The 55828-nt window shown below is 72.3% G+C and carries 54 protein-coding genes and 1 pseudogene (1 of these 55 cut by a window edge); 20 read left to right on the forward strand and 35 right to left on the reverse strand.

The features are described from left to right. The first annotated feature begins 42 nt into the window (after positions 1-42). The 4 genes from ADK36_RS20845 to ADK36_RS51470 all read left to right on the forward strand — a co-directional run bounded on the left by ADK36_RS20845 (position 43) and on the right by ADK36_RS51470 (position 3826). The gene (locus ADK36_RS20845; protein ID WP_048579166.1) at positions 43-1047 is read left to right on the forward strand and encodes a helix-turn-helix domain-containing protein; all 1005 of its coding nucleotides are present in this window, start codon (positions 43-45) and stop codon (positions 1045-1047) included. 110 nt (positions 1048-1157) lie between these two features. Next, positions 1158-1589: a MarR family winged helix-turn-helix transcriptional regulator gene (locus ADK36_RS20850; protein ID WP_053198570.1), complete on the forward strand. Its 432-nt coding sequence runs from the start codon at positions 1158-1160 to the stop codon at positions 1587-1589. An 83-nt stretch (positions 1590-1672) separates the two neighbouring features. Beyond that, the gene (locus ADK36_RS20855) at positions 1673-2866 is read left to right on the forward strand and encodes a CaiB/BaiF CoA transferase family protein (protein ID WP_053198572.1); all 1194 of its coding nucleotides are present in this window, start codon (positions 1673-1675) and stop codon (positions 2864-2866) included. Between the two features lie 96 nt (positions 2867-2962). Next, entirely contained in the window at positions 2963-3826 is an 864-nt protein-coding gene (locus ADK36_RS51470; RefSeq protein WP_048579168.1) for a hypothetical protein, read from the forward strand. Positions 3827-3839: 13 nt separating this feature from the next. On the opposite strand, the pseudogene ADK36_RS20865 reads toward ADK36_RS51470, so the two are convergent. The 7 genes and pseudogenes from ADK36_RS20865 to ADK36_RS20890 form a co-directional block, all read right to left on the reverse strand. Beyond that, positions 3840-5940, reverse strand: a pseudogene (locus ADK36_RS20865) (beta-galactosidase). A 314-nt stretch (positions 5941-6254) separates the two neighbouring features. Then, complete coding sequence (locus tag ADK36_RS20870; protein ID WP_234329820.1) at positions 6255-6539, reverse strand: carbohydrate ABC transporter permease; 285 nt, start codon at positions 6537-6539, stop codon at positions 6255-6257. Then, entirely contained in the window at positions 6503-6898 is a 396-nt protein-coding gene (locus ADK36_RS46410; protein ID WP_338060786.1) for a LacI family DNA-binding transcriptional regulator, read from the reverse strand. The genes ADK36_RS20870 and ADK36_RS46410 overlap by 37 nt, the downstream gene beginning before the upstream one ends. Positions 6899-7052: 154 nt before the next feature. Then, the gene (locus tag ADK36_RS20875) at positions 7053-7922 is read right to left on the reverse strand and encodes a fructosamine kinase family protein (RefSeq protein ID WP_053198612.1); all 870 of its coding nucleotides are present in this window, start codon (positions 7920-7922) and stop codon (positions 7053-7055) included. A gap of 49 nt (positions 7923-7971) precedes the next feature. Then, positions 7972-8427: a (2Fe-2S)-binding protein gene (locus ADK36_RS20880; protein WP_048579169.1), complete on the reverse strand. Its 456-nt coding sequence runs from the start codon at positions 8425-8427 to the stop codon at positions 7972-7974. Positions 8428-8449: 22 nt separating this feature from the next. After that, entirely contained in the window at positions 8450-10549 is a 2100-nt protein-coding gene (locus ADK36_RS20885) for a xanthine dehydrogenase family protein molybdopterin-binding subunit (protein WP_048579260.1), read from the reverse strand. 196 nt (positions 10550-10745) lie between these two features. Continuing rightward, positions 10746-11912 (reverse strand): FAD-dependent oxidoreductase, encoded by a 1167-nt coding sequence (locus tag ADK36_RS20890; RefSeq protein ID WP_053198614.1) that lies wholly within the window; start codon positions 11910-11912, stop codon positions 10746-10748. 213 nt (positions 11913-12125) lie between these two features. Here ADK36_RS20890 and ADK36_RS20895 point away from each other — a divergent pair, with 213 nt between their 5' ends. Continuing rightward, positions 12126-12722 (forward strand): AMIN-like domain-containing (lipo)protein, encoded by a 597-nt coding sequence (locus tag ADK36_RS20895; RefSeq protein ID WP_053198574.1) that lies wholly within the window; start codon positions 12126-12128, stop codon positions 12720-12722. A gap of 61 nt (positions 12723-12783) precedes the next feature. On the opposite strand, the gene ADK36_RS20900 is transcribed toward ADK36_RS20895, so the two are convergent. Further along, positions 12784-14595 (reverse strand): helix-turn-helix domain-containing protein, encoded by a 1812-nt coding sequence (locus tag ADK36_RS20900; RefSeq protein WP_053198576.1) that lies wholly within the window; start codon positions 14593-14595, stop codon positions 12784-12786. Between the two features lie 212 nt (positions 14596-14807). On the opposite strand from ADK36_RS20900, the gene ADK36_RS20905 reads away from it, so the two are divergent. The 5 genes from ADK36_RS20905 to ADK36_RS20925 all read left to right on the forward strand — a co-directional run bounded on the left by ADK36_RS20905 (position 14808) and on the right by ADK36_RS20925 (position 19943). Beyond that, entirely contained in the window at positions 14808-16553 is a 1746-nt protein-coding gene (locus tag ADK36_RS20905) for an FAD-dependent oxidoreductase (protein WP_053198578.1), read from the forward strand. Positions 16554-16578: 25 nt separating this feature from the next. Then, entirely contained in the window at positions 16579-17439 is an 861-nt protein-coding gene (locus ADK36_RS20910; protein WP_048579174.1) for an intradiol ring-cleavage dioxygenase, read from the forward strand. After that, positions 17436-18521: a maleylacetate reductase gene (locus ADK36_RS20915; protein WP_048579175.1), complete on the forward strand. Its 1086-nt coding sequence runs from the start codon at positions 17436-17438 to the stop codon at positions 18519-18521. The genes ADK36_RS20910 and ADK36_RS20915 overlap by 4 nt, the downstream gene beginning before the upstream one ends. A gap of 45 nt (positions 18522-18566) precedes the next feature. Beyond that, the gene (locus ADK36_RS20920) at positions 18567-19472 is read left to right on the forward strand and encodes a YceI family protein (protein WP_048579176.1); all 906 of its coding nucleotides are present in this window, start codon (positions 18567-18569) and stop codon (positions 19470-19472) included. Positions 19473-19559: 87 nt separating this feature from the next. Then, positions 19560-19943, forward strand: coding sequence for a luciferase family protein (locus tag ADK36_RS20925; RefSeq protein ID WP_048579177.1), 384 nt, complete (start codon positions 19560-19562; stop codon positions 19941-19943). Positions 19944-19995: 52 nt separating this feature from the next. Here ADK36_RS20925 and ppk2 read toward each other — a convergent pair whose 3' ends face one another. From ppk2 to ADK36_RS20940, 3 genes are all read right to left on the reverse strand, one after another. Beyond that, complete coding sequence (gene ppk2, locus ADK36_RS20930; RefSeq protein WP_048579178.1) at positions 19996-20889, reverse strand: polyphosphate kinase 2; 894 nt, start codon at positions 20887-20889, stop codon at positions 19996-19998. A gap of 133 nt (positions 20890-21022) precedes the next feature. Beyond that, entirely contained in the window at positions 21023-21487 is a 465-nt protein-coding gene (locus ADK36_RS20935; RefSeq protein ID WP_048579179.1) for an SRPBCC domain-containing protein, read from the reverse strand. A gap of 58 nt (positions 21488-21545) precedes the next feature. Further along, entirely contained in the window at positions 21546-21971 is a 426-nt protein-coding gene (locus ADK36_RS20940) for a MarR family winged helix-turn-helix transcriptional regulator (protein WP_048579180.1), read from the reverse strand. Between the two features lie 88 nt (positions 21972-22059). On the opposite strand from ADK36_RS20940, the gene ADK36_RS20945 reads away from it, so the two are divergent. Continuing rightward, the gene (locus ADK36_RS20945; protein WP_048579181.1) at positions 22060-22875 is read left to right on the forward strand and encodes an amidohydrolase family protein; all 816 of its coding nucleotides are present in this window, start codon (positions 22060-22062) and stop codon (positions 22873-22875) included. Between the two features lie 34 nt (positions 22876-22909). Here ADK36_RS20945 and ADK36_RS20950 read toward each other — a convergent pair whose 3' ends face one another. Together ADK36_RS20950 and ADK36_RS20955 are read right to left on the reverse strand one after the other, a co-directional pair. Then, complete coding sequence (locus ADK36_RS20950; protein WP_053198580.1) at positions 22910-24238, reverse strand: enolase C-terminal domain-like protein; 1329 nt, start codon at positions 24236-24238, stop codon at positions 22910-22912. 76 nt (positions 24239-24314) lie between these two features. Next, a complete protein-coding gene (locus tag ADK36_RS20955; RefSeq protein ID WP_048579183.1) occupies positions 24315-25652 on the reverse strand; it encodes a gluconate:H+ symporter in 1338 nt (445 codons plus the stop codon). Positions 25653-25943: 291 nt separating this feature from the next. Here ADK36_RS20955 and ADK36_RS20960 point away from each other — a divergent pair, with 291 nt between their 5' ends. Beyond that, positions 25944-26399: an archease gene (locus tag ADK36_RS20960; protein WP_048579184.1), complete on the forward strand. Its 456-nt coding sequence runs from the start codon at positions 25944-25946 to the stop codon at positions 26397-26399. Positions 26400-26466: 67 nt separating this feature from the next. Here ADK36_RS20960 and ADK36_RS20965 read toward each other — a convergent pair whose 3' ends face one another. Further along, complete coding sequence (locus ADK36_RS20965; RefSeq protein ID WP_048579185.1) at positions 26467-27879, reverse strand: RtcB family protein; 1413 nt, start codon at positions 27877-27879, stop codon at positions 26467-26469. A gap of 129 nt (positions 27880-28008) precedes the next feature. Here ADK36_RS20965 and ADK36_RS20970 point away from each other — a divergent pair, with 129 nt between their 5' ends. Next, on the forward strand, positions 28009-29133 hold the full coding sequence (locus ADK36_RS20970; RefSeq protein ID WP_048579261.1) for a CapA family protein: 1125 nt from the start codon (positions 28009-28011) through the stop codon (positions 29131-29133). Positions 29134-29154: 21 nt separating this feature from the next. Here ADK36_RS20970 and ADK36_RS20975 read toward each other — a convergent pair whose 3' ends face one another. Next, a complete protein-coding gene (locus ADK36_RS20975) occupies positions 29155-29796 on the reverse strand; it encodes a phosphoribosyltransferase (RefSeq protein WP_048579186.1) in 642 nt (213 codons plus the stop codon). 318 nt (positions 29797-30114) lie between these two features. Here ADK36_RS20975 and ADK36_RS20980 point away from each other — a divergent pair, with 318 nt between their 5' ends. Further along, a complete protein-coding gene (locus ADK36_RS20980; protein ID WP_107086896.1) occupies positions 30115-33018 on the forward strand; it encodes a glycosyl hydrolase 115 family protein in 2904 nt (967 codons plus the stop codon). 6 nt (positions 33019-33024) lie between these two features. Here the strand turns inward: ADK36_RS20980 and ADK36_RS20985 are convergent, their stop codons facing one another. From ADK36_RS20985 to ADK36_RS20995, 3 genes are all read right to left on the reverse strand, one after another. Continuing rightward, positions 33025-33384 (reverse strand): hypothetical protein, encoded by a 360-nt coding sequence (locus tag ADK36_RS20985; RefSeq protein ID WP_048579188.1) that lies wholly within the window; start codon positions 33382-33384, stop codon positions 33025-33027. A gap of 122 nt (positions 33385-33506) precedes the next feature. Continuing rightward, positions 33507-33746 (reverse strand): hypothetical protein, encoded by a 240-nt coding sequence (locus tag ADK36_RS20990; protein WP_030053453.1) that lies wholly within the window; start codon positions 33744-33746, stop codon positions 33507-33509. A gap of 100 nt (positions 33747-33846) precedes the next feature. After that, positions 33847-34305, reverse strand: a complete 459-nt coding sequence (locus ADK36_RS20995) for a YbhB/YbcL family Raf kinase inhibitor-like protein (protein WP_053198583.1) — start codon at positions 34303-34305, stop codon at positions 33847-33849. A gap of 199 nt (positions 34306-34504) precedes the next feature. Here ADK36_RS20995 and ADK36_RS21000 point away from each other — a divergent pair, with 199 nt between their 5' ends. Further along, entirely contained in the window at positions 34505-35158 is a 654-nt protein-coding gene (locus ADK36_RS21000; protein WP_048579190.1) for a phosphoribosyltransferase, read from the forward strand. Positions 35159-35195: 37 nt separating this feature from the next. Here the strand turns inward: ADK36_RS21000 and ADK36_RS21005 are convergent, their stop codons facing one another. Further along, positions 35196-35630 (reverse strand): PPC domain-containing DNA-binding protein, encoded by a 435-nt coding sequence (locus ADK36_RS21005; RefSeq protein WP_048579191.1) that lies wholly within the window; start codon positions 35628-35630, stop codon positions 35196-35198. A gap of 58 nt (positions 35631-35688) precedes the next feature. Here ADK36_RS21005 and ADK36_RS21010 point away from each other — a divergent pair, with 58 nt between their 5' ends. Next, positions 35689-36261, forward strand: coding sequence for a GNAT family N-acetyltransferase (locus ADK36_RS21010; protein WP_048579192.1), 573 nt, complete (start codon positions 35689-35691; stop codon positions 36259-36261). A 19-nt stretch (positions 36262-36280) separates the two neighbouring features. On the opposite strand, the gene ADK36_RS21015 is transcribed toward ADK36_RS21010, so the two are convergent. Then, entirely contained in the window at positions 36281-37060 is a 780-nt protein-coding gene (locus ADK36_RS21015; RefSeq protein ID WP_048579193.1) for an SDR family NAD(P)-dependent oxidoreductase, read from the reverse strand. 185 nt (positions 37061-37245) lie between these two features. Here ADK36_RS21015 and ADK36_RS21020 point away from each other — a divergent pair, with 185 nt between their 5' ends. After that, positions 37246-37809, forward strand: a complete 564-nt coding sequence (locus ADK36_RS21020) for a hemerythrin domain-containing protein (protein WP_048579262.1) — start codon at positions 37246-37248, stop codon at positions 37807-37809. Positions 37810-37868: 59 nt separating this feature from the next. On the opposite strand, the gene ADK36_RS21025 is transcribed toward ADK36_RS21020, so the two are convergent. The 7 genes from ADK36_RS21025 to ADK36_RS21055 form a co-directional block, all read right to left on the reverse strand. Further along, entirely contained in the window at positions 37869-38396 is a 528-nt protein-coding gene (locus tag ADK36_RS21025; RefSeq protein ID WP_048579194.1) for a hypothetical protein, read from the reverse strand. A 189-nt stretch (positions 38397-38585) separates the two neighbouring features. Continuing rightward, positions 38586-39308 (reverse strand): metallophosphoesterase family protein, encoded by a 723-nt coding sequence (locus ADK36_RS21030; RefSeq protein ID WP_048579195.1) that lies wholly within the window; start codon positions 39306-39308, stop codon positions 38586-38588. Next, positions 39305-39592: a BON domain-containing protein gene (locus ADK36_RS21035; protein WP_048579196.1), complete on the reverse strand. Its 288-nt coding sequence runs from the start codon at positions 39590-39592 to the stop codon at positions 39305-39307. Before ADK36_RS21035 ends, ADK36_RS21030 begins: the two co-directional genes overlap by 4 nt. Continuing rightward, the gene (locus ADK36_RS21040) at positions 39589-40284 is read right to left on the reverse strand and encodes a nucleotidyltransferase family protein (RefSeq protein ID WP_048579197.1); all 696 of its coding nucleotides are present in this window, start codon (positions 40282-40284) and stop codon (positions 39589-39591) included. Before ADK36_RS21040 ends, ADK36_RS21035 begins: the two co-directional genes overlap by 4 nt. 218 nt (positions 40285-40502) lie before the next feature. Next, on the reverse strand, positions 40503-41609 hold the full coding sequence (locus tag ADK36_RS21045) for an NAD(P)/FAD-dependent oxidoreductase (protein ID WP_048579198.1): 1107 nt from the start codon (positions 41607-41609) through the stop codon (positions 40503-40505). A gap of 222 nt (positions 41610-41831) precedes the next feature. Beyond that, positions 41832-44045, reverse strand: a complete 2214-nt coding sequence (gene katG / locus ADK36_RS21050) for a catalase/peroxidase HPI (protein WP_053198585.1) — start codon at positions 44043-44045, stop codon at positions 41832-41834. A gap of 24 nt (positions 44046-44069) precedes the next feature. Next, positions 44070-44519 (reverse strand): Fur family transcriptional regulator, encoded by a 450-nt coding sequence (locus tag ADK36_RS21055; RefSeq protein WP_048579200.1) that lies wholly within the window; start codon positions 44517-44519, stop codon positions 44070-44072. A gap of 210 nt (positions 44520-44729) precedes the next feature. Here ADK36_RS21055 and ADK36_RS21060 point away from each other — a divergent pair, with 210 nt between their 5' ends. Further along, positions 44730-46103 (forward strand): alpha-lytic protease prodomain-containing protein, encoded by a 1374-nt coding sequence (locus ADK36_RS21060; protein WP_053198587.1) that lies wholly within the window; start codon positions 44730-44732, stop codon positions 46101-46103. A gap of 98 nt (positions 46104-46201) precedes the next feature. Here ADK36_RS21060 and ADK36_RS21065 read toward each other — a convergent pair whose 3' ends face one another. The 5 genes from ADK36_RS21065 to ADK36_RS21085 are packed head-to-tail and all read right to left on the reverse strand — an operon-like array spanning position 46202 to position 50053. Then, complete coding sequence (locus ADK36_RS21065; RefSeq protein ID WP_053198589.1) at positions 46202-47281, reverse strand: serine hydrolase domain-containing protein; 1080 nt, start codon at positions 47279-47281, stop codon at positions 46202-46204. Continuing rightward, entirely contained in the window at positions 47278-48198 is a 921-nt protein-coding gene (locus tag ADK36_RS21070; RefSeq protein ID WP_053198592.1) for a DUF6895 family protein, read from the reverse strand. The genes ADK36_RS21065 and ADK36_RS21070 overlap by 4 nt, the downstream gene beginning before the upstream one ends. Beyond that, entirely contained in the window at positions 48195-49139 is a 945-nt protein-coding gene (locus ADK36_RS21075) for a DUF6895 family protein (RefSeq protein ID WP_048579204.1), read from the reverse strand. Before ADK36_RS21075 ends, ADK36_RS21070 begins: the two co-directional genes overlap by 4 nt. Continuing rightward, on the reverse strand, positions 49136-49846 hold the full coding sequence (locus ADK36_RS21080; RefSeq protein WP_048579205.1) for a hypothetical protein: 711 nt from the start codon (positions 49844-49846) through the stop codon (positions 49136-49138). Before ADK36_RS21080 ends, ADK36_RS21075 begins: the two co-directional genes overlap by 4 nt. A gap of 21 nt (positions 49847-49867) precedes the next feature. Then, a complete protein-coding gene (locus ADK36_RS21085; RefSeq protein WP_048579206.1) occupies positions 49868-50053 on the reverse strand; it encodes a hypothetical protein in 186 nt (61 codons plus the stop codon). 279 nt (positions 50054-50332) lie between these two features. Here ADK36_RS21085 and ADK36_RS21090 point away from each other — a divergent pair, with 279 nt between their 5' ends. Both ADK36_RS21090 and ADK36_RS21095 read left to right on the forward strand, forming a co-directional pair. Further along, positions 50333-50800 (forward strand): RrF2 family transcriptional regulator, encoded by a 468-nt coding sequence (locus ADK36_RS21090; RefSeq protein ID WP_048579207.1) that lies wholly within the window; start codon positions 50333-50335, stop codon positions 50798-50800. Beyond that, complete coding sequence (locus ADK36_RS21095) at positions 50797-51291, forward strand: patatin-like phospholipase family protein (protein ID WP_234329818.1); 495 nt, start codon at positions 50797-50799, stop codon at positions 51289-51291. The genes ADK36_RS21090 and ADK36_RS21095 overlap by 4 nt, the downstream gene beginning before the upstream one ends. A gap of 726 nt (positions 51292-52017) precedes the next feature. Here the strand turns inward: ADK36_RS21095 and ADK36_RS21100 are convergent. From ADK36_RS21100 to ADK36_RS21110, 3 genes are all read right to left on the reverse strand, one after another. Beyond that, positions 52018-52929: a UTP--glucose-1-phosphate uridylyltransferase gene (locus ADK36_RS21100; RefSeq protein WP_048579208.1), complete on the reverse strand. Its 912-nt coding sequence runs from the start codon at positions 52927-52929 to the stop codon at positions 52018-52020. 386 nt (positions 52930-53315) lie between these two features. Further along, the gene (locus ADK36_RS21105; protein ID WP_053198594.1) at positions 53316-55091 is read right to left on the reverse strand and encodes an ABC transporter permease subunit; all 1776 of its coding nucleotides are present in this window, start codon (positions 55089-55091) and stop codon (positions 53316-53318) included. A 6-nt stretch (positions 55092-55097) separates the two neighbouring features. Next, positions 55098-55828 carry the 3' end of an ABC transporter substrate-binding protein gene (locus ADK36_RS21110; RefSeq protein WP_425315469.1) on the reverse strand. Its footprint extends 766 nt past the window's final position, so only the last 731 of its 1497 coding nucleotides appear in the window; its start codon lies beyond the right edge, outside the window; it ends in the stop codon at positions 55098-55100.

A 55828-nucleotide genomic window follows, 5' to 3' on the forward strand; every position in this document is an offset into this window, starting at 1 on the left:
GGACCCTACCCGCCGCTTGACCGCATGCCGCACCATGGGCCTATGAAAGAGCTGGCCGGACGCCTGACCGCGCTCGACCCGGACGCCGGGGCCGCCGTTCGCGTCATCGCCTACTTCGATCGGCTCGCCGAGTCCCGGGCCGGGCTGGAGGCGCTGGTGCGCGGTGCCGCCGTACTGGCCGGGGTGCCGGCGCGGCTCGTGGAAGCGGACCGGCGGGTGCGGGTGCGGGTCGAGGCCGACGGGACGCGTCGGGACAGCGCTCCGCCACCGGATCCAGGGTGGCCGTCCGCCCCGCTGACGCCGGGCGGCTCTCCCGCGCTGTGGCTGGAGCGGGCTCAGGGCGCGGAGCCCAGTGTCGTCGACGCGGTGATCCTGGAGCGGGCCGCCGGTGCCGTACGGCTCGTACTCGACCGGACTCGCGGGCGGGCGCCGGCCGATGATCCGGCGCTGGTCGAGACCGTCCTCGACGCCACGGCTCCGGAGGCGGCGCGACTGCACGCGGCCCGTCGGCTGGGGCTCGACCCCGCCGTACCGGCCCGCGTCCTCGCCCCGCTCGACGGCCGGCCCAGGATCGTCCCCGCGCAGGGGGACGCCGAGCCGCCCGTCGGCCGGGTGGGCGTGGGGCCCGCCGTACCGGCGCTCCAGCTGCCGCGGTCCTGGTCACAGGCGCGCGTCGCGCTCCGGTTCACGGCCGAGGGCACCGCCCAGGACCCCGGTCCCCGCGTCGTGCACGCCGACGAACTCGGCGATGTCGCGCTCCTCGCCGACCTCGTCGTACCGGGCGCGGAGCCGCCGCCCGATGTGCACGCCGTGGAGGCTGCCGCGGCGGCCGCGCCCTGGCTGCTCGCCACACTGCACGCCGTCGCCACGACGGTGAGCCTTCGGGCGGCGGCGGCCGAGATCAACGTCCACCACTCCACGCTCCAGGAGCGGCTCGCGCAAGCCGAGCACCTGCTGGGCTGGCCGCTGCGCACTCCGCAGGGGCGGTTCAGGCTGGGGCTGGCACTGGCGATGCGGCATCTGGTGCAGAATCAGCGCGAACAGTAGCGGAGCAGCAGCAGGTCATTACTTGCACGCGCGCACTATGCGCGACAGCCGGAAATTTCACACATGCCCTATCCTGGATGTCACTCACCTCGGGACAGGAGACCGGCGCCATGACCGCAACAGATCCCGCGCTCACCGCGCTCGCCCAGGGCTGGTGCGCCCTTTCCCTGCTGCACGGCAGGATCGAGGCGCACATCGAGCGCGCCCTTCAGGCCGGGCACGATGACGTCCTCAGCCGCCAGCACAGCGGCGAAGGCGGCCACCTCCAGATGAAGCAGGTCGCCGACGCCGTCGTCCTCAGCCAGAGCGCCACCACCCGACTCGTCACCCGCCTCGAAGACCGCGGCCTGCTCTCCCGCTACCTCTGTCCCACCGACCGCCGCGGCATCTACACCGACGTCACCGAAGCAGGTCTCGAACTCCTCGAAGCGGCACGCCCCACCAACGACACGGCCCTGCGCCAAGCCCTCGACGAAGCCGCGAAGAACCCCGAACTCGCCCCGCTGGTCAGGGCGGTGGAGACGCTCCGCGTACCGGTCTGACCCCGGCAGATCAACGAAAGGCGCAGGTCAGGGGGCAAAAGCGCCATTGACAGCGGTCGGGCGGGGTCGTAGAACTGGGCCCTATGATCGCGTCGCAGCTACCCCTGTCCGGCATCACGGTGGTCAGCCTCGAACAGGCCGTGGCCGCCCCCTACGCCACCCGGCAGCTCGCCGACCTGGGCGCACGCGTGATCAAGGTGGAGCGGCCCGGGGGCGGGGACTTCGCCCGCCGGTACGACACGACGGTGCACGGCACGTCCAGCTATTTCGTGTGGCTCAACCGGTCCAAGGAATCAGTCACGCTGGACTTCAAGAACCCCTCGGGCCGCGAGATCCTCGACCGACTCCTCGACGGCGCCGACGTGTTCGTGCAGAACCTCGCGCCGGGCGCGGCCGACCGCCTCGGCCTGGGTGCCGAGGCGCTCGCCGAGCGGTGGCCGCGGCTGATCCCGTGCACGATCTCCGGGTACGGCACGTCCGGGCCGTGGGCCGACCGCAAGGCGTACGACCTGCTGGTGCAGTGCCAGACCGGACTGGTGTCGCTGAACGGCACACCCGAGGAGACCGCCCGGGTCGGCATCTCCGTCGCCGACATCGCCGCAGGGATGTACGCGTACAGCGGCATGCTCACCTCCCTGTACACCCGCGCCACCACCGGCAGGGCCCACCCGGTGGAGGTGTCCCTGTTCGAGGCGCTGGCGGAGTGGATGGGCCAGCCCGCCTACTACACCCGGTACGGCGGCAGCCAGCCCCCGCGTCTGGGCACCCAGCACGCCACCATCGCGCCGTACGGCACCTTCCCGGCCGCCGACGGCAAGGAGGTGCTGTTCTCCATCCAGAACGAACGCGAGTGGGCCGCCCTGTGCGCCCGGTTCCTGGGCCGGCCCGAGCTGACCGACGACCCGCGTTTCGCCACGGGCTCCGCCCGCGTGGCCCACCGCGACGAACTCAACGCCATCGTCGCCGAGCGCTGCGCCCGCTCCGACGCCGAGGAGATCCTCAAGGACCTGGAGTCCATCGCCATCGCCTGCGCCGGGGTCAACGACGTCGCCGCGTTCCTGGACCACCCGGTCCTGGCCGCGCGCGGCCGCTGGCGGGACGTCGCGGTCCCCGGCGGGGCGATGGTGGAGGCCCTCCTCCCGCCTGCCGACCTCACCGGTCTGTCCGCGCGCATGGACCCGGTACCGGCGGTGGGCGAGCACACCGAGGCCATCCTCCGTGAACTCGGCCGTACCGGCGCGGAGATCGAGGCCCTGCGCGCCGACGGCGTCATCTGACGTCCGGCCGAACGCCGCGCCCCTTTCGTGCGTCACAGTGTCGGGCGGCGCCGGCACCGCCCTCACCGCCTCGTCACCGTCCGCTCTGGGGGATCCATGCGTACGACCAGCTCACGCACCGTCGGGATACTCACCGCACTGGGCCTGTTCGCCGCCGGGTGCGGCGGCGGCGCGGCAGACGCCGGCACCTCCGAGCCGGCGCCGGACACCGGGCCGCGCGCCCGCGAGGTCGCCAGGGCCTGGGAGGGTTCACCGGCCGCCGAGAACTGGCGCAAGGGCTACCACCCGGTGGCCGACCCGGTGCAACTGCCCGAGGACGCCTTCCACAACGACGCCGACAAGGAGGCGTACACGAGCCAGAACTTCGAGCTGCGCGGCGACCTCCCCGAGACCCCGGCGAAGGACGCGCGGGTGACCTGGCGGAACGGTGACTCGCTCACGCTGCCGCTGATGAGGGCGCGGGAGGCTTACGAGCAGCTGGACCGCAACAGTTCCCCCGGGCCGCGCCTCACGGTGACCGGGGCGAAGCTGGGCGAGACGACACTGGCCACCAGCCGTGGCCCCGCCACCGTCCCGGCCTGGTTGTTCACGCTCGACGGCTACGACACCCCCCTCAAGCGGGTCGCCCTCGCCCCCTCGAAGCCGCCCAAGGCACCCATCGGACCGGTCGGCGACCTCGGCAACGACCTCTGGGAACTCGGCAAGGTGGTCGAGGTGGCCGCGGACGGCCGGTCCGCCACCGTGCTGGCCCACCACGGGGCCTGCGACGACGGGCCGGCCGTGGACGTGCTGGAGACGGACGGCAGTGTGGTCCTGTCCGGTTACATGGTCGGGCAGAAGGAGGGTCCCTGCACGGCCCAGCTGCTGGCCAAGAAGGTGACGGTGGAACTGGGCCGCCCGCTCGGCGACCGGATCCTGCTGGACGCGTTCACCGGCCGACCGGTGCGGGGCACGGACTGAGTCACCGATCCCGTCAGCGCTCCTGGAGGACCTTCACATCCCAAGGGCCCTCGCGGGCTGGCTGCGCCGGCTGCGCGGCCACGGCCGGGTACTTCGACGGAATACTCGGCACCGGACAGCGCGTCTCGCACCGCCTCGGGCACGGGAACGGTCACCGGCTCCCACGACCAGTTGTGCAGGAAGCGGACCCGGCGGCCGTCGCGGGACCTGGCCGAGGTCGACGTGACGGACGGGTGTGGCCGCTGCCGGACGCCGGCGGCGGCCGGAGCCGCCCACTGGAGGAGGGCCCGCGCGAAGGCCGGGTTCGGGACGGTGCCGACGTAGGTGATGCGGCCGGCGCCGTGGCGGTGGGTGGTGGCGGCGGGCCAGCGCCCGAAGTGCGGGTGCTCGTATGCCGCCAACTCCTCGGCACCGCCCTGTGGTTGCAGACCGTCCGCCCAGTGGAGTGCGTGCGCCTCGGGCGGGAGGGCGAGGGCGCCCGTACCGGTCACGGGGAGCGGGGCGTCCAGGTTGCTGAACTCGTCGTACGTCACCCCGGCCGCCTCGGCGAGGCGCGCGGGCTGGACGTCGGTGCGGGCGCGCGCCTCGTGGTCGCCGTAGGCGGTGCGGGGGCCGAGCACCAGGTGGCCGCCCTGCTCGGCGTATGCCTTCAGCCGGTCGACGGTGGCGTCGGCGGCGGCGTAGTAGGCGGGGACGACGAGGACCGACGGCAGTTCGGTGTCGGGGAGCTGGCCGGGGTGGAGGATGCGGGACTGGAGGCCGGCGTCGAAGGCGCCCCGGTAGAAGGCGTCGAAGACGGTCTCGTACGACCGGTCGTCCGGGCCGCGGTCGGGCCTGGCCAGCGGTGGCTGCGCCTGCAGGGCCCACTTGCTCGGGCCGTCGTAGAGGAAGGCGACGTCGGCGTCCGGGGTGAGGGACGCGACCAGGTCGCCCGCCGCCTCCAACTCCTCGCCCAGCGCGGCGAGTTCGCGGTAGACACGGCCGGGTCGGCCGTTGTGCGGGAGGATGCCGCCCCAGTAGGTCTCGGCGCCGAAGTGCAGGGTGTGCCAGTGCCAGTACTCGATCATCGAGGCGCCGCGCGAGATGAGCGCCCAGGCGGCCTGGCGGTACTGGCCGTCGTATGCGGGACGGTTGTTCCACGGCCAGCTGATGGCCTGCGCGTTGGTCTCCGTGACCAGGAACGGCTCCTGGCGGGAGGAGTACATGCGGTCGGCGCTGCGGTAGAGCGCCCAGGTGCCGTTGGTCGTCCAGTCCTGCCCGGAGCGGTTGCGGTCGGGCAGGGCGAGGGCGTCCTGCATCGTGTAGTACGGGTTGCCCGCGGTGACGTCGAGCCGTTCGGTCAGCTTGTCGTCCTCGACGGCCTGGCGGTCGTAGGAGATGCAGGTGGTGACGAACTGGCCGGGGTGGGCGTACTCGCGCACGATCTCGGCCTGCCAGGCGATGAACTCGGTGGTGAGCCGGGCCTGGAAGCGCCGCCAGGCCAGGTCGTACTGCGGCTGGACGTTGCCGTCGGGGGTCCACAGGTCGGCCCAGGTGGACAGGCGGTGCGACCAGTAGACGAGGCCCCATTCGCGGTTGAGGGTCTCGACGTCGCCGTACCGCTCGCGCAGTTCGTCGGTGAAGCGCTGGAAGACGCCGTGGTTGTGGAAGAGGTGCAGGCCGGGTTCGTTGTCGACCTGGAAGCCGATCACGGCCGGGTGGTCGGCGTTCCGGGCGACGATCTTGCGGATGATCCGCTCGGCGTGGAAGAGGAACGCCGGGTGGGTGAAGTCGACCTCCTGTCGGGCGCCCCAGCCGTGGCGCTCGCCGGTGCGGTACTCCCCCGCGATCTCCGGGTACTGCCGGGCCAGCCACCCCGGCACCGCGTACGTCGGCGTCCCGAGGATCACCGAGATGCCGCGCTCGTGGGCGCCGTCCAGCACCGGCTGGAGCCAGTCGAGGTCGAAGCGGCCGCTCGAAGGCTCCCAGGTCGACCAGACGGACTCACCGACCCGGATCACGGTGAAGCGGGCCTCGGCCAGCGCGAACCACGGGCTGCCCAGCCCGGTCTTGACGAGGACCACGAACAACGGCACGAGGATCACCGCGAACGGGATGGACAGCGAGCTGAACATCACGCCGAACAGCAGTCGTCGGCCGGCGAAGCGGAACTTGGCGAAGCCGTAGCCGGCCAGGGCGCAGACGAAGACGGACACCACGGTGGCGGTCAGGGCGACGACCGTGCTCATCAGGAACCAGCGCCAGAACGGCTGTCCGGAGAACAGACGCTGGTAGTTGTCGAGGGTGAACGGGTCGGGTACCAGCCTGGGCGGGTAGCCGAAGATGTCGCCGCGCAGCTTGAACGAGCCGCTCAGCGCCCACAGGAGGGGGGCGAGGAAGGCCAGCGCCAGCAGGACCAGTACGCCGTACAGCGGCACGCGGTTGCGCGTCATGAGGTCCTCCCGATGCCGAGGAGACGGTTGACGAGTCGGCTCAGACCGAAGACGAGGACGAAGAGCACGACGGCCGCGGCGGCGGCGTAGCCGAACTGCTGGCGCTGGAAGGCGGCCCGGTAGACGAACATCGTGACCGAGAGGCTCGACTCGGCCGGCCCGCCGCCCGTCAGCAGGTACGGCTCCTCGAAGATCTGGGCCGCGCCGATGAAGGACGTCACGATGACGAAGGCGGTCACCGGCTTCAGGGCGGGCAGGGTGACGGTGGTGAAGGTGCGCAGGCGTCCCGCGCCGTCGAGGGCGGCGGACTTACCAGATGGCCATCGGCAGTCCGATGACCCTCCAGGGTGCTGGCCAGGGCGAACGAGTACCCGGCCCGCTGCATCGCCCGCTCCAGCGCGATGAGCAGCGTCGACGGCCCGTACAGGGCGGTGCCCAGCGAGACGACGCCGATCCGCCGGTACCGGCCGAGGAGCAGGGCACGCGCCGCGTTGTTCGGGCGGTAGTCCAGCTCCCGGATGGTCCGCAGGACGCGGTCGCGCACCTGCGGGCTGACGTGCGGCTCGCCGTTGACGACCCGCGACACCGTCTTCTGGGAGACGCCTGCGGCACGGGCGACCTCTGTCATCGTCGTCGCCATAGGAACTCCCGGATGGTGGCGGGTCGATGGGCCGACGACTACGTAGTCGGTGGCGGCGGCAGCCGTGTACCGCCACCTTGACTACGTAGTCAGGCCGGTGTCGGGAGTCGGCCGCGCCCAGTCAATGGTTCGTGCGTCGCCAATGGTTCGCGCGTCAACGAGTGCGGAGAATCGTCCTCGCCGCCGTGAGGGCCTGTTCCGCGTAGCCGCGGCCGAAGAGGACGGCGTGCACCAGGAGCGGGAAGAGCTGGTGCAGGGCGATGCGGTCGGCCCAGCCGTCGGCCAGCGGGGCCCGCTGCTGGTAGCCGTCCAGGATGTGGTCCAGGTGGGGGCAGCCGAAGAGGTGGAGCATGGCCAGGTCGGTCTCGCGGTGGCCGCCGTGCGCGGCCGGGTCGATCAGCCAGGTGTGCCCGTCGGCGCCCCACAGGACGTTGCCGTTCCACAGGTCGCCGTGCAGTCGGGCGGGCGGCTCGGCGGGGCCCGCCAGTTCGGGGAGCCGTTCGCAGGCCAGCTCCAACTCGGCCGCCTCCGCGCCGCGGACCGTGCCTTCGTCGACCGCGCGGCGCAGATACGGCAGCACCCGGTGCTCCGCGTACCAGCGGGGCCAGTCGGCGCCGGTGACGTTGCGCATCGGGGCGAGCCCGATGTACGCGTCCTCGGGACCGCCGGGCGGTGGGGCACCGAACGCGGGTGCGCCGGCGGCGTGCAGTGCGGCCAGCTCGCGGCCGAAGCGCTCCGCCGCCTCGGCACCGGGCCGACCGGTCGCCACCCGGTCGGTGACCAGCCACCGCTCGTCGTGGCCGTGCAGGGCCGGGACGCGGACGGCACCTGCCTCGGCCAGCCAGCGCAGCCCGGCCGCCTCGGCCTGTGCGGCGCGGTGGCCGTCGCCGCGTTTGACCATCACCACACGCCCGCCGTCCAGCGTGACTTCGGCGAGCGCCGCGGACAGGCGGCGCCGGCCGGTCGCCGGCAGGCCGGTGAATCGAGCGGCCGTGGCACCCGGGTCCTCGGAGCTGTTCTGCACGGCGATCAGGGTACGGGGGCCCACGGCCGGGCTGAAGCCACCGGGTCGGTCAGCTACCGGCGGCCGCCTTCGTGATCGCCTCGCGGATCCGGGAGTACGTGCCGCAGCGGCAGACGTTCTCGATCCGGTCGATGTCGGCGTCCGTCGGCCGGGGTGTCTTCTTCAGGAGGGCGGCCGTGGCCATGATCTGGCCCGGCTGGCAGAAGCCGCACTGGGCGACGTCGCAGTCGAGCCATGCCTGTTGCACCGGGTGGAGCCGGTCGCCGTCGGCCAGGCCCTCGATGGTGGTGACCTCGCGCCCGGCGCAGTCGGCGACCGGGACGACGCAGGGCTGGATCTCCTCGCCGTCGAGATGGCTGGTGCAGGCGCGGCAGGCGCCCACGCCGCAGCCGTACTTGGGGCCGGTGACGTTCAGCAGGTCGCGCAGCACCCACAGCAGGGGCATGTCGGCGGGCGCCTCGACGGTGACCCGCTTCCCGTTGAGGGTGAAGGAGTGGGAGGGCATCGGTACCTTCTCTTCGGGTGGCTCAGAAGTTCAGCGGGAAGCGGCGCGGCTTGGTGCCGGTCGCCCGGGCGTAGGCGTTGGCGACGGCGCCGGCGGCGGCCGGGACGCCGAGTTCACCGGCTCCGCCGGGGTCGCGCCGCGAGGGCAGGATGTGCGCCTCGAAGTGCTGGGGGGCGTGCCGCTGGCGGGCGTAGTGGAAGTCGGCGAAGCTGCTCTCGCGGACTGCGCCGCGGTCGATGTGCAGGCCGGCGCGCAGGATCGTGGAGATCCCGTCGACGGCGGTGCCCATGAGCTGGGCCTCAAGTCCGCGCGGGTTGACGGCCGTTCCGACGTCGGCGGCCATCACCACCTTGGTCACCCGCGGGTTCTTCGGATCGACGGCGTCGATCTCGACCAGGCAGGCCACGGCGGAGTCGTACTCCTCGTGGACGGCGACGCCCTGGGCGTGGCCCGCCGGCATGGTCCGGCCCCAGTCCCCGGCGCTCGCGGCCTTGTCCAGTACGGCCTTGACGGTCTTGCTGCGCAATGTCGTGCGGCGGAAGGCGACCGGGTCCTTGCCGAGGCTGCGGGCGACCTCGTCGACGACGATCTCCTCGGCGGTGCGCACCGTGCCGGAGTCGACCGAACGCCAGGCGCCGAGGGGGATCGCCAGGCCGACCGAGCCCGAGTCGCCGGAGAGGCGGCCGAAGTTGTAGAGGCCGCTGTCGCTGGGGAGCGGGGCCGCCGCGGGGGCGCGTACGGCGGAACGCGCGCCGCCTTGCGTGGACAGCCCCTGCTTCTCGGAGGATTCACTGACCGAGGCCATCGCGTGGGCGAAGGCGACGACCCGGCCTCCGTCATGGCTGGCCCGGATCCGGTGCTGGGACGCCGGGCGCATCCTGCCGTGCCGGATGTCGTCGGTCCGGCTCCACATCAGCTTGACCGGCCGGCCCGCCTTCTTGGAGATCAGGGCCGCCTCGATCGCGGCGTCGTAGTTCAGGCGCCGCCCGAACGAGCCGCCGCCGCGCACCACATGGACCCGCACCTTGGACACCGGCAGGCCGATCGCCGAGGCGATGTCCTCTCGCGCGGACGTCGGGGTCTGGGAGGAGAACCAGATCTCGGCCCGCCCGGCGCGGACGTCCGCCACGGCGGTGAGCACCTCCATGGGCGCGTGGCTGACGAAGGCGAACTCGAACTCGGCCTCGGTCTGCGCCGATCCGCGCGGCGGCGTCCCCAGCTTCGGGACGGCGGCGCGCAGCCGGGAGCGGATCGCGGAGTCGGAGAGGTCCGCCAGGGGGCCCGGCGCCCACTTGATCCGGAGGGCGTCCCGGGCCTGGAACGCGTGGTGGAAGGTCTCCGCGACCACGGCGACACCGCCGTCGATCTGCACGACCGCGTGCACACCGGGCAGGGCGCGGGCGGCGCGGGAGTCCAGCGAGACGACCTTCCCGCCGATCGTCGGCGGCCGGGCCACGACCGTCGGCCTGGCTCCGGCCACCGTGAGGTCTCCGGTGTACTTCGCCTTGCCGGTGATGATGTCGCGGGCGTCGATCCGGGTCGTGGGCCGCCCGATCACCCGGTGCTGGGAGGCGGGCTTGGGCTTGGTCGACACCGTGGGGCGCGTGATCCGGGCGGCGCTCCTGGTCAGCGATCCGAAGGTGGCCGACCGCCCGTCCGGCGCGAAGACCCTGGTGCCCCGGGTGCGCAGGGTTCGCGCGGGGACGTGCCAGCGGCGGGCGGCCGCCGTCACCAGCTTGGCGCGGGCGGTGGCGGCCAGTTGCCGGGCCGGTCCGTACAGCGAACTGACCGAGCTGGAACCGCCGGTGAACTGGTTGCCCTCGCTGCGGGCGTCGGCGAGCGGGATGTCGACGTCGGCGAGCCGGGCGTCCAGCTCCTCGGCGATCATCATGGCGACGGCGGTGGTGACGCCCTGGCCGACCTCGACGCGCGGCAGCCTCACGATGACCTTGTTGGCCGGGGTGACCTCCAGGACCAGCATCTCCGCGTCGGTGCCGGTGACCAGGACGTCGGACGGCCTGCGGTCGCCGTCCGCGGGTTCCTCGGCGCCCTCAGCGGTTGCGCCGTCGCAGCCGAGGGGCGCGGCGACGGTCAGGGTGGTCGCCGCGAGCGAGTAGACCACGAACTGTCGACGGGACAACTGACGGGCCAACACGCGCTCCTCTCCGCGAACCCGGGTCGGGGTCCGGGTCGGTTCGACCTGTATGAGGGGCCGATGCCCGCCGGGGTTGCGCCGGTTGGCCGCTGCATCGAATTACGGTGCGAGCCACCTCCGGTGCGGTCCCCTTGGGACGCCGTCCGCTCACGACTCGGTGCGCTCACGACGCGGTGCGCCAGAGGTCGGTGCCCCAGTCCAGCTGTCGTATGAGTGCGTCGTCGCCCGGCCGTTCCGCGCTCGCGCCTCGGGGAGCCGGGCCGGGGCCGGGGCCAGGGCCCGAGGGAGTGTGGGTGCCTCGGGAGATGTTGCCGCTGACGGTGATGTTGTGTTCCACGCGAGGGCGGCGAAGCCGCTCGTAGAGGGTGAGCGCGGCCTCCGTGTCCGGCGCGTCCCGCAGGGACTTGGCGAGGACGACGGCATCCTCCAGTGCCATCGAGGCGCCCTGCCCGGTGGCCGGGGACGCCGCGTGGGCCGCGTCGCCGATGATCAGGGTCCGGCCGGAGCGCCAGGGCGTCCCGGTGGGCAGTTCGGTGGCGTTGGTGACCATGAGGCGGTCGGGGGTGGCCGCGACGAGGTCCGCGGCCGGGGTGGAGTCCTTGCGCAGCAACGGCAGCAGCAGGTCACGCCAGCGGGCGGGGGTGCCCTCGGCGATGGCGTCGGCGGCCAAGGGTGCGTCGGTGACGCGCGCGAACCAGTACGTCTCCCCCTCCGGTGACACCGCGTACCCGAAGGCGACGGAGCTGCCGCGCACCATGGTGATGGTCTCGGGGCGGCCGGCTGCGGGCGCGTCGCCGGTATAGCCGTAGAAGACGTACTGCCCGGCATAACCCGGCCGTGCGTCGGGGGAGATGAGCCGGCGGACCGTGGAGTTCAGGCCGTCGGCGCCGATGAGCAGGTCACCGGTCGCCGTGGTGCCGTCGGCGAAGTGGGCGGTGACGGCGTCCGGGCCGTCCTCGACCGACGCGAGGCGCGCGCCGTGGCAGATGCCGATGGCCCGGCGCGCGACCTCGGCCTGGAGGGCGGTGTTGAGCTCGCCGCGCCGCAGGCATTGGTACCGCAGGTGCGGGGTACCCGCCTCGCCGAGCGGCACCTGGGCCAGCTCGGCCCCCGTGTCGTCCAGGACTCGCATCGAGGTCAGCGGGAAGCCGATCGACGTGACCGCCTCCGAGGCGTCCATCTGTGTCAGGGCGCGCATGCCGTTGCTCGCGAGCGTCAGGAACGCTCCGATGTCCTCGGCGGAGTCGGGGTGCGCCTCGTACACGGTGACGTCGAAACCGGCTTTGTGCAGCGCGAGAGCCGCTCCGGTCCCGGCGATCCCACCGCCCATGACGATCAACCGCGTCACGTCGCCCCCCTGGTACGCGTGCGGCCCCCGTCAGCAGCAGCCGTCCTTCGTGGAACGCCCCGCGCCCGGTGCGGGTTCCCGAGCGGGCCGCCGATCGTTGTACAGCCCGGACCGAAGAACTCCGGAACGGTGCAACCATTCCGCCGACCCGAATGTCTTGCCTAATATCAGACACACACCCTTCTAGGGGATGAAATGGGACGAAACAAAACCGCATGGGCGACGACCACCGCGCTCATGGTCGCCACGTTGGGCGTGGCGGCGGTCCCGGCCGATGCCACCACGACCACCACCACGTCGACCACCGCGCAGACCACGGCCTGCCCGACCGGCTGGGGCAGCGTGGCCAAGACCCGCTCCGCCGCCACGACGGAGTCGCTGACCGATGTCAGGACCGGCAGGCACGCCTGCTTCGACCGCATGGTCGTCGACGTTCCCGGCGCGGGCACCAGCGGCCTCGGCTATACCGTCAGGTACGTCAGCCGCCTCTACCAGGACGGTTCGGGCCACCACGTCCCCGTCGGCGGCGGAGCCGTCCTCGAGGTACGGGTGGCCGCCCCCGCCTACGACCCCGACACGGGGCAGCCCACGTATCCCGTGCGGGCCGGTGAGCGCCTGAAGGGCGTGAACCTCACGGGATACCGCACGTTCCGGGACGCACGGTTCGTCGGCAGCTTCGAAGGGGACACGCAGATCGGGCTCGGCGTCCGGGCACGGCTGCCGTTCCGGGTGTGGGTGGCGACCGACCGGGTCGTGATCGACGTGGCGCACAACTGGACCGGGGCGCGCTGAGGCCGGGGCCCACAGGGCAGCGGGAGATCAGCGCTTCGGGGAGATCAGGCCGGCGGGAAGATCACGGCTTCGGGGAGATCAGCGCGTCCCGCCCCTGATACTCCCGCAGCTTTCGGTAGAGGGTGGCCCGGGCGATCCCCAACGCCGCCGCGGCGCGCGCCTTGTTGCCGCCGTGGCGGCGCAGCGCCTCCAGGATGGCCGCCCGCTCGGCGAGCTCCATCGGGCTGAGGTTCCGTCCCGCGGGTCCCTCACGGACGGGGTCCGGCAGTTCGCTCCGGCGCACCGGCCCGCAGACCCGTCGCTGACTCGCCACCGCCCGTACGAGGTGCGCGAGTTCGGTGACGTTCCCGGGCCAGGGATGCCGCTCCAGCGCCCGCAGGGCGTCCAGCGTCCAGGTCAGCGGCGGGCTGCCGGGGACCGGCCTGGGCGCGAGGGCGGGGAGCAACTCCCTGATGTCCTCGGGGCGTTCCCGTAGCGCGGGCAGGGTCACCGAGCGGGCGGCGAGGGTGTCGAGGAGGCGCTGCAGGCAGGGGCCCGGCGGGGTTGCGGGGGTATAGGTGACGACCAGGCGCACTCCCGGGCGCTCGGCCAGGAGGGAGTTGAGGGCGGCGACGTCCGGCTGGGCCAGTCGTTCGGCGTGGCGCAGCACCAAGGGGCGGTCACCGGCCCCTTCCCAGCCTTGGGCCGGGGGGACCCCCATCTCGCCGCGCTCGTCGTCCCGGAGGCCGAGTTCGGGTGATTCGGCGGCGTCCACGACCAACGGGGCCGTGCCGTCGAGCAGTTCGAGGGCGAGCGCGGTCTTGCCCGTTCCCCGCTCGCCCACGATGAGCAGGGGCCCCGTGTTCCGGGCCAGCGCCGCCGCCCGCGCGACCGCGTGCCGCCACGGCACCGAGCCGCCCACCAGCGCGCCCGCCGCACGCGGCAGCGCCGGCACCGACGCCGAAACCGGCTCCACGGGCCGCGGTTCGAGCACGGCGACCAGACCCACGGCGCGCCCCTCATGCCGTACCGGACTGATCTCGACGGTGCACCCGGCGTCCTCGGGAAGCGAGATGTCGTACGCCTCACCGCTCCCGCTCCCGCTCCCGCTCGCGCACCCGCTCCCCCACGCCCGTGCGCCCCCCTCCAGCGCCTCCAGCACCTGCGGCGAGGCGAGGCGTGTCGCCGCCTCGCTGACCAGGCGGTTTCGGCCGTCCAGTGCGACGACGGCCCGCTCGCGGCCCCGCGCGGCCCGCTCATAGGCGTCGAGCAGGGCCCGTTCCGCGGTACGCGCGCGTGCCCGCAGTTCCGCTTCCACCGCCGTGGCGGCCGCCTCGGCGAGGGCGGCGCCGGGGTGTGGGCGGCAGCCGGGGCACAGGCCGGAGGCGATCGTCACCGTGCCGAGGACCTCTTCCGTTTCCGGGGCGAGCAGCGGCACGCTGACCGCGGAGACGTCCTGCCATACGTCGAGGAAGTGCTCGGGGCCGTGCACCTCCGCCCGGCGCCGGGTGCGCAGGGCGAGCGCTGCGCTGTTGTGACCGACCTCCCGCTCGGACAGGTCACGGCACGTGTCGTCGCCGGGCGCGCTGCCGGCCGACCACAGCACCCGCAGCCGCTCGTCGGTGAGCACGAGGGCCGACCGTCGTCCGGCGTCGACGGCCGGGGCGATACGGGTGAGGGCCGGACGCGCAGCCTCCAGCAGGGGCGAGTCGACCGGGTGGGCCGACTCCCTCACCGAGCCGTCGAGATCGGGCCGTACGCCGAAGAACCGGGCGCGTCGCCAGGCCGCGACGACGTCCTCCGGAACGCCGTCCGGGAGCGGGCGCCCCGTCAGAAACCGTTCGCGAGCATGGCGGAGCGGGGCGAGGGCGGGAGGATGCTCGGTCGTGGTCATGGCGCTGTTCACCGTAGCGGGGGCGGCACGCCGGGAGCGACGGCGGACTGTCTCGTATTGAGACACCCACGACCGGCCGCAGCGCTCCATGATCTTGAAAGGGCCGGAGTCCGCACCCGTCTCCCTGTCATGTCTCCTGCCTCGTCCGCCGCCTCTCCTGCTCTCCTGCTCTGCTGTCCCATCTTCTGTCTCATCTCCTGGAGCGTTCCGTCGTGCACACCGTTGTCGAGACCGACGTACTGATCGTGGGCAGCGGCCCGGCGGGCGCGTCGGCCGCGCTCGCCCTGAGCACCTACGGCGTGCGCAACATGGTCGTCACCCGGTACGCGAGCCTCGCCGACACGCCCCGCGCGCACATCACCAACCAGCGGACCATGGAGGTGCTGCGCGATCTCGGCGTCGAGGACGAAGTGATCGCCAAGGCCACGCCGCAGCACCTGATGGGCAACACGACCTTCTGCACCAGCCTGGCCGGCGAGGAGCTCGGCCGGGTGCGGTCCTGGGGCAACGACCCGCTGGTGCAGGCCGCGCACGAACTGGCCAGCCCGACCCGCATGTGCGACATGCCGCAGCACCTGATGGAACCGGTGCTGGTGAACGCGGCGATCGCCCGCGGTACCGACCTCCGCTTCAGCACGGTCTACAAGTCCTTCGTCCAGGACGAGGCCGGTGTCACGGTCACCGTCGAGGACCGGCTGCGCGGCGACGAGTACACGATCCGGGCCAAATACCTGATCGGCGCCGACGGCGGCCGCTCCCAGGTCGCCGAGGACGCGGGGCTGCCGATGGGCGGTCAGATGGGCGTCGCGGGCAGCGTCAACATCGTCTTCGACGCGGATCTGAGCAAGTACACCGCGCACCGCCCCTCCACCCTCTACTGGGTGCTGGCGCCCGGCGCCACGGTCGGCGGCATCGGCGCGGGCCTGGTGCGCTGCGTGCGCCCCTGGAACGAGTGGCTGATCGTCTGGGGCTACGACGTGAGCGCCGGCGCCCCCGACCTCACCGAGGAGTACGCGCTCTCCGTCGTACGGCAGCTGGTCGGCGACGACGAGATACCGGTGACCGTCAAGTCGTCCTCGGCGTGGACCGTCAACGAGATGTACGCGGAGACGTACGCCAACGGCCGGGTGTTCTGCGCCGGTGACGCCGTGCACCGCCACCCGCCGTCCAACGGGCTCGGCTCCAACACCTCCGTCCAGGACTCCTACAACCTGGCCTGGAAGCTGAAGCTCGTCCTCGACGGCGTCGCCTCGCCCGGCCTTCTGGACACCTACAGCGTGGAGCGCGCGCCGGTCGGCAAGCAGATCGTGACCCGCGCCAACCAGTCCATCGCCGAGACCGCCCCGATCTTCGAGGCGCTCGACGGGCTCTCGCCGCAGACACCCGAGCAGCTGTGGGCCAACATCGCCGCCCGCAAGGACGCCACCGAGGCGGCCTCCAAGCAGCGGGCGGCGTTGCGCGAGGCGATCGCCTTCAAGGTGTACGAGTTCAACGCGCACGGCGTCGACCTCAACCAGCGCTACACCTCCGCCGCGGTCGTCCCCGACGGCACGCCCGACCCCGGCACCGCCCGCGACCCCGAGCTGCACCACCAGCCCACCTCCCGCCCCGGTGCCAAGCTCCCGCACGCCTGGATCACCTCCGGGACCCGGACCCTGTCCACCCTCGACACCGTCGGCAAGGGCCGCTTCACCCTGCTCACCGGCATCGGCGGCGAGGCGTGGGGGCGGGCCGCCGCGGCCCAGCCCCTCGACGTCGCCACGGTGGTCGTCGGACCGGGCCAGGAGTACGAGGACCCGTACGGCGACTGGGCCGGCCTGAGCGGGATCTCCGACGCGGGCGCCCTCCTCGTACGCCCCGACGGGTACGTGGCGTTCCGGCACGCCGACGCGGCCGGGGACGAGGACGCCGAACGGTTGCTCACGCGGGCGCTGCGGCGGATTCTCGGGCACGGTTGACATGAGGGCCCAGGAAGGAGCCGGCATGGGTGGCGACGACACGACGGTCACGGACGAGGTGGTCGCCAGTCTGCGGGGCACGGACGATCCTCGGCTGCGGGAGCTGCTGACGGGGCTGGTCCGGCATCTGCACGCCTTCGCGCGCGAGACGCGGCTGACACAGGAGGAGTGGGAGCGGGCGATCGGCTTCCTGACGGCGACCGGGCAGGCCTGCACGGACACCCGGCAGGAGTTCATCCTGCTCTCGGACGTGCTCGGGCTGTCGATGCTCGTGGAGACCATCAACGAACGGCAGGGCCCCGGCGCCACCGAGTCGACGGTCCTCGGCCCCTTCCACATGACCGAGTCGCCGGTGCGCGGGCTCGGCGCGGACATCGACCTGGTGGGCGGCGGCGAGCCGTGTGTGGTGAGCGGACGGGTGCTGTCCCGGGACGGCGGTCCGCTGCCCGGTGCGGTCGTCGACGTGTGGCAGGCCGACGGGAACGGCTTCTACGACGTGCAGCAGCCTGACGTACAGCCGCCGGGCAACGGGCGCGGCCTGTTCACCGCGGACGACGAGGGACGGTTCTGGTTCCGTACGTGTGTGCCGAGCCCGTATCCGATCCCGACGGACGGGCCGGTCGGCGGGCTGCTGCGGGCCACGGGCCGGCATCCCTACCGGCCCGCGCACATCCACTTCATCGCCTCGGCCGCGGGGCACACCCCGGTGACCACGCACATCTTCGTCGAGGGCAGTGAGTACCTGGACTCGGACGCGGTGTTCGCGGTCAAGCCCGGCCTCGTGACCGACTTCGCCGCGGTCGACGACCCGTCGGCGGCGCGGGAGTTCGGCGTGCCGAACCCCTTCCGGCAGGCCCGCTTCGACCTCGTGCTGGAGCGGTCGTGAAGGACGCCCTCGACTTCTCCTACGAGGCCCCGCCCGTGCGGGTCGTCTTCCGGCCCGGTGCCGCGGTGTCGGCGACGCCGGGTGAGGTCGAACGGCTCGGGCTGCGGCGGGTGCTGGTGGTGTGCGGGGAGCGGGGCGCGGACACCGCGCGGGCGGTCGCCGAGGCGCTCGGCCCGGCCTGCGCCGGGGTGCACGACCGGGCCCGGATGCATGTCCCCGTCGAGGTCGCCGACGTGGCCGTCCAGGCGGGTCGCGCGGCCGCCGCCGACGGATGCGTGGCGGTCGGCGGCGGCTCGTCGATCGGGCTGGGCAAGGCGATCGCCCTGCGCACCGGTCTGCCGCTGATCGCCGTGCCCTCCACCTACTCCGGCTCGGAGATGACGCCGGTCTGGGGCCTGACCGAACACGGGGTCAAGCGCACCGGCCGCGACCCGAAGGTGCTGCCCCGCAGCGTGGTCTACGACCCCGAGCTCACCCGGTCCCTGCCCGTACCGCTCTCCGTGACCAGCGGCGTCAACGCCGTCGCGCACGCCGTCGAGGCCCTCTACGCCCCCGACACCTCGCCGCTGGTGGCACTGATGGCCGAGGAGGGCATTCGGGCGATGGCGCGGGCGCTTCCGGAAGTGGCCGCGGAGCCGACCTCCCCGGAGGCCCGCGGCCGCGCGCTGTACGGGGCCTGGCTGTGCGGGTCCTGTCTGGGTGCCACGACCATGGGCCTGCACCACAAGCTGTGCCATGTCCTGGGCGGCAGCTTCGGACTGCCGCACGCCGAGACGCACACGGTGGTGCTGCCGTACGCCCTGGCCTACAACGCTCCCGCCGCCCCGGAGGCGACGGACGCCGTGGCCCGCGCCCTCGACGCGGCCGATGCGCCGACCGCCCTGTGGGAACTCGCCGGACGCCTCGGCGCGCCCCGCTCCCTCGCCGAACTGGGCCTGACCGAAGCCGACTTGGCGACAGCCGCCGCACAGACCGCGGGCCAGGCGGCCTACGCCAACCCCCGCCCGGTGACCGCCGACGGCGTGCTCGCCGTGCTGCGGGCGGCCTACGCGGGCGTACCGCCGACTTCGGCCGCCCGCTGACGTTCCCCCCACCCCATCCCCCTGCCTCAAAGAAAGGTGATCAGCATGCCCCTCGGTCTGCTCAGGAGGCGTCGCCCCCGAGGGACGCCGGGTCTCCCGTTGTCACCCGTGCCGGCCGGGGCGGGTCTCGTGGGCCGCGAGGTCGTGGATCCGGTGGGGCTGCCGATGCGCGGCGCCGACGTGACGGTGACCGCGCTGGACTCGCACCAGGTCGTGGCGTCCGGTACGACGGACCCGTACGGCCTCTTCTTCGCCGCGCTGCCGCCGGGCCGCTACAGCCTCATGATCACGGCCGAGGGCCTGACACCGCACCGGGAGCCGCTGGAGGTCGTCGCCGGTCCGCCACAGCATGCCGTGCGGGTCCAGCTGACGTCCGCCCGGCAGCTGGAACTGCCGACGCCCGGCACCTGGTTGTTCGACCCCCCGCATACGGCGATCCGGTTCATCGCCAAGCACGTCGGCATGGCCCATGTCCACGGCCGCTTCGAGCGGTTCACCGGCGGTATCCAGGTGGCACACGACATGGCCGAGTCGCGGGTGTCGGTGCGCATCGACGCGGCCAGCATCACCACGGGCAACAACACCAGGGACAACCATCTGCGTTCGGCCGACTTCCTGAACGTCGAGCGCTATCCGTACATCGACTTCGCCAGCACCCGTTTCGCCTACCGGGGCGGCGCCAAGTGGACGCTGCACGGCTCGCTCACCATGCACGGTGTCAGCCGTTCGGTGGAACTGGACACCACCTACCTGGGTTCGGTCAACGGCGGCTACGGCGAGGAGCTGCGGTGCGCGGCGCTGGCCAAGGCGGAGCTGCACCGGGAGGACTTCACCCTGAACTGGCGGAGCATGCTGGCGCGCGGTATCGCGGTGGTCGGGCCGACGGTCCAGCTGGAGCTGGACGTACAGGCGATGTACCGCACGCACGACACCCCGACCCCGCCCGACTAGGCCGCGTTGGCCGAGAGGTACCTCACGCCACGGTTACGAATCGCTCAACCTCTGGTTGCGAAGCGATGATCGGGTGACTATGGGGACATGACACTGGCCCAGCGCGCCTTGGAACAACTGGAAGTCTGGCCCGACCTCAGCTCGGGCCCGGCCAGTTGCGGCGCAGGGCGGGCACTGCGCTCCGTCCACAGCGAGATCGTGCACTTCCACTCCGACCGGGACGTGGACCTGCACCTGACTTCGGCGGCCATCGGGCGGTTCCACGACGATCTCCAGGAGTCGACCGCGATCCGGCTGGTCCCGGGCTCGGACTGGGTGACCGTGCATCTCGACTGCGACACCGACGTCGATCTGCTGATGAGCCTGGTCAGCGCCGCGCTCAAGGCCCATCAGAACCGCCCCTCCCCCGCCGGGCGCACGGCAGGGGACGAGTGCAACTTCCGTCGCGTGACGGTGCTGCCCCGCGGTTAGCGCAGGTGCGGGCGCGCGGTCGGCACGAGGACGGGGCGGGAACGGGCGGCGGTCAGCGCCCGAGTTCGGAGTCGTCCTCCCCCGCCTCCAGCAGGCCCGCGGCCGCGCCGATGATCCGGGGATCGGGGGCGCCGACGACCTCCTCGTCCTTGTCGGAGTAGTCGAAGCGGGCCAGCACGCTGCGCATCGCCTCGACGCGGGCCCGCTTCTTGTCGTTGCTCTTCACCACCGTCCAGGGCGCGTGCTCGGTGTCCGTCTCGCGGAACATGGCGACCTTGGCGGCGGTGTAGTCCTCCCAGCGGTCCAGCGACGCCAGGTCCATGGGGCTGAGCTTCCACTGCCGTACGGGGTCGACCTGACGGATCGTGAACCGGGTGCGCTGCTCGCCCCGGGACACCGAGAACCAGAACTTGACCAGGTCGACGCCGTCGTCCACCAGCATCCGCTCGAAGGCCGGGGCCTGCCGCATGAAGCGCCGGTACTCGTCGTCGGTGCAGAAGCCCATCACGCGCTCCACGCCGGCCCGGTTGTACCAGGACCGGTCGAACAGCACGATCTCGCCGGCGGTCGGCAGATGCTCGACGTACCGCTGGAAGTACCACTGCCCGCGCTCGCGCTCGGTCGGCTTCTCCAGCGCCACCACCCGGGCGCCGCGCGGGTTGAGGTGCTCGGTGAACCGCTTGATCGTGCCGCCCTTGCCGGCCGCGTCCCGCCCCTCGAAGACGACGACGAGCCGGCGGCCGGTCTCCTTGATCCAGCTCTGCAGCTTCAGCAGCTCGATCTGCTGGAGCCGCTTGTGCCACTCGTACTCCGGGCGCTCCATGCGCTGCTCGTACGGGTAGTTCTCCCGCCAGGTGTCCACGGGGCTGCCGTCCGGCCGGATCAGTACGGGGTCGTCCTGGTCGGTGTAGTCGACGCGCAGCCCTGACAGCAGTTCGGTGTCCATACCTACGCATGGAAGCGAGCGCTTTCATACGCGCGGCGAACCCCAGGCAAAGATCACGTAATGCGTGCCGTCCGGCCCGCTGTCGGTCTCAGTCGGCTCGCCCCCGCTGTCGCCGGTCACTGTTCCGACGAGATCACCGTGCCGCGGCCTCGACGAGCCGGGCGAGGTTGGCCAGCGCCATACGCGTGCCCGTCTCGTTGTCCGCGGCGGGCACGATGTCGGGGATCCCCTCGTGCACGACCAGCACGTCCGTGCCACCGTCGGATTCGGTGAGAGTCGTGGTCATGGTCATCGTGGAGCGCAGGGCGGGGTCGTCGGTCTCGAACTCGACCTCCTCGACGACCAGTTCGTCCGGCACGAGCTTCACGAAGTGACCGTGGTAGGTGTCGGTGTGCGCGTCCGACTTCCCGGTGCCGGTCGGCACGTCGTAGGTGAGCGAGACCCGGAACGCCCCGCCCTCCCGGCCCTCGAACTCGTGCACATGCCCGGTCATCCCGTCCGGCACCCGCCACTTCTCGACGGCGTCCCCGTCCAGCAGAGCCCGGTAGACGGCCGCGCGTGGGGCGTTCACATGCCAGGAGACCCGCGTCGAGTACATGGCCTCACGATAGTGGCGCGGCTCGGGCCCGGCAGCCCGGCGACAGCGAAGGCCCGCGTCACCGCTCCCAGTAGGCCAGTGCCCGCATCGCCTCCGCCGTCCGCGTGAACCCGTCCTCCCCGAGCAGCGCCCGCGCCTCGGCGTTGAACCGGTCGACCTCCGGCCGCGCGGCATCGAGCGCGGCAGCCCCGTCGCCGGTCAACTCCAGCACCACGGCCCGGTGTTCCCGTGGATGCGCCCGCTTGGTGACCAGTCCGGCCGCCGTGAGCCTACCGATCAGCCCGGTGACCGCCGACTCGCGCAGCCCCAGGGTGCGGGCCAGCCGCTGCTGGGTGATGCCGGGCTCGTCGCGCACCGCGAACAGGGCGCCCAGCTGGGCCGTGGTGATCCCCGCGGCGGCCAGCATGCGCCGGTCGGCGGCGGTGCGCAGCTGGTGCGCCGCCCGCTGGAGCAGGAAGAACAGACGCTGATCGGGCTCGGACATGGGCCGATGTTGACAGACGGGAAGGCTCGGCGCCATCCTCACTTCACTACTGAAGTGAGGATGGCGACCGCGCAGAGAGGCGCAGACCATGCCCGTCATCGACGCCTGGATGCAGCACCCGACACCGCGCCACGCCAACCACGAGATGTTCGAGTCGCTACGCCGGTGGACCGGCGGCATGGAGCGGCGCGACGAGCCGCTGCCCGTCGAGGTGACGGTGGCGGCGCTGGAGGCCGCGGACGTGGAGGTCGGCCTCGCGGCCGCCTGGTACGGGCCGCGGGGCTCGCTGATCGACAACGACGAGGTGGCCTCGTTCGTCGAGCAGGCCGGCGGGCGGCTGCGCGGAGTGGCGGGCGCCGATCTCGCCCGGCCCATGACGGCCGTACGCGAACTGCGGCGCGCAGTCGAGGAGTTGGGCTTCGTGGCGCTGCGCCTCGTCCCCTGGCTGTGGGGTCTGCCGCCCACGGACCGGCTGTACTACCCGCTGTACGCGGCCTGTGTGGACCTCGGTGTGCCGTTCTGCACCCAGGTCGGGCACACCGGGCCGCTGCGGCCGTCGGAGACGGGGCGCCCCATCCCGTACGTCGACCAGGTCGCGCTGGACTTCCCCGAGCTGACGATCGTGTGCGGGCACATCGGCTACCCGTGGACGACGGAGATGATCGCCGTCGCCGACAAGCACGCCAACGTCGTCATCGACACCAGCGCCTACACCGTCCGCCGCTATCCGCCGGAACTGGTGGAGTATCTGCGTGGCCGGGGGCGCCACAAGGTCCTGTTCGGCTCCAACTACCCCATGATCACGCCCGCTCGGGCCCTGGAGCACCTGGACTCCCTGGACCTGGACGAGGAGACGCGGGAGCTGTTCCTGCACGGCAACGCCCGCCGCGTCTTCGCCCTCTGACGCCGGTCCGCGAGTGGCCCCGGGGGGGGCCGGCTCAGCGCACGAGACAGGGCCGCTTCGGGTCGAAGGTCCAGCCGTCGATCAGGTACCGCATGCCGCGGGCGTCGTCCCGGCCCGACAGCGCCTTCTCCCGGTACAGCTCGTGCGCGGCGAGGAGCCGGTCCGTGTCCAGGCGGACGCCCAGGCCGGGCGCGTCCGGTACGGCGACCTCGCCGCCGGTGATCTTCGGCGGCTCGACGGTGAGTCGCTCCAGTCCCTCCTGCCAGATCCAGTGGGTGTCCAGGGCGTTGTACTCACCGGGGGCGGCCGCTCCGCAGTGGGCCATCATCGCCAGGGAGATGTCGAAGTGGTTGTTGGAGTGGCAGCCCCAGGTCAGCCCCATCGCGTTGCACAGCTGGGCTACGCGCACCGAGCCCTGCATGGTCCAGAAGTGCGGGTCGGCGAGCGGGATGGACACCGACTGGAGGGCCAGGGCGTGGGTCAGCTGACGCCAGTCGGTGGCGATCATGTTGGTCGCCGTGGGCAGCCCGGTGGCCCGGCGGAACTCCGCGAGGATCTCCCGGCCCGAGTAGCCGCCCTCCGCCCCGCAGGGGTCCTCGGCGTAGGCGAGGGTCCCGACGAGGGGGCGGCACAGCTCCACGGCCTCGCGCAGCGACCAGGCGCCGTTGGGGTCGAGGGTGATGCGCGCCTCGGGGAAGCGGTCCTTGAGCGCCTGTACGGCCCTGACCTCCTCCGCGCCCGGCAGGACTCCGCCCTTGAGCTTGAAGTCGCGGAAGCCGTAGTGGTCGTAGGTGGCCTCGGCCTGTCGGACGATCGCCTCGGGGGTCAGTGCCTCCTGGTGCCGGATGCGGTACCACTCGACGGCCGAGTCGGGGTCGCGGACGTAGTCCAGGTCGGTGCGGTCGGGGTCGCCGACGTAGAAGAGGTAGCCGAGCACCCGCACGGCGTCGCGCTGTTGACCGTCGCCGAGCAGGGCGGCGACCGGGACTTCGAGGTGCTGGCCGAGCAGGTCGAGGAGCGCCGACTCGACGGCGGTGACCGCGTGCACCGTAGTCCGCAGGTCGAAGGTCTGGGCGCCGCGGCCGCCCGAGTCGCGGTCGGCGAAGGTCGCCTCGATCGTGCGCAGGATGCGCTTGTAGTCGCCGACGCGGGCGCCGACGACGAGGGGTTCGGCGTCGCGCAGGGTCTGGGTGATCTTCTCCCCGCCGGGCACCTCGCCCAGGCCGGTACGGCCCTCGGAGTCCTCCAGGACGACGACGTTGCGGGTGAAGTACGGGGCGTGGGCGCCGGAGAGGTTGAGGAGCATCGAGTCGCGTCCGGCGACCGGATAGACGGAGAAGCGGGTGACGACGGGCTGGCTCATGGCTGGCGGGTGCCGTTTCTCGTAGGGAGACGGTGGGGGTCGAGGGGTGGTGGAGGGTCGCGGGGTTGACGGGTGGTCAGATGCTGAGGGCGTCCAGGACCTGTTCCAGGACGAGTACACCGCCCAGGCCCAGGATCGCGAGGACCGTCGTGTAGGTCGTACGGGCCTTGATGGCGTCCAGGACCGACAGGTTGAAGTACTCCTTGAACATCCAGAAGCCCGGGTCGTTGACGTGGGAGAAGGCGATCGAGCCGCAGGAGACGGCGAGCACCATCACCTCGGGGTGAGCGCCGCTGCCCGCGAGCAGGGGCAGTGCCACGCCGGAGGCGGTGACGACGGCGACGGTCGCGGAGCCGAGGGCGACGCGCAGGATGGCCGCGATCAGCCAGGCCAGGACGATCGGGGAGATCGACCAGCCGTCGGTGACGTCCTTGATGTAGTCGGATATGCCGCCCTCGACGAGGACGTTCTTGAAGGCACCGCCCGCGCCGATGACGAGCAGGATCATCGCCATCGCCTGGGCGGCCTCCTTGCACGAGGCGCTGACCTCACCCAGGCTGCGGCCGATGCGCGGGCCGAACGCCCAGATCGCCACGAGCAGGGTGAGCAGCAGGGCGATCGGCGCGGAGCCGATGAAGGTGATGAAGTGCAGCAGGCCGGTGTCGCCGGAGGCGGCCAGATCCGTCACCGCGGCGCCGGCGATCAGCACCACGGGCAGCAGGGCAACGGACAGCGACCAGCCCAGGCCGGGCATCTCGTCGTCCTCGAAGACCCGCTCGCTCACCAGGCCCTTGGGGATCGACGGGTTCATCGCCCGGACGAAGGGGAGGCGCGGCCACAGCAGGGCGATGAACGCGCCGACCGGCACGGCGATGAACAGGCCGTAGAACAGGGTGAGTCCGACCGACGCGTGGAAGGTGGCGGCCACCGCGGTGGGGCCGGGGTGCGGCGGCAGGAAGCTGTGCATGGTGGACAGGGCGATCGACATGGGCAGCCCCACCCACAGCAGGTTCGCCCGGGTGACCCGGACGAGGGTGAAGGCGATCGGCACGATGATGACGAAGGCCACCTCGTAGAACATCGTCACGCCGATGAGCATGGCCGTCAGCACCATGGCCACCTGCACCCAGCGCGGACCGCACACTTCGAGAAGCCGGCCGGCTATCCGCTGGGCGGCGCCGGAGTCCCCCATCACCCGGCCGACCATGGCGCCGAGCCCGATGGTGAGCATGGTGTCGCCGATCTGGTCGCCGATGCCCTCGGCGAGTATGTCCGGGATCTTCTCCAGGCCGATCCCCTGAACCAGGCCGACGCCCACCGCCACCAGCAGCAGGGCCGCGAAGCCGTTCAGTTTGAGCCTGGTCATCAGGACGAGCAGGACCAGAACACTGATCCCGACCACCACGAGCGGCATAGGTCAGTTCTCCTTTGAACGCGGCCGCGATGTTCACCCCGCTGAACGGGGTCCTCACATGAAGACGTCGTCTACATATGAGGACGGAGATTATGTTCATGGATGGTCGAGGTCAATGGGTCTGCGCCGGTGGATTCACCGGGCCGTTGTCGACCGACGGCTGTCGACCTACGGCGGCTCGTCCGGACCCGGCGGTACGCGTGCCCGGTCGCGGGTACCCGTGGCCGTGTTGCACCCTGCTGGAGAGGCGCGGCAGGCGTCCGAACGGCGTGAGCGGATCAGGTGGTGCCGATGGTCGGTGACACGGACGACGACATCCAGACCCGGCGGCGCGGCGGAAGCGGCCACCGGGCGGTGCCGCACACGGCCGACTTGCGGATCGAGGCGTGGGGCGTGAGCCGGGAGCGCTGCCTGGTGGAGGCCGCGCTGGGCATGGTGGAGTGCTTCGCCGACGTCACGGCGGTGCGGCCCACCTCGATGGAGCGGGTACGGCTCGCCGAGAACAGCGACGAGGACCTGCTGACCGCGCTGCTCGACGAGGTCGTGTTCCGCCTGGACGTGGACGGCCGGGTGCCCGTGGACCTGGAGGCCGACACCACGGACGGCGACCTCGACGTCCGGCTCGCGCTCGCCGAGTTGGAGGACGTGGAGGTCACCGGCGCCACGCCGAAGGGCGTGTCCTGGCACGGGCTGCACATCGGGCCGGATCCGTACGGGTGGTCGTGCGCGGTGACCGTGGACGTGTGAGAGGCGAAAGGGGGGTGCGGCCAGCCCGGGCCCCCGCCCACCCCTCCCGCCTCTCAGCTCTCACCTCTCAGCCCTTGACCACCCCCAACGGCACCAGCCGAGCCACCGTCCGGCACAGTCCCGCGCCCTCGCTGGCGGCCACCACCTCGCTCACGTCCTTGTACGCCTCGGGCATCTCCTCGGACAGACCGCGCAGCGAACGCGGGCGTACCGCGATGCCCGCCGACTCCAGCCGGGCCCGCACTTCCCTGCCGCCCATCGCGCGGGCGGCCCGGTGGCGGCTGAGGACGCGGCCCGCGCCGTGGCAGGTGGAGTGGAACGCGTCCCCGCCCGCGACCCCGACCAGGACGTACGAGGCGGTGCCCATCGTCCCGGGGATCAGCACCGGCTGGCCGACCTGGCGCAGATCGTCGGGCAGCTCCGGATGGCCGGGCGGGAAGGCACGGGTCGCGCCCTTGCGGTGGACGCAGAGAGTCCGGCGGGCTCCGGCCACCGGGTGCGGCTCGATCTTGGCGAGGTTGTGGGAGACGTCGTACACCAGGGACAGCCGGATGCCGGCGGCGCGGCGGAAGACGCCGCGGGCCGCGTCGGACAGCAACTGGCGGTTGGCGCGGCCGTAGTTGGCCGCGGCCGCCATCGCGCCGAGGTACCGCTGTCCCTCGGGTGAGTCGACCGGCGTGCAGGCCAGTTGGCGGTCGGGGACCCTGATGCCGTAGCGGGTCATCGCGCGGTCCATCAGCCGGACGTGATCGGTGCAGATCTGGTGGCCGAGCCCGCGGGAGCCGCAGTGGATCATCACGCACACCTGGCCGACGGCGAGCCCGAACGCGGCGGCGGCCGTCTCGTCGTACACCTCGTCGACGCGCTGCACCTCCAGGAAGTGGTTGGCCGACCCGAGGCTCCCGACCTGCCCGAGCCCGCGCTCTCGCGCCCGGGCGCTCACCTGGTCCACGTCGGCGTCGGCGACCGCCCCGCCGTCCTCGCAGCGGGTCAGGTCGCGCTCCTCGCCGTGGCCCTCCCCGACCGCGTACCGGGAGCCGCCCCGCAGGATCCGCTCCAGCTGGCCGGGGCCGGTCAGGTGCCACACCCCGCCGGGGCCGGCGCCGCGCGGGATCGCCCGGTCCAGACCGTCCATCACCGCGGGCAGCGCCGACCCCAGCCCCTGCCGGTCGGTGTCGGCGGTGAGCAGCCGTACGCCGCAGGAGATGTCGAAGCCGACCCCGCCGGGCGAGACGACCCCGCCGTCGGCCACGTCGGTCGCGGCGACGCCGCCGATGGGGAAGCCGTAGCCCCAGTGGATGTCGGGCATGGCGTACGAGGCGCCGACGATGCCCGGCAGCGTGGCCACGTTGACCACCTGCTCCAGCGACTTCTCGGCGTCCCGCAGGAGCTTCCGCGACGCGAAGACCACGCCCGGCACCCGCATCGGGCCGTGCCGGTCGATACGGAAACGGTGTGGAGCTTCCTCGACCAGTTCCATGACGGCCTCCCGCACCTCGGCCGGCTCGCTCCGGCACCCGGCATCGCAGGTGCGGGGTACCCGCGCGGGGCGGGCCGTATCGCGGTGCCGTCCACGCGCACAGCCCGTGACACCCCGTACCGTGGAGAGATGAGCGGCGGCACGGTCACGCTGTTCGTCTGCGGTGACGTGATGCTCGGACGCGGCGTCGACCAGATCCTGGCCCGGCCCGGCGACCCGGTGCTGCGGGAGGGGTACGTCACGGACGCGCGTTCCTACGTGAGCATGGCCGAGTCGGTGAGCGGCCCGATCCCGGCCCCCGTCGACCCGTCCTGGCCGTGGGGCGAGGCGCTGTCGCTGCTGGAGTCGAACGCCCCGGACGTCCGGATCGTCAACCTGGAGACGTCCGTCACGCGCAGTGCGGCGTTCGAGCCCGGCAAGGCGGTCCACTACCGCATGGATCCGGCCAATCTGCCCGCCCTCGAGGTGGCCCGGCCCGATGTCTGCGTCCTCGCCAACAACCATGTGCGGGACTTCGGCCGCGCCGGTCTGGAGGAGACGCTGGACGTGCTGCACGGGGCGGGTCTGCGGACGGCGGGCGCGGGGCGGAGCGCCGAGGAGGCGTACGCGCCCGTGGCGCTCCCGCTTCCGCATGGCGGTCGCGTGCTCGTCTTCGCCCTCGGCGCCGGCACCAGCGGTGTTCCCGCGGGCTGGGCGGCGACGGCGGACGGCTCCGGCGTCGCCTACGTGCCCGAACTGACGCCCGCCACGGCCGCCGCCGCGGTCCGGCGCATACGGCAGGTGAAGCGGACCGGCGACCTCGTGGTCGTGTCCGTGCACTGGGGCTCCAACTGGGGCTATCTCGTCCCCCGGGACCAACGCCGCTTCGCGCACGCCCTGGTGGACGGCGGCGCCGACGTCGTCCACGGCCACTCCTCGCACCACCCCCGCCCCGTCGAGGTCCACCGCGGCCGGCTGATCCTGCACGGCTGCGGCGACTTCATCGACGACTACGAGGGCATCCCCGGATACGAGCAGTACCGCGACGACCTCCGCATCGCCTACTTCGTGACGCTGGCGGCCGACACCGGCGAACTCACCGAACTGCGCATGGTGCCCCTCCTCGCCCGCCGCATGCGTCTGGAGCCCGCCCCGCCCGAGGACCGTGCCTGGCTGCACAGGACCCTCGACCGCATCACCCACGGCGCCCGCCTCACCGTCGCGGCGGACGGCGTGCTGACCCTGACGCAGCCCGCCGCACGAGCCGCTCCGTGACCCGCCGCTCCCGGGCGGGCCTCACTCGCCGCGCAACGCCTCCAGCACATCGGCGTCGGTCAGCTGGCCGAAGTCCTCGTACCACTCACCGACCGAGCTGAACAGCCGCGGCTGGTACAGGCAGACGAAGTCGTCGACCTCCCGGCGCAGTTCCTCGGCCGCCTCCGGTGCGCAGACCGGCACGGCCAGGACCAGCCGTTCGGGTTCCCGGCCGCGTACGGCGCGCAGGGCGACGCGTGCCGTCGAGCCGGTGGCGACGCCGTCATCGACGACGACGGCCGTACGGTCGCGCAGGCTCGGGGGCGGCCGGCCCTGCCGATAGCGTTCCTCGCGCCGCCGCAGCTCCTTGCGCTCCCGCTCCACCACCGCCGCCAGGTCGGCCTCGCTCAACCCCAGCCGGTACAGCGTCTGTTCGTCGAAGAGCGGAGGGTCGTCGCCCGCGAGCGCGCCCACCCCGAACTCCTCGTGGAACGGGGCCCCGATCTTGCGTACGACGAGCACGTCGAGCGGGGCCTCCAAGGCCCGGGCGATCTCCCGGGCCACCGCGACGCCGCCCCGGGGCAGCGCGAGGACGACGGGATGCGGAAGGATGCCCTTGTCCCGCCGGATGCGCAGCTGCTCCGCCAGCTCCCGCCCGGCCTCCTCGCGGTCACGGAACTGCATGGGCTTCCCCTTCCGTCCGTCGCCGCGTACCCCGCCCACCGGTATCGGACACACCACGGGGCTCGCCTGCCCGACCCGTCGCAGAGGTCTGGCCTTCTCGGCCGGGCCTGGCCTAAGGTGCCCGATGGCAAGCGCTTTCTAGCCTGCCCATGCCAACGCCTGCCCGCACGCCACGCTCAGGTCGTCCCGTCGCCCCACCCCGTAGGTCATGCACTTCAGTCATGCGCGGAAAGGAAGCGTCACGTGCCGCACCACGACACCCCCCGCCCCGTCCCCCTCCCGTCCCGGCCGTGGACCCGCAAGTCGTTCCTGCGCGGAATGGCCGCCGCCGGAGCCGCCCCGCTGCTGCCCGCCGTCCTCCCCCCGGTCGCGCGGGCCGCCTCGGACCGGCCCGACTTCCCGCTGGTCCGGGGCGGCACCGCCGTCGAGTTGTACGTCGACGCGGCGGACGACCCCGCCGTGATCCGCGCGGCCGGTGATCTCCAGGCGGACGTCGAGCGGGTCAGCGGCGTCCGGCCGGTGCTGCGGCACACGCTGCCGGAGACAGCGGCGGCGGGACTGGTCCTCGTCGGCACACTGGGCGCCAGTCCGGTCGTCGACCGGCTCGTCGCCCAGGGACGCCTGGACGTCTCGCGGGTCAGAGGGCGCTGGGAGGCGTCCGTGACGCAGGTCGTGGAGCGTCCGCTGCCCGGGGTCGAGCGGGCCCTGGTGATCGCCGGCAGCGACCGGCGCGGCACGGTCTACGGCATCTACGACACCTCGGAGCGCATCGGGGTCTCCCCCTGGTACTGGTGGGCCGACGTCCCCGTGCCCCGCCGTGACTCGGTGACGGTGCCCGCGGGCCCGCTCAAGCGGTACGAGCCGTCGGTGCGGTACCGGGGCGTCTTCATCAACGACGAGCAGAACCTCACCACTTGGTCGCACCGCACCCAGGAGCCGGACAAGAACATCGGCCCAGAGACGTACAAGCGCGTCTTCGAGCTGCTGCTCCGCCTCAAGGCCAACTACCTCTGGCCGGCCATGCATCCGTACTCCGACTTCTTCAACAAGCACCGCGAGAACCCCGAACTGGCCGACCGCTACGGCATCGTCGTCGGCTCCAGCCACCCCGAGGCCCTGCTGCGCAACGGGGTGCACGAGTGGGAGCCGTGGGCCAAGGAGCACCCCGGCACCGACGGCACCCTGCCCGTGTACGACTACACGGTGAACCCGGCCGTCATCTCCGACTACTGGAGAGCCCGGGCGAAACAGAACGCGTCGTACGAGAGCAGCTGGACCATCGGGATGCGCGGGCTGCACGACAGCGCGCTGGAGACGAAGTACGCCACCACCGTCCCGGAGAAGGTCGTGGTGATGAACGACATCATCGCGGACCAGCGCCGCATCCTGGCCGAGGAGGTCGGTGCGGCGGCCGAGCCGCAGATCTTCATCCCGTACAAGGAGGTCCTGGAGCTGTACAACGCGGGCGTCCAGGTCCCCGAGGACGTCACGCTGATCTGGCCGGACGACAACCACGGCAACATGCGCCAGCTGCCGAACGACGCCGAGCGGGGCCGGGCCGGCGGCAACGGCATCTACTACCACCTGTCCTACTGGGGCCGTCCGAAGAGCTATCTGTGGCTGGACACCACCCAACTCGCCAAGGTCTGGCAGGAGTTGCGGCGGGTGTACGAGCACGGCGTCGACCGGATGTGGATCTTCAACGTCGGTGACGTCAAGTCGATCGAGACCGGGCTGTCCTTCGCCCTGGACATGGCGTGGGACGTGGACCGGTGGGGCGCCGACGACGTGGGCGACTTCCTGGCCGAGTGGTCGGGGCGGCAGTTCGGCCGGCGGTACGGGCGGGAGATCGCCGCCATCCGCAGCGAGTACTACCGGCTCGCGGCGGAGCGGCGCCCGGAGTTCATCGACCCCGGGGTGTTCTCCGTGATCCACCACGGCGACGAGGCGGGCCGCCGCATGGCCGCGTACGAGCGGCTCCTCGCGCGGGTGCGGGCGGTGGGGGCCAAGGTGCCCGCTCCGTACCGGGACGCCTTCTTCGAACTGGTCGAATACCCGGTGCACGGCGCGTACCTGATGAACCTGAAGTACTACTGGGCCGACCGCAACGCGCTCGCCGTCCGGCAGGGACGCGGGGCCGGCACCAACCGCTTCGCCGACCTGGCCGAGGCCGCCCACGCCGAGGAGGCGGCGCTCACCAGGCGGTACAACACCGAGGTCGCGGGCGGGAAATGGGACGGGATCGTCAACCCGTACCCCTCCCAGATCCCGAAGGCGCCGGGCCGCCCGGCCGTCACCCGGATCGCCCGGCAGGAGACCTCCGGTCTCGGCGTGGCGGCCGAGGGGAACGCGACCGGGGCGGACCGCCCGCTGTCCTTCTCCTCCTACACCCGGGACAGACGCTTCCTCGACGTCTTCAACACCGGCTTCCTGCCGCTCGGCTGGTCGGCGGAGGCCAGCCACCCATGGGTGCTGCTGAGCTCGGCGGGAGGCTCTGTCACCGACCAGACGCGGGTATGGGTGGAGATCGACTGGGCGCGGATGCCCGAGGGGACGTACGAGGACGCCACGGTCGCCGTCAGTGCGGCCGGGCAGCGGATCGAGGTGCCGTTGCGGGTGGTCAACGACGGTGCGCGGGCCCGCCGCCGGGCGCGCGGATTCGTGGCGGCCCACGGTTACGTCTCGATCGACGCCGTGCACACCGAGCGCCGGGTGGCCCGCGGCGGGGCCCACTGGCGTGAGGTGCGCGGACTGGGCCGCCGTACGGGCGCCCTGGAGGCGGTGCCGTCGACGGCGGCCCCCGTCACCGCCGACTTCGCCACCAGGGCACCGGAGTTGAGGTACCGGGTGCGCTTCGACGGCGTCGGCACCTTCCCGGTCACCGTCTTCCGGCTGCCGTCCCTCGACGAGCGCGGGCACCGCCGGCTGGCCGTCGCGCTCGACGAGCAGCCCGCCACCGTCCTCGCGGGCCAGTCCGTCGCCACCGGCAACCGGGGCGACGCCTGGGCCCGCAACGTCGAGGACGGCGTCGAGAAGCTGACCGCCCGGGTGACGGTGGACGAGCCGGGTGAGCATGTTCTGCGGATCTTCATGGTCGACCCGGGCATCGCCGTGGACCAGATCGTCATCGACACCGGCGGGCTGCCCGTCAGCTATCTGGCGCCGCCGGAGAGCTACCACGCGGAGTTCAACCCCGACCCGGACCGGGAGGCGGGCCTGTAGCCCTCCCTACTCGATGGTCCAGCCGACGCCGCCGACGCCCGTGCTGTAGACGGGGCAGACACCCGACGACTCGTCGTACTGACCGGGGGCCAGCGTCACCCACTGGCCGGAGACGTCGAAGGCCCTGCCGCAGACGACCTCGGCGCGGAAGGTGACGGTGCGGTCGGTGTTGTTCTTGCAGCCCGCGATGCCGTGGTCCGGGTTGTTGTTGTGGACCCAGCCGTCACAGTCGACCGTGCCCGCCATGGTCGCGACGTCACCGGACGCCGCGGCCCGGGCGGGGGCGGCCGGGCCGCCGAGGGTGAGGGCCAGGGCCGAGAGGGCGGTGGCCAGACCGGCCGCGACGATGTTCTTCCTGCGGTACATGTGTCCCCCGTGAGGTACGTGAGGTACTGGTCCCGTTCGGACCTGCCGACCTCAGTCAAGGACAGCGGTGTTCCGCGGGGAACCTCAGACCTACGAGGGTGGCGCCCCGGGTTTCGGCCCGTTCACCCGTTCGGCGTATCGGGCGGGTCCGGGGCGTTCCAGTCGTACGGTCCGCCGCCGCGCCACTCGATCAGCTCGGGGTCGTCGACGGCCCGGTCCTCGCCGGGCAGGCCCGCGCGGTGCACCAGGTCCAGCACGTCGAACAGGCTGTATGCGGTGCCGGTCGGCTCACCGCGGATCGTCACCTGACGCCCGCCGTCCGACGCCGGCGGCAGCACCACCACGGGGGGACGCGTGCTCATGACACCACCATGCGCTCTGCGCGGCCGGTGCGCAGCCCGGCGCACCGGCCGGACCGCCCAAAATCGCCCCGGACCGGCCCCGGACGACCGGCGTGGGCGCTCAGCGTCGGTAGAGCCCGACGAGGGTTCCGCAGGCCAGTTGCTGCTCGTCGAGCACCCGGTGGGCTTCGCCGGCCGTGGGCGCTTCCGGAATGGAGACGGGGCCCGGAAGGGCGTAGAGGCGGAAGTAGTACCGGTGCGCGTCGTCACCGTCACCGACCGGGGGGAGGGGGCCGCCCCACCCCGACTCCCCGTAGCCGTTGGTGTGCGGGTGGCTGCCCGGGGTCGTCCGCCCGGCCGGCAGCCCCTGCGCGTGCGGATCGATGCCGGTGACCAGCCAGTGCACGAAGGTGCCCGACGGCGCGTCCGGGTCCTCGCACAGCAGGGCCAGCTCCGCCGCCTCGTCGGGCACTCCGGACCAGGCCAGCGGCGGGGAGAGATTCTCGCCCTCCAGGGCGTGGCGACGCGGGATCATCTCATGGTCGTGGAACGCGGAGCTCCTGAGTTCGATGTCGCTCATGCGCGCCGCAGTACCCACCCGGAGGCGGGCCACACGCGGTGCCGTACGCGGCGTGCGGGAGCCGGGACGGTGCCGGCCCAGGGCCCGCGGCGACGGCATGATCCGAACGACGGGCCCCAGCCTCGTTTCGCCCCGCGCCCGCCGGGAACCCGGCGCCTGCGCCGACCCTTACGGGAGGGACGCGGGAGGGAGGAGCGCCGTGGCATTCCGCGACCGTGCTCACGCCGGGCAGGAACTCGCCCTGCGGCTGGCCGAGTGGGCCGACCCCGGTGATCTGCTCCAGCTGCTCGTGCTGGCCGTGCCGCCCGGTGGTGTGCCCGTCGCCGCGGAGGTGGCCCGCGCGCTGCACGCCCCGCTGGACGTGCTGGTGGCCCGCGAGATCAGCACTCCGATCCGGCCGGAGACGCCGATCGGAGCCATCGTCGCCGACGATCCGCCGCTGTACGACCGACAGAGCCTGACCATGATGCATCTGTCCGAGGACCGGCTCGGCGACGTCGTCGCCCGCGAACGCAATGAGCTGCACCGCCACGAGCAGGTGTACCGCGGCCGCCGCCCCCTCCCGTCCATCGTCGGCCGCACGATCGTCCTCGTGGACGACGGCCTGACCACCGGCCTCACCGCCACGGCGGCCCTGCGCTTCCTGCGCCGCCACGGTCCGGCGCGACTGGTCCTGGCCGTCCCCGTCGGCAGTCCGCGGACGACAGCCGCGATCCGGCCGGCCTGCGACGACCTCGTGTGCCTGGAGCAGCCGCCGTCCCTCCACGCGGTCGGTGAGTGGTACGAGGACTTCGGCCCGGTCTCCGAGACGCAGGCCGTGGAGGCACTGCACGCGTTCCACGCCACGGCGTGAAAGCCGGGCCACGGCATGCAAGCCGGCCTCCGCGTCGTCACTCCGGATCGATCAGCGCGAGGCCGAGGTCGGGGCGATGGATCTTCGCCAGGACCGCGGGGCTGTCCCGCACGATCACCTCCAGCGTCGGCCACACCCGCCCCTCCAGCAGATGCCCGCCGCGCGTGGTCCCGTCCGACAGTCCCAGCACGGCGTGCAGGTGGGCGGTCGGTCCGTCCCCGCCGATGGCGATGTCCCCCAGCAGGGACAGCACCTCGCACTGCTCGTCGACGCCGATGCGGCGATACTCCTTGGCCTCGCGGTCGAACCACCCCACCACGGCCCGGGAGAAGGCGCCCACGGCGGTCACCTGGGACGCGCCCAGGGCCTGTTCCCGTGCGAAGCCGTTGATCTCGGCGAGGGCGTCCTCCCCCGGCGCGAGCACCAGGACGTACACCGACTCCGGGGCGTCCTGCACCTGTTGCCACTTCATGCGCGCCCGGGTACCCGCACCACCTCCGGCGACACCGCCGCCGTGACATGGTGGTGCCATGGCCATAGAAGTCCGCCCTGCCTCCGTCTTCGAGGACGTCCGTGCGCTGGTCGGCCCGAAGTCACCCGGGGCGAACGTCTGTTGGTGCCTGAGCTATCGGATCCCGTCCAAGCTGAACAACGAGCTCCGGGGACCGGCCCGCGGTGAGTACGTCGCCGAACTGTGCCGCGCCGATCCCCCTCCGGGAGTGATCGCCTACGACGGTGACGAGCCGGTCGGCTGGGCGGCCGTCGCGCCGCGCTCGGCCACGTCCTTCGCGCGCAACCGCAAGATCCCGCATGTCGACGACCTGCCGGTGTGGTCCCTGTGGTGCATCCGCGTCCGCCCCGGTCACCGGAAGCAGGGGATCACGCACGCCCTCATCGCCGGAGCGGTCGCGTTCGCAAGGGAGAGGGGTGCGCCAGTGATCGAGGCCTATCCCCTCGACAACGGTGACGCCCGGGTCGACCTGACGATGGCGTACGCCGGGCTCCGGAAGAACTTCGAACGGGCCGGCTTCGTCCACTGCGCCGACACGACCTCCGTACTGGCCGGTCATCCCCGGATCCTGATGCGGCTCGATCTGCGCTGACGGTGCGCCCGTGCCGGGCTCAGTGCACCGAGAAACCGCCGTCCACGAAGATCGCCTGCCCGGTGACGTACGCGGAGGCGCGGCTCGCGAGGAACACCGCGGCACCGGCGAAGTCCTCGGCCAGGCCGTTGCGCCCGACCATCGTGCGGGCGGCGAGTGCCGCGACCTTCTCGGGGTCGGACGACAGACGGGTGTTGAGGGGCGTCATGACGAACCCCGGCACGAGCGTGTTGCAGGTGACGCCGTACGGCGACCATGCCTCGGCCTGTGAGCGGGCCAGGGACTCCAGCGCGCCCTTGGAGACGCCGTAGGCGCCGCTCTGGACGAACGCCCGATGCGCCTGCTGGGAGGTGATGTGGATGATCCGCCCGAAGCCCCGCTCGGCCATGCCGGGTCCGAACCGCTGCCCCAGCAGATGGGGCGCTTCGAGGTTCACGGCCATCGTGGTGTCCCAGACGTCCTCGCCCAACTCGCCGAGCGGTGGCCGCAGATTGATCCCGGCGCAGTTGACGAGGATGTCGGGCTCGCCGAACGCCTTGGCCGCCCCCTCGGCCGCCGCCCGCACGCCGTCGCGTGTGCCGAGGTCGGCGCTGACCCGGGCCGCCCGGCAGCCCTGAGCCTCCAGATCGCCGACCGTCGCGGCCAGCTCCGTCTCCCGGCGGGCCACGACCACGACGCTCGCGCCCGCACGGGCGAGGGCCTCGGCGATGGCGCGACCGATGCCGGAACTGCCACCGGTCACCACGGCGACCCGGCCTTCCAGCGAGAACAGTTCGGAGAGATATGCCTGCGAGGTCATGCCAGCACCCTAGGCGGCACGCCCCCGGCGAAAGCGCTCGGGTTGCGTCGCCTCGGGGCGGTTCGGGCGCTCGCGGGCCGCCCGTCCTTGCCTTGCCTTGCCTTCGTGTGAGCCCGTCGCGCGCGGGCACTCGGAGCCCGCGGCGGGTCCGTCCGGGCCGCCGCCCCGTTCTGGAGGTGGAGACGATGGGTCATGGTGGGAACGTCATCGACGAGCTGGTGACCGATCACCGCGAGGTGGAGGAGATGTTCGGCCGGATCGAGGCGCTTCCGTACGGCGACAAGGATCGCAAGCTGGTCGCCGACCAGGCCACGATGGAGCTGGTGCGGCACTCGGTGGCCGAGGAGATGTACCTGTACCCGGCCGTGCGGGAACATGTGGCCGGCGGGGACGCCATCGCCGACAGGGAGATCGACGACCACTCCAAGGCCGAGCGGATCATGAAGGACCTCGAAGGGTGCGAGGCCGGCGATCCCGAGTTCGACCGGCTCGTCGGGATGCTGATGACGGAGGTCCGCTCGCACATCGCGGACGAGGAGCAGAACCTCTTCCCCCGGCTGCGCGCGGCCTGTCCCCCGGAGGCCCTCGACGCCCTGGGCGACAAGGTGCGTCAGGCGAAGAAGCTGGCTCCGACCCGCCCCCACCCGTCCGCCCCGGACAAGCCGCCGGCCAACAAGCTGCTGGCTCCCGGCGCCGGTCTGGTCGACCGCCTGCGCGACGCGCTGACCGGACGCGGCAAGGAGGACTGACCCGGCGTACGTCCCGCGAGGGCACCGGGCTCCTGGTGCCGGGCGCACGGTGCCGGGGCTCAGGCGATGAGTGCCCGGCCCGGGTCGAGGCGCTCGTGGAGGGCGGGGCGGTGCAGGGCGGCCACCGGGGCGAGGAGGTCCGGGTGGCGCAGAAGGGCCGCTGCCTGGCGGTCCCGGGCGTCGGGGGACACCAGCCGGCGGAACTCGACCGGCGGACCGGCCCCGTGGCCGCCCTCGGCGACCGCCCCGACCGCCAGCCGGGCCAGCTCGTCGTCGGTGAGCAGACAGGCCGCCCAGCTCGCCACGACCTCGTCCACCCAGGTACGCCAGGCGACGTCGTCCGTCTCGTCGGGCGCGGTCGTGTCCGCTCCGGTGATCCAGTCCAGTGCGGCCGAGCCGCCGGGGCCGGCCATCCCGACCAGTGCGGCGTCGGTCGGTGTCGGGTAGCGCAGCCACGCCGCGACCGTGACGGCCTGCCGCGCCTGCACCTCCCCCAGGGCCGCGGCGAGCGCGCCACCGCACGCGGGGTAGGAGCGGATCAGCCACTGGGTGGTCGCCGCGATCAGCGGGGAGAGGTCTGCGAGCACTGACGGGCCGTCCGAGGTACTGGCGGGAACGGGAATCAAGGTGAATCCCTCAAACGGTAGCCCGCCGCCCCGGGCGCCCGACATGCCTTCGGCCTCGTGAACCGCGTGGTCTCGCCCACACTCCGCCCACACCCCGCCCACACCTTGCCCGTGCCGGGACGGCAGGGGGACGGCACCGGGACGGCGCCTTCAGCCCGCCAGGTGGTAGACGTGAAAGGCCCGGCCGATCACCGGCTGGGCGACGTTGCGGACCTTCACGCCCCCGCTGGTCATGCCGTGCTCCGTGCCGAGGTGCGCGTGTCCGTGCACCGCGAGGTCGGCGCCCGCCGTGTCGATCGCCTCGGCCAGCAGATAGCTGCCGAGGAAGGGGTAGATCTCGGGAGGTTCTCCGGCCAGGGTGTCCGGCACCGGGGAGAAGTGGGTGAGGGCGACGCGTACGTCGCAGTCCTGCTCCCGGAGTTCCTCCAGGGAGGCCCGCAGGGTGTCGGCGCGGTGACGCGAGTACCGGACGAACTCCTTCATGACCGGCTCGCCGAACTCGCCGGCGCAGCGGCCCACGAATCCGCCGCCGAAGCCCTTCGTACCGGCCACGCCGATGCGCGCACGCCCGTTGTCCACGACGGTGGCCTGTCCTTCCAGGACCCGCGCGCCCGCGTCCTGGAGCACGGCCGTGACCTCCTCCGCGCAGTCGGCATGGTGGTCGTGGTTGCCCAGGACCGCGACCACGGGGACCGCGAGGTCCTTGATCTCCCGTGCGACGACCTGGGCCTCCTCGGGGGTGCCGTGCCGGGTGAGGTCTCCGGCGAGCAGCAGGACGTCGGCGCTCTCGTGCAGGGTCTCGAACGAGGGACGGAGCACGCCCTGGCTCTCGGGGCCCATGTGGATGTCCCCGACGGCCGCGATCCGGATCATTCGACCTCCTCGGCATGGTCGGGCGTGGCGTTGTCCGCGACCACGATGTCGCAGTGGACCGGGTGTCCGAGCAGCTCCGCGCGGGCGGTGCGCAGGATGTCGTCGCGGCACTGGGCGGACGGGACGGTGCCGGTCAGCAGGATCGCCTCGCCGCGGATCTCGATGCGCACCCCCAGCTCGCCGAGGGGCCCGGCGGCCAGGTGGTCGGTGAGGTGGGCCACGACGTAGTCCAGGTTCGGCGTGCTCCCCGTGCCCGGGGCGGGCTGGGTGCCGGGGCCGCTCATCGGTGCTCCTCCCGTGGGGCGATCACGTTCAGGCGTTCCAGGAGGAAGAAGAACGCGGCGGGCATGGGCTCGTCCCCGCACGAGCCGCGTACGTCCTCCCAGTCGACCTTCTCGCGCAGGGCACGGGCCGCGTCGAGTACCGGCCCGAAGTCGCAGTAGTGCTCCGAGAACGCCAGGATCAGCCCGCGCATGAGATCGGTCGGCGCCAGCACCGGCATGAGCACCGAGTCGACCGGGATCTCCTGCGCCCGGGCCAGGACGTCCTTGGTGACCGGGCGGTGGGCCATCTCGAAGAGGAGGTCGACCTCCTGGCCGAAGCATGTCGTCTTCAGCAGCCAGTCCTCCGGCGGCGTACGGACCGTGAGGCCCGCTTCGGTCAGCGTGTCCGCCACCGCCTCGGCGTCGGAGCGGAGCACGCAGAAGTCGGCGTCGTGCTGGAGGTGCCCGCTCCCGCCGTGGGCGTACACGGCCACGCTTCCGGCCAGGGCGAACGTGTGCCCCTTACGTTTCAGAAGCGCGCCGACCTGCTTGGCCGCCTCGAGGATCGCCTGACTGCGGTCCCCGGGCAGTTCCTGGCTGTTCAGCGGGCGCGGTTCCCGCGAGGTCGGCTCGACCGGGCTGTCCCCGACCGGGCGCAGCTCGGGGAATGCAGGTCGCCCGGCGGGCGTCGCGCTCTCCCGGTTCTGCGTCATCACGACTCCGTTCGCCGCACGGAGATCCGGTGCGAGCCCGGGGCGGGCTCGGCAGAGGCACCGAGTACCCGGTGCTCCGGTTTCGACTCCGCTGCGGTTCGGCGCGCCCCGAAGGGGCGCGGGGCCGTATCGATGTGCGGCTCCGCCGCGTGGGCGCGACAAGCCACGACGGCGCTGCGGACGAACGACGACGTGTCGCGCTCCACCCGGCGGAGCGCCTAGGCCGAGGTGTAGCCGAGCTGGCGCCTCATGTACGGCGTCATGAGGGTCTTGGCCTTGGTCAGGGTGGTGGTACGGCCGCCGAGGACCGCCGTCTCGCCGCCGGGCACCGGCAGCATCGTCACCCCGTCGGCGGCGCCGAACGGGACGATGAGCGGGGTGCGGTGGATCGGCCGGTAGAAGCGGGGCTCCTTGCGATGCCTGCCGGCGCTGTTCAGGTAGGCGCGGATGTTGTGGGCGGCCAGGTCGGCCTGGGCGAGCGCGGCCGGGGTGATCTTGACCTCGGTGGCGTCGTTGACGTCGCCGACCGCGAACACGTCCAGCCATCCCTCGACCCGCAGCGCCTGGTCGACCTTCACGTGTCCCGTCCTGTTCAGCCAGTCCCCGTGCCCGGCCAGCCGCAGCCAGAGCGTGTTGGGCGTGGTGCCGGTCGCCCAGAAGGAGTGGTCGGCCTCGATGATGTTGCCGTGGGCGTCGCGATAGGTGCCGAAGTCGTTGCCGGGGGACATGAAGGCGTCCAGCCACACGTCCACGCCATGCGACTCCAGCCAGGTCCGCGCCTTGCGCCCGGCCCGCGCGCTGCCCGTGGCGTGCAGCAGTTCGGGCCCGGAGTGGGCGAGCGTGACCCGGGCCTGCGGCCGGGCGAGGCGGATCTCGGCGCTGAGCTCGACGCCGGAGGGGCCGCCGCCGACGACCAGGACGTGCTCGGCGGCGGCGATCTGCTGCTGGTGCCCGGCGAAGGACTTGGCCGCCTCTTCGACGGTGGTGCCGACGAAGCGGGCCGGTTCGGGGTAGTCGGCGCCGGTGGCGATCACCAGGACGTCGTACGGGAGCCGCTCCCCCGTCGCGAGCATCACCTGCCGCTCGGTGGTGTCGATGCGGACGGCCTTGCCGACGGCCACCCGGCCGTTGGTCAGCAGTCGGTCGTACGGGATGAACGGGGTGTGCGACCACTCCGGACGTACGCCGGCGCGCAGGGCGGCGATGCGGTGGAAGAAGACCTCCTTGCGGTCCACCAGCGTGACCCGTGCCGTCGCGTCCAGTCGCTTCGCCAGACGAACGCCGGCGTAGCCGCCGCCGATCACCACTACATCGCCGTCAAACACGCCGGGTCTCCTGTGCTGGTGGGGGAAGGAGGGGCGAGTGGCGCGACGGGTGGGCCGCCGTTGGCCGCTCCCCTGTCGACGACCTTATCGATTGAAACTTAAAGAATTGATGGCGGTCGGTGTGCGTTCTGTGAAAGGTGAGCCCTGTGAGACACCGGTATGCAGACAAAGACGTCCAGGCCGACCCGTGCGGGCCGGCCTGGACGTCTCACTGGGGGCGGATCAGACGAGGTCGAACCGGTCCAGGTCCATGACCTTGGCCCACGCCGCGACGAAGTCGTTCACGAACTTCGCCTTGGCGTCGTCGCTCGCGTAGACCTCCGCGAGGGCGCGCAGCTCGGAGTTGGAGCCGAAGACCAGGTCGGCACGGGTGCCGGTCCACTTGACCTCGCCCGAGGCGTCACGGCCCTCGAACGTGGTCTGGTCCGCGGACGTGGACTTCCAGGTCGTATCCAGGTCGAGCAGGTTGACGAAGAAGTCGTTGGTCAGCTTGCCCGGGGTGTCGGTGAAGACACCGTGCGACGAGCCGCCCTGGTTGGCGCCGAGGACGCGCAGGCCGCCGACGAGGACGGTCAGCTCGGGGGCGCTCAGGGTGAGCAGGTTGGCGCGGTCGAGCAGCAGGTACTCGGCCGGCAGACGGTTGCCCTTGCCGAGGTAGTTGCGGAAGCCGTCCGAGGTCGGCTCCAGCGCGGCGAAGGACTCCGGGTCGGTGTGCTCCTCGGTCGCGTCCACACGGCCCGTCGTGACGGGAACCGTCACGTCGAACCCGGCGTCCTTGGCGGCCTTCTCGACCGCGGCGGCACCGCCGAGGACGATCAGGTCGGCCAGGGAGACCTTCTTGGCACCGGAGTTGAACTCCGACTGGACGCCCTCCAGGACACGCAGGACCTGGGCGAGCTCGTCGGGGTCGTTGACCTCCCAGCCACGCTGCGGCTCCAGGCGGATACGGGCGCCGTTGGCACCGCCGCGCTTGTCGCTGCCGCGGAACGTCGAGGCCGACGCCCACGCGGTGGAGACCAGCTGCGAGACCGTGAGGCCCGAGGCGAGGAGCTTGGCCTTGAGCGCCGTCACGTCGGCGGCGTCGATGGCCTCGCCCTCGGCCTGCGGCAGCGGGTCCTGCCACAGCAGCGTCTCCGCCGGGACCTCCGGGCCGAGGTACAGGGACTTCGGGCCCAGGTCACGGTGGGTCAGCTTGTACCAGGCGCGGGCGAAGGCGTCCGCGAACTGGTCCGGGTTCTCGTGGAAGCGCTTCGAGATCTCACCGTAGATCGGGTCGAAGCGCAGCGAGAGGTCGGTGGTGAGCATCGTCGGACGGCGCTTCTTCGACGAGTCGTGCGCGTCCGGGATGATCTCCTCGGAGTCCTTGGCCACCCACTGGTTGGCGCCGGCGGGGCTCTGGGTGAGCTCCCACTCGTAGCCGAAGAGGATGTCGAAGAAGTCGTTGCTCCACTGGGTGGGCTTGGTGGTCCAGGTCACCTCGAGGCCGGAGGTGATGGCGTCGCCGCCCTTGCCGGTGCCGTAGGTGGACTTCCAGCCCAGGCCCTGCTCCTCCATGGAGGCGGCCTCGGGGTCGTTGCCGACCGCGTCGGCCGGGCCTGCGCCGTGGGTCTTGCCGAAGGTGTGACCACCGGCGATGAGGGCGACGGTCTCCTCGTCGTTCATCGCCATGCGGCGGAACGTCTCGCGGATGTCGCGCGCCGCGGCCAGCGGGTCCGGGTTGCCGTTCGGGCCCTCCGGGTTGACGTAGATGAGGCCCATCTGGACGGCGCCGAGCGGGTTCTCCAGCTCACGGTCGCCGGTGTAGCGCTGGTCGTCGAGCCAGGTGGTCTCGGGACCCCAGTACACGTCCTCGTCGGCCTCCCAGACGTCGGCGCGACCGCCGCCGAAGCCGAAGGTCTCGAAGCCCATCGACTCCAGCGCGACATTGCCCGTGAGGATCATGAGGTCGGCCCAGGAGATGGACTGGCCGTACTTCTTCTTCACCGGCCACAGCAGACGGCGGGCCTTGTCCAGGTTGCCGTTGTCCGGCCAGCTGTTCAGCGGCGCGAAGCGCTGCTGACCGCGGCCGCCACCGCCGCGGCCGTCACTGATGCGGTAGGTGCCGGCGCTGTGCCAGGCCATCCGGACCATCAGCGGGCCGTAGTTGCCGAAGTCGGCCGGCCACCAGTCCTGCGAGGTGGTCAGCACCTCGGCGATGTCCCGTTTGACGGCCGCCAGGTCGAGGGCCTGGAACGCCTCGGCGTAGTCGAAGTCCTCGCCGAGCGGGTTGGCGACGACCGGGTCCTTGGCGAGGATCTTCAGGTTGAGCCGCTCCGGCCACCACTGACGGTTGCCACCGCCCTGCGTCGGATGGGGGGCGCGACCGTGCGCGACGGGGCAGCCACCGGTGCCCTCGGTCTTCGCGTCAGTGACGATCGCATCGGGGTTCTCAGCCATGGGAAACCTTCCGAACTAGGTGGATCACAGTGCTCGGGGTGCACTGTTGGCGGTGGAACAGTCGGGGCACAGGCCCCAGTAGATGACCTCGGCCTCGTCGATCGCGAAGCCGTGGTCGTCGGAGGCGGTCAGGCAGGGCGCCTCGCCGACCTCGCAGTCGACGTCGGCGACGACACCGCAGGACCGGCACACGACGTGGTGGTGGTTGTCGCCGATACGCCCCTCGAACCTGGCCGGACTGCCGGCCGGTTCGATACGGCGTATGAGTCCCGCCGCCGTGAGTGCGTGGAGGCCCTCGTACACGGCTTGCAGGGAGACATGACCTACGCGATCACGCACCCCCGAGGCGATGGCCTCGACACCGAGGTGGTCACCGGCCCGGACGGCCTCCAGCAGCGCGACACGCGCGGCCGTCACCCGCAGGCCGGCACCGCGGAGCTCCTCGGCGGGGGTCGGAGTCTGGGATGCGGTCATGGCGACAACCTACCTCGCTAAACACGAATGATTCAAGAAAACGAACGATGAAACTTTGGTGCACCCCACGGGCCACTCCGCCCACTGGCGCACATGACGTCCTCAGCACCTCCCAAAGCGCGAAAAATCATCTTTTCTGACATTGAGTCATGCCTTTTTGTCAAGGCCTGGATTGGTCGCAATCCCCTGTACTCGATGGAGGTACATCGCATGCTCGGCAGACATACGGCGGCTGGCCGCCGCACCGCCCTGACCGTCTTCGGCGCCCTGGTCCTCAGCGGCGTCACCTCGGCCGCGGCGGCCGGGCCGCCCCCCGCGCCGGTGCCCGCGTCCATCGCCGCGCAGACGCTCGGTGCCGACCGGCCGTCCGCGGCGGTGTTGCGGGCACTGGAGCGTGACCTCAAGTTGAAGCCGGGGCAGGCGGCCGACCGGCTGGTCAACGAGGCCGAGGCGGGCGTCCGTGCCGGTCGGCTCCGCAACTCCCTGGGCGAGCGCTTCGCGGGGGCCTGGCTGCGGGGGACGACCTCCGCCGAGCTCACCGTCGCGACCACGCGCGCCGCCGACGTGGCCGCCATCAAGGCCCAGGGCGCGAAGGCGGCGGTCGTCAAGCGTCCGTTGTCCGAGCTCCGGGCCGTCAAGGAGAAGCTGGACAGCACCGCCAGCCGCGTCAAGACGCGCGACACACCGGTCTGGTACGTCGACGTACCGACGAACCGCGTCGTGGTCCAGGCGACGAAGCAGTCGGCGGCCGACGCCTTCATCAAGGCGGCCGGCGTCCAGGACGAAGGCGTCGGCGTCCGCGTGTCGGCGCAACGGCCGCGGCTGCTGGCGGACCTCGTCGGCGGTGAGGCCTACTACATCGAGGGCACCGCCCGCTGCTCCATCGGGTTCTCCGTGACCAAGGGCGAGCAGCAGGGCTTCGCCTCGGCGGGCCACTGCGGCAACGAGGGCGACTCGACCACCGGCTCCAACATGGCGACACAGGGCACGTTCGAGGCCTCCACGTTCCCCGGCAAGGACATGTCCTGGGTCGGCGTCAACAGCGACTGGACCGCCACGGCCGACGTGGCGGGCGAGGACGGCGAGCGCACGCAGGTCACCGGCTCGGTGCAGGCACTCGTCGGGGCGTCGATCTGCCGCTCCGGCTCCACCACCGGATGGCACTGCGGCACCATCGAGCAGCACGACACGAGTGTCAGCTACTCCCAGGGCACCGTCGACGGCGTGACCGAGACGACGGTGTGCGCCGAGCCGGGTGACTCCGGCGGCCCGTACCTCTCGGGGTCCCAGGCACAGGGTGTGACCTCGGGCGGCTCGGGTGACTGCACGGACGGCGGGACCACCTTCTACCAGCCGATCAACCCGATCCTCAGCGACTTCGGCCTGGTCCTGAAGACCGCGGCCGCCCAGAAGGGCGCTCCCGCTCCGCAGGACAACGGAACCCTCACCTGGTCCGCGGGCCGCGTCTACGAGGCCGGCACCACGGTGACCCACGCGGGGGTGCGATACCAGTGCCTCCAGACCCACCAGGCGCAGGGCAGGTGGTCGCCGGTGGCCACTCCGGCCCTGTGGCAGAAGGTGTGAGGGGTGGGGTCGTAGAGGTCGTACGGCCAGCGGTGCGGGGCACTGTCCCCGCACCGTCCGCCCCCCTCTCCCCCGCCCGCCGCTCCTACGCCGCCCCGCTACCCATCCGCCAGCAGCGCGTACGCGGTGGCGACGAAAGGGTCGTGGGCGCGGAAGCGGCGGGTGCAGAGCGCGACCAGGGCCGTCCCCGTGTCGGGACGGAAGCCCAGGAATGCCTGCTGGCCGAGGGTCGCGCCGCTGTGGAAGTACATCGGGCCGCCGTCCGTGGGGTGCCGGAACCACGCCATCGTGTGCACGTGCCGGTGCCCGAGGCCGCGCCGGAGGACCGGCGTGCGCACCGCCCGCAGCGCGTCGGCCCACGGGGCGCCGGCCGGGTCGAGGTGGGCTTCGAGGAACGTGAGCAGGTCGTGCGGTGTGGCGCGGACGGCACCGGCCGCCTCGAAGCCGCCGGCGTCGAAGGCGAGGGTGGGCGTGCGCCCGTCCTTGCCGTGCCCGACGGCGTCGGTCTTGGGGTCCTCCGCGCGCAGGGCCGTGCCGCTCAGACCGAGCGGACGCAGCACCTGGGCGGCGAGGAGTTCCTCCCAGGGCGTGCCGGCCGCCGTCGCGAGTGCGTGGCCGAGTACGGCGACGCCGAAGTTGGAGTAGTGCCACCGGGTGCCGGGCCGGTGCCGGGGGCGGTATCGCAGGAAGGCGTCGGTCACCCGCTCGGCCGGGTAGCGGCCGTAGGGGTTGGTACGCCAGGCGGGGAGCGCCCGTACATAGAAGTCGGCCGGCAGGGCGGGCAGTCCGGCGGTGTGGGTGATGAGGTGGGCGAGCGTCACCGGGTCCGGGTCGGTCCGTCGGCCCGGTTCGAGGCAGGCGGCGGCCGGCTCGCCCCCGGTCAGCAGACCGCGCTGGATGAGCCGGGCCAGCAGCAGTCCGGTGAACGTCTTCGTGGCCGAACCGATCTCGTAGCGCAGGTCCTGTCGGGCCACGGGCGGGGGCGGGGCGGTACCGCCGCAGTGCAGTGTGCGGCGGCCGTGCCGGGAGACCGCGAAGACGGCGTCGGGTGCGTCGACGGCGTCGACGGCGCTCTCCAGGCGCTCCCTCAGGGTGTCGTCACCGCCGGGAGGGCCGCCCGCCCGGGCCTGCTCCGCGTCGTCGGCGATGCCCGGCCAGGGCAGGGGCCGGCCGCTCATGAGGCGGCGTGGGTCAGTTCGGACAGGGCGCGGGAGGTCGCCAGCACGGAGGCGAAAGCGGCCACCAGCGTCGGGTGGTAGATCATGTCGAACAGCTCGTCCGGTTCGCCCTCCGGCATGGTGCGTACGGCGGGCATGGCGCCGTCGGCCTGCTGTGCGGCGGCGAAGCCCTGCCAGGCCCGCTCGTCCAGGGTGGGACGGGGCAGGCAGGCGTCGACGACGAGGAGTTCGCCGAGCAGGTCCCAGCGCTCGAGGTCCAGCCAGTCGTCGATCCAGACCGGCAGCCAGGTGGCGAGGTAGTCGGCGATGTCCGGCGGCAGGCCGTCGGGGTGCTCTCCCCAGTCGGTGAGGTGGAACACCGTGTGGGTGACGTCGTAGGCGATGTGCCCGCTGACCGTCCAGGGCTCGGGCGTGCGGCCCAGCCAGGTGGAGCCGACGATGTCCGTCTCGGGCATCCGGGGCGTGAGGCCGAACCGGCGCTGGAACGCGGACAGCCCCAGGCGCCGGGTCGGGTCCAGTTCCAGGGCCGCCCAGCTGTCCAGCCGGTGGTAGAGGACGGTGGCGCGCTCCACCTCGGGCTCGCTGTACCCCAGTTCCTTGTACGGGAGGTACACCTCGAACGGGATCGGTGAGAGCGGTTCGATGCGCTGGCCGCGGACCAGCATGCGCCCGCCGTCCAGGGTGTGCCGCCAGGTGTGGTCGAGGAGCTTGCGCGCCAGTTCGGCCTGCCGCGATCCGGCCACGCCCTCACGGAACAGCACCCGGCAGATCAGGGCCAGTTCACCGACCGGTTTGAAGCGCTCCAGGAAGCCCACTTCCGGGTCGACGTCGGGCTCCAGACGGAAACCGTCGCGATGGGCCCACAGCCACTCCAGGGCGCGCGCGCCGACGGTGTGCATCAGACGGGTGTCGGTCATCCGGGCACTCCTTCGGCCTCGCGGCTCAGGCAGGTGACGGTCTGTGCCGCCGCGAAGGCGGCCATGAGTGTGGAGTGGTAGCAGTGCAGGAAGCCCGGCTCCGTGTCCGTTCCGGCGTCGCCCTGCGGGGCAGCCTGCTGCGGAAGGGCGCCGGAGTCGTGCTGCGCCCGTGCGATCCGGGTCCAGGCGTCCCGCAGGGTCTCGGGATCGGGCGGGTCCGGAAGGCTCGCGGCCACGACCAGCAGTTCGCAGCTCAGGTCCCACATCCCCGCGTCCAGGCAGGTGTCGAGCCAGGGCGGCAGCCAGTGCGCCAGATAGGCGGCCAGGTCGGCGGGGACGCCCTCGGGGGTGCGGCCCCAGTCGGTGATGTGGAAGACGACGTGGGTGAGCGCGTACCCCGAGGAGCGCTCGAAGGTCCACGGTTCCGGCAGTCCGCCCAGCCAGGTACGCCGCAGCGTCGGCCCGTCCTGCTCCGGCCGGTGGATGCCGCTTCGCCGCTCGGCCTTCAGCACGCCCAGCCGGCGGGTCGGGTCCTGCTCGGTGAGCCGCCAGCCCCGGGTGCGGGCCGTCGTCGCGGCGGCGGCCTCGTACCCCGGATGTCGCAGTCCGGCCGAGGCGAAGACGGAGTAGACCTCCAGGGGGTACGTCGCGAAGGGCTCCAACCGCTGGAGGCGGAGGAACAGTTCGCCCCGGCCCGTCTGCTGCCAGGCGTACCGCAACAGGTCCGCGGCACACGCGTGCAGCGGGTCCCACGGTGGGCTGTGCGCGCGCACGCTGGCACACGTCTGGGCCAGTTCCCCGAGGGGTTTCCAGGTGGCGTCCACCTGGCCGTCCGCGGTGAGCGCGTCCTCGCCGAGCGCGAAGTCGTCGCGGTGCGCGGACAGCCAGGCGAACGCGGCGACTCCGACGTCCCGGATCCCGCCGACGTCCAGGGCCGTCATACGAGTGCTCCGGCGGCCCGCATGACCCGTGCCGCCTGTACCTGGAGGGCCACCCGGGGGTCGTTGCCGCCCATCAGTTCCACGAAGTCCAGCCCCGCTTCGAGGCCGAGTTCGTCCGGTACCCCCTCCGTCAGGGTCAGCCAGCGTCCCGCTCCGGCTGCCTGCTGCCAGTCCCTGCGACGCACCGCCCGCACGAAGCCCCGGGCCACGTCGACCGGCCGGCGCCGGGCCGCGCGGGCGACCGCGCAGTCGTCGCCGGGCACCGCGAGCGGGGCCAGGACCGCGAGTTGGTGCGTCAGGACCTGCCATGTCGCCGCGTCGAGCCAGGCGGCGTCGGGTTCGGCGTCCTCGTCGCCGGCGAGAGGCCCGGACGAAGACGCGTCGAACCGCGACAGAGTGCGCCTCATGGCCCAGTGGCTCCACCTCACGGTGGGTGCCGCGTCGGCACGCGGCGGAAAGGCTTCCACCGTGTTCCGGAACACGGCAAGTGCTTCTGGGGCGGGCGGAGTCGGGAAGAGAACGTGCGGCAGCAGAAGGTCTGCTCCCAGCACGCGTACGGCCGCGAGGGCGAAGTGTCCCTCAGGGTCGTCCGCCGCGCCTGTGCCGGACATGCGCACGTGGTCTCCACCCCGAAGGGCGGAGACCACGTCGGACGCAATGTCCTGCACCGCGCCCTGCAAGAGGGTCGAAGTGCCTGACTGCTCCATTCACCGCTCCAGTCGGTCCGCTCAGCCCTTCTTGGGGCGAGGGGTCGGCGGGGACAGCAGCAGCTTGGTGTCTGCGGAGAGCAGCGCCAGGGCGGCGCACTCCCGGCTGTCACGGTAGACGCCGTCCGGTTCGGTCGGGTCGAGTGCCGCCTCCAGGTCGCTCCGGACGCCGGTGATCTGTTCGATCGCCTTGTCAATGGAAGGCATATCACCATCTCCTCTGCGGTCAGCCATAGCCTCCACAACCCAGATCACCACACCGCCACAAAGCACGCATCTTTTCCCACAAGGCCACACACGTCACTTCTTCAACATCCCGGGCGCCGTACCGACGGCGCGAACAGCGGCCGGTGCACCGGGCGGTGCGGCGGCAGGACCCACCGGGCATCACGAACTCCCGTACCCCGGCGGCGAGTTGTGCCCGGCCGACGTGAACGGTGCGCGCGCGTTACCGCGCCTCGATCCTGGACAGGTAATGTCCGTAATATGCGAATGTCTAAAGGCGTCGAGTGGGCGCTGCACACGCTGCTAAACCTGGACATGATCGGCGGCGGCCCGGTGGGCAGTGCGCAGCTGGCCGAGGCCCACGGCCTCTCCGCGTCCTACCTCAACAAGCAGTTGCAGCAACTCGCCCGCGCCGAGCTCGTGGTCTCGGTGCCCGGGCCACGCGGCGGCTTTCGTCTGGCCCGGCCCCTGGAGGCCATCACCCTGCTGGACGTGGTGGAGGCCATCGAAGGGGACGCGCGGCTCTTCCACTGCACGGAGATCCGCTGCTGCGGCAGGATCGGCGAGCTGTCACCGCCGCCGACGGGCGCGTGTGCCGTGAACACGGCGATGCGCCGGGCGGAAGAAGCGTGGCACCAGGCGCTGGCCGCCCAGAATCTCGCCGAGATCAGGGCGGAGTTGGACGGGACCCCGATCGTGCGACGGGTCGTACGTTCCGCGTTGCGGTGAGACCCAGTTCACACACGCTCTTCTGTCAAGGCGCCGGCGGAGTCCTCGGAGCGGCGCATGTCGGTGTCGGATACGCGCTGGAGCAGCGCGGATTCGTGCCGGACGTGATCATCGGAACCTCGGTGGGTGCCCTCAACGGCGCCATCGCGGCCGCCCACCCCGAGCGGGCCGCGCCGTGGCTGGACCACGTGTGGACCCAGTTGCGTCGCCGTGAGGTGTATCCGCTCGGCTATCTCTCCTCACGAGCCAGTGTCTTCACCGATCGTGGCCTGCGCCGACTGATCGCCCGCGCGGAACTGCCGTCGCGGATAGAGGAGTTGGCGGTCCCGTTCACCGCGTTCACCGCGGTCGCCATGGACCTGGACACCGGCGCCCCGGCGCTGCTCGACCACGGGGATCTCGAGTACGCGCTGCTGGCCAGCGCGCGGCCGTTCCCGGGATGCTGCCCCCGGTGGACCGTGCCGGCCGAACGCTCGTGGACGGCGGGGTGATCGCGTATGTGCCGGTCCGGGCGGCCCTCCAGGCCGGTGCCGCGAGCGTGGTGGTGGTGTCGAGCGGGCCGGAGAGCTCGCCGCTCCGCCCCGTCGGGCCGCGCCGTCGGGCCGGTGCGCTCGCCGGCCGGCCGGTGTGGGCGTGGCTGCGCCGCCACATCGAGCTGCCGTTGTTCCTGCACGACGTCATGCAGATCTTCGTCGCCGCCGACCACCGCTACCGCCCGCTCTGCAACTGGACCGTCGGCTCCCAGATCGCCACACAGCTGGAGCTGGCCGGCTACCGGCCCGACAGCGGTGTCCCCGTGGTGCCGCTCAGCTACAGCGGTGGCGCGCAGGTCGCCACGGGAGCGGTCGAGGAGCTGCACACCCGGTTGCGCTGCCCGGTCATGGTGATCACTCTGGGCGGGTTCCACAACGGCGCCAACGACCTCACCCACGCCGAGCGGGTGCATCAACTCACCAGCGCCCACGACCGGATCGAACGGGTGGGCAGCCGGCTCTTCCCGCAGCGCCGGCGGCTGTTCCGCCGTAGCGGATGGAACCGTGCCCGCCGCGCCGGCAAGGTCACCGTCCATCGGCTCGACCCGGCCACCCACCTCGGTCCGCGCAGCTACATCAGCGCGGAGGAACACCTGCCCGACGGCCGCAGCCACCTCGACCGAAACCGTGATCGCACTCGTCCGTGCCCGGCACGGCGCGCCCGCGGCCACGGACGCCCCGGCGTCATGAGGTCGCGGCCCGGTCCTCGTCCAGGCCGGCGACCAGGCCCCGCAGGAGGGGGCCGTACTCCGGGTGGGCGAGGGCGAACGCCATCTGGGCGACCAGGTAGTCGGCCGGGTTGCCGGTGTCGTACCAGCGGCCCTTGATGACCTGCCCGTACACCGCGCGGGTGGCGGCGTAGGCGTTGATGGCGTCGGTCAGATAGACCTCGCCGGTCCGGTGCTCGTACCAGCGGCGGGTCTGCTCGCGCAGTTCGTCGATGATGCCGGGGGTGACGACATAGCCGCCGATGGCCGCGTACGACGACGGGGCGGCGGCGGGCTCGGGCTTCTCGACCAGACCGGTGATGCGCAGCTGGCCGTCGCCGAGGTCCTCCTTGACGATGGGCACGCCGTAGCGCTGGGACTCGGTGGGGTCCATCGGCAGGAGGGCCAGCACCGGGCAGCCGGTCTGCTCGTACGCGCGGATCAGCTGCTGGGCGCGGGGGACCTCGGCGACGAAGACGTCGTCGGGCCACAGCACCAGCACCGGTTCGTCGCCGAAGGAACGGGCGGCGTTCAGGACGGGGGTGCCGTTGCCGTACGGGCCGTGCTGGTCGAGGTAGGTGATGTGGCCCTCGCGGGCGAGTTCCGCGACCTCCTCCACCGCGTCCGCGTAGGCCGTCTTGCCGTCGGCCCGGAGCTGTTCGACGAGGGCGGGGTTGGGGCGGAAGTGGTCCTGGATGAGGCTCTTGCCGCCGGAGACGACGATGGTGATGTCGGTGATCCCGGAGTCCACCAGCTCGCGCACGGTGTGCTCGATGACCGGCTTGTCGCCGACCGGCAGCATCTCCTTCGGCGTCGCCTTCGTCAGCGGCAGCAGCCGGGAGCCGAGACCGGCTGCGGGGATCACGGCCCTGCGAATCGTCGGGGACATCACTTCTCTCTCGGTCGAACGGCACACCGCACGGACGGGCACGGCACAGACCTGACGCTACCAACGCCCGCCACTGCCTTCAGCAGGTCGGTGCGCGGGACGTGGAGCACGCGGGCCGTCCCGGCGGCGCGCTGCCGGTGCCGGTGCCGGTGCCGGTGCCGCTTGCAGCCTGGTCGTCAAGGACAGGGGGACGATCCATGCGCGCCGAGGACGACGCGGGCTCCCTCGACGAGGCGGCCGAGCAGTTCATGGCGGCGCGCCCCCAGCTCTTCCTCGCGGTCCGCAAGCGCCCCAAGGAGGACGCGCATACGGCGCTCGCCGCCGGAGAGATCAACGCGGCCCTGGCCACCGTGGATCCCACCACAGCCGCCAGCCCACTGGGACCGTCAGGACGTCCGGACGGACGCCGACCTGCGCACGGCCACGACGTCCGTGCCGGATACGGCGAGAACGGAGAGCAGGACGAGTGCGCACGCCGGGCCGAGTACGGTCCAGGGCGCCAGTTCCACGTACGGCTGGTTCTCCGACAGCAGGCGGCCCCATTCCGCGGTGGGCGGCTGCTCGCCCAGGCCGAGGAAGCCGAGAGATGCCAGTACGAGGACTGTGGTGGGCAGGCGCAGGAGGGCGTTGCGCAGGACGGGGGGCAGTACGGCGGGCAGCAGGTGGTGGCGGAGGAGATAGCCGGGGCCGGCGCCGAAGGAGAGGGACGCGAGCATGTGGCCGCTTGCCCGTTCCTGTTCGAGCAGCGCCGCGGCCTGGGCGGCGTAGGGGGTCCAGCCGACCAGGCAGACCGCGAGGGCGGCACCCCAGGCCGACGGGCCGGTCACCGCGGTGGTCAGCAGTCCGGCGAGGACCGCCGGCATCGTCGCCACCACTTCCGTGAGCCCCGCGCCGACCTGTGCCGCCATGCCGAGCACCAGCCCGGCGAGCGTGCACACCGCGGTCACCACGAGGGCCACGCCCACCGTGCGCAGCGCCCCGTGGCCCAGCCGGGCCAGCAGATCGCGGCCGAGCGCGTCCGTGCCCAACGGGTGTGCGGCGGAGGGCGGGAGCAGTCGGGCCGCCGTGTCCACATGGAGCGGATCGCGGAGTAGTCCGCCGGTGACCAGAGCCAGCAGGGCGAGGGCACAGGCCACGGCGGCCCAGCGGGTGAAGCGCCCTCGGGAAGGGGCCGGTGCGTGCAGGGCGGGCAGGGCCCCGTCCCGCAGGGCCGGACCGAGCAGCGCGCGACGCAGGGCCCGGATGAGGAGGCCGGACACGACGCCGAGCAGTACGAGGGCCAGGGTCGCGGTTTGCAGGGGTGGCAGATCCTGGGCGATGGCGGCGTCCAGGGCGAGGCGGCCGAGCCCGGGGATGTTGAAGATCTTCTCCACCGCGACGGCACCACCGACCAGGGCCACCACGGTTGGCAGGAGTTGCGGGAGCACCCCGGCCAGCGCGCGCCGCAGCGCATGCCGGGCGACGCGGCCGGGTGCGAAGCCGTAGGCGTACCAGGTCCGGGCCCACGGCTCGTTGAAGGCGGCCGGCAGCGCCTGGTCGAGCAGACCGCCGATCATCGCCCCGGAGGGGACACCGAGGGCGAGCGCGGGCAGCACCATCGACGCCGGTCCCGCCCACCCGCTGGAGGGGAACCAGCCCAGCCACACGCCGCAGACGGTGGCAAGGAGCGAGGCGAGCAGGAACTTGGGCAGCGCGGCGAGGACGGCGACCCCGATGGCCCCACTCCCCCGGTGCAACCGCCGCCGGGAGCCGAGGTACAGGGTGCGGGCGCTGACGAGTGCGGCGACCGCGATCGTGACCACGAGTGCCCCGAGCATCAGCGTGAAGGAGACCGCGAAGGCACCCGTCACCTGGGGCAGCACCGCCTCGCCCGACACCCAGGAAGTGCCCGCGTCACCCCGCGGCAGGCCGCCCAGCCAGTGCGCGAGATGCGTGAACGACCCCTCGTCCAGCCCCAGTTGCTCCCGAACGGCAGCCAGCTGCCCCGGAGTCGGGTCCTGGTCGGCGGAGCGGGCCCGCAGGACGGTCAGCGCTGGGTCGTTGCCGGACAGCCAGGGCAGCATGGCCACGGCCGTCAGCAGCGCGGTGCCGGCGGCGAGGCGACCGAGGCCCACACGCCACCGGGACGAGCCGGCCTCGGTTCCGACCGACGTGACGCTCATCAGCTGCTACTTCAAGTGGGTGTCGACGTCGATCAGGGAGCGCTCGCGAGGATCGAGGAGCACGCCCTCGACATCGGCGGAAATGCCCTGGACGACCTTCTCGTGGATCAGCGGCACGACGGCATCGGTGCGCAGGATCTCGGCCTCGGCCGCCATGATCTTCTGCCGGCGCTTCGTCGTGTCGCCTTCCTCGGCCGCGGCCTTGATGGCCTCGTCCACCTTGGCGTCCTTCAGACGCGCGATGTTGTACACACCGTCACTCGTGTAGTCGCTCGCCAGGTACGCGACCGCGTCGCCGGTGTCGAGCAGCGTCACCCGGGAGAAGACAAGCGCGTCGTACTTGCCGGCGAGGAGGTCGGCCTCCATCCGCGTGTACTCGCGTACGTCCTGCTTGACGGTGAACCCGGCCTTCTCCAGCTGCTGTTGTAGGACGGTGGCGGCCTCGGGCAGTTCGGTGCGGTTGGTGTAGGTGGCCAGGCGCAGGGTCTTGCCCTTCGTGCCGGCCTCGACCTGTGCGGTGGTTGCAGCCTGAGCGCGGCCGGTGACCTCGACGCGCTTGTCGGTCACCCAGGACACGGCCGGCCCGAACAGGCCCTGCGCGGGGTCGGCGTACCCGCCGAAGACCGAGTCGACGAGCGCGGAGCCGTCCACGGCCTCACGGGCCGCCGCGCGCAGCGCCGGGTCGGTGAACAGACCGCTGCCGGTGTTGAGGACGAGGCTGTCGGTCCGTACGGACG

The organism is Streptomyces viridochromogenes (assembly GCF_001270495.1).
Taxonomy (GTDB): Bacteria; Actinomycetota; Actinomycetes; order Streptomycetales; family Streptomycetaceae; genus Streptomyces; species Streptomyces viridochromogenes_A.

Coding starts and splice junctions, on each gene's coding strand:
- ADK36_RS20845 (WP_048579166.1), top strand. CDS start 43: ATGAAAGAGCTGGCCGGACGCCTGACCGCGCTCGACCCGGACGCCGGG.
- ADK36_RS20850 (WP_053198570.1), top strand. CDS start 1,158: ATGACCGCAACAGATCCCGCGCTCACCGCGCTCGCCCAGGGCTGGTGC.
- ADK36_RS20855 (WP_053198572.1), top strand. CDS start 1,673: ATGATCGCGTCGCAGCTACCCCTGTCCGGCATCACGGTGGTCAGCCTC.
- ADK36_RS51470 (WP_048579168.1), top strand. CDS start 2,963: ATGCGTACGACCAGCTCACGCACCGTCGGGATACTCACCGCACTGGGC.
- ADK36_RS46410 (WP_338060786.1), bottom strand. CDS start 6,898: ATGGCGACGACGATGACAGAGGTCGCCCGTGCCGCAGGCGTCTCCCAG.
- ADK36_RS20880 (WP_048579169.1), bottom strand. CDS start 8,427: ATGCCCTCCCACTCCTTCACCCTCAACGGGAAGCGGGTCACCGTCGAG.
- ADK36_RS20890 (WP_053198614.1), bottom strand. CDS start 11,912: ATGGGCGGTGGGATCGCCGGGACCGGAGCGGCTCTCGCGCTGCACAAA.
- ADK36_RS20895 (WP_053198574.1), top strand. CDS start 12,126: ATGGGACGAAACAAAACCGCATGGGCGACGACCACCGCGCTCATGGTC.
- ADK36_RS20900 (WP_053198576.1), bottom strand. CDS start 14,595: ATGACCACGACCGAGCATCCTCCCGCCCTCGCCCCGCTCCGCCATGCT.
- ADK36_RS20910 (WP_048579174.1), top strand. CDS start 16,579: ATGGGTGGCGACGACACGACGGTCACGGACGAGGTGGTCGCCAGTCTG.
- ADK36_RS20920 (WP_048579176.1), top strand. CDS start 18,567: ATGCCCCTCGGTCTGCTCAGGAGGCGTCGCCCCCGAGGGACGCCGGGT.
- ADK36_RS20925 (WP_048579177.1), top strand. CDS start 19,560: ATGACACTGGCCCAGCGCGCCTTGGAACAACTGGAAGTCTGGCCCGAC.
- ppk2 (WP_048579178.1), bottom strand. CDS start 20,889: ATGGACACCGAACTGCTGTCAGGGCTGCGCGTCGACTACACCGACCAG.
- ADK36_RS20935 (WP_048579179.1), bottom strand. CDS start 21,487: ATGTACTCGACGCGGGTCTCCTGGCATGTGAACGCCCCACGCGCGGCC.
- ADK36_RS20940 (WP_048579180.1), bottom strand. CDS start 21,971: ATGTCCGAGCCCGATCAGCGTCTGTTCTTCCTGCTCCAGCGGGCGGCG.
- ADK36_RS20945 (WP_048579181.1), top strand. CDS start 22,060: ATGCCCGTCATCGACGCCTGGATGCAGCACCCGACACCGCGCCACGCC.
- ADK36_RS20950 (WP_053198580.1), bottom strand. CDS start 24,238: ATGAGCCAGCCCGTCGTCACCCGCTTCTCCGTCTATCCGGTCGCCGGA.
- ADK36_RS20955 (WP_048579183.1), bottom strand. CDS start 25,652: ATGCCGCTCGTGGTGGTCGGGATCAGTGTTCTGGTCCTGCTCGTCCTG.
- ADK36_RS20960 (WP_048579184.1), top strand. CDS start 25,944: ATGGTCGGTGACACGGACGACGACATCCAGACCCGGCGGCGCGGCGGA.
- ADK36_RS20965 (WP_048579185.1), bottom strand. CDS start 27,879: ATGGAACTGGTCGAGGAAGCTCCACACCGTTTCCGTATCGACCGGCAC.
- ADK36_RS20970 (WP_048579261.1), top strand. CDS start 28,009: ATGAGCGGCGGCACGGTCACGCTGTTCGTCTGCGGTGACGTGATGCTC.
- ADK36_RS20975 (WP_048579186.1), bottom strand. CDS start 29,796: ATGCAGTTCCGTGACCGCGAGGAGGCCGGGCGGGAGCTGGCGGAGCAG.
- ADK36_RS20980 (WP_107086896.1), top strand. CDS start 30,115: ATGGCCGCCGCCGGAGCCGCCCCGCTGCTGCCCGCCGTCCTCCCCCCG.
- ADK36_RS20985 (WP_048579188.1), bottom strand. CDS start 33,384: ATGTACCGCAGGAAGAACATCGTCGCGGCCGGTCTGGCCACCGCCCTC.
- ADK36_RS20990 (WP_030053453.1), bottom strand. CDS start 33,746: ATGAGCACGCGTCCCCCCGTGGTGGTGCTGCCGCCGGCGTCGGACGGC.
- ADK36_RS20995 (WP_053198583.1), bottom strand. CDS start 34,305: ATGAGCGACATCGAACTCAGGAGCTCCGCGTTCCACGACCATGAGATG.
- ADK36_RS21005 (WP_048579191.1), bottom strand. CDS start 35,630: ATGAAGTGGCAACAGGTGCAGGACGCCCCGGAGTCGGTGTACGTCCTG.
- ADK36_RS21010 (WP_048579192.1), top strand. CDS start 35,689: ATGGCCATAGAAGTCCGCCCTGCCTCCGTCTTCGAGGACGTCCGTGCG.
- ADK36_RS21015 (WP_048579193.1), bottom strand. CDS start 37,060: ATGACCTCGCAGGCATATCTCTCCGAACTGTTCTCGCTGGAAGGCCGG.
- ADK36_RS21020 (WP_048579262.1), top strand. CDS start 37,246: ATGGGTCATGGTGGGAACGTCATCGACGAGCTGGTGACCGATCACCGC.
- ADK36_RS21030 (WP_048579195.1), bottom strand. CDS start 39,308: ATGATCCGGATCGCGGCCGTCGGGGACATCCACATGGGCCCCGAGAGC.
- ADK36_RS21035 (WP_048579196.1), bottom strand. CDS start 39,592: ATGAGCGGCCCCGGCACCCAGCCCGCCCCGGGCACGGGGAGCACGCCG.
- ADK36_RS21040 (WP_048579197.1), bottom strand. CDS start 40,284: ATGACGCAGAACCGGGAGAGCGCGACGCCCGCCGGGCGACCTGCATTC.
- katG (WP_053198585.1), bottom strand. CDS start 44,045: ATGGCTGAGAACCCCGATGCGATCGTCACTGACGCGAAGACCGAGGGC.
- ADK36_RS21055 (WP_048579200.1), bottom strand. CDS start 44,519: ATGACCGCATCCCAGACTCCGACCCCCGCCGAGGAGCTCCGCGGTGCC.
- ADK36_RS21060 (WP_053198587.1), top strand. CDS start 44,730: ATGCTCGGCAGACATACGGCGGCTGGCCGCCGCACCGCCCTGACCGTC.
- ADK36_RS21065 (WP_053198589.1), bottom strand. CDS start 47,281: ATGAGCGGCCGGCCCCTGCCCTGGCCGGGCATCGCCGACGACGCGGAG.
- ADK36_RS21070 (WP_053198592.1), bottom strand. CDS start 48,198: ATGACCGACACCCGTCTGATGCACACCGTCGGCGCGCGCGCCCTGGAG.
- ADK36_RS21075 (WP_048579204.1), bottom strand. CDS start 49,139: ATGACGGCCCTGGACGTCGGCGGGATCCGGGACGTCGGAGTCGCCGCG.
- ADK36_RS21080 (WP_048579205.1), bottom strand. CDS start 49,846: ATGGAGCAGTCAGGCACTTCGACCCTCTTGCAGGGCGCGGTGCAGGAC.
- ADK36_RS21085 (WP_048579206.1), bottom strand. CDS start 50,053: ATGCCTTCCATTGACAAGGCGATCGAACAGATCACCGGCGTCCGGAGC.
- ADK36_RS21090 (WP_048579207.1), top strand. CDS start 50,333: ATGCGAATGTCTAAAGGCGTCGAGTGGGCGCTGCACACGCTGCTAAAC.
- ADK36_RS21100 (WP_048579208.1), bottom strand. CDS start 52,929: ATGTCCCCGACGATTCGCAGGGCCGTGATCCCCGCAGCCGGTCTCGGC.
- ADK36_RS21105 (WP_053198594.1), bottom strand. CDS start 55,091: ATGAGCGTCACGTCGGTCGGAACCGAGGCCGGCTCGTCCCGGTGGCGT.